The organism is Microbispora sp. CSR-4 (assembly GCF_008033685.1).
GTDB lineage: Bacteria > Actinomycetota > Actinomycetes > Streptosporangiales > Streptosporangiaceae > Microbispora.
The window spans coordinates 55,587-113,257 of sequence record NZ_VJVX01000024.1 but is presented as its reverse complement, the minus strand read 5'-3'; the positions used below and the strand labels follow the sequence as shown (position 1 = coordinate 113,257).

The following is a 57,671-nucleotide window of genomic DNA, read 5'->3' as shown; positions in this document are numbered from 1 at the left end:
CGCCGTTCACGCCCTTCGCCGAGCCGCCCACGCGGGAGCCGTACGCGGGGGGAAGGCCCGCGGCGGAGACGCCGCTGCGGGAGACCGCGGCGCCGCAGGCCCAGGCCCAGCGGCCCGCAGCCGACACGACGGACAACGCGGACACGGCGGATACGGCGAATACGGCGAACACGATGGGCGCGGCGGGCACCGCCGGCACCGCCGGGACGGCGGACCCCGCAGCCCCTCGCCCGGCCGCGGAGAACGCGGCGGGCACGGCCGACCTCGGCCTTGGCACGGACAACGCGGCGAGCACGGCGGACTCCAGGGCTCCGCGCCCGGCCTCGGACGGTGCGACGGACCTCGGTCCGGCTGCCGACAGCGCGGAGACCACGGCACACCCCGGCCTGGCTGAGGACGGATCCGCAGACAGTGCCACGGACACGACCACGGACACGACGGCGGACACGACCGTGGACAAGGTCGCCGACGAGACCGCCATCCACGACAGGACGGTCCCGGCCGCGTCCGAGGGCGACACGGCGGTCCACGACACGATCGTGCAGTACCCAGTGGCGGCGCTCTCGAAGTCCGTGGACGACACGCTCATCCAGGAGACCGTCTCCAGGGACGCGACGGCACCGGTGGGACGGGCCGACGGCGACCCGCCGACCCGGCCCTTCGAACCCCTCGCCCGGCTGGCGGCCGAGCCCGCCCCCGGCACGTTCACCCCGCACCCGAACACCCCCGACCCGACGAACACCCCCGACCCGACGAACACCCCCGACCCGACGAACACCCCGGACCCGAATCTCCCCGGTCCGGACGCCCCGCGCCTCGGCGGCCCGGCCGGCTGGGCTCCGGGCGCGCCGGGGCCCTCCGCCTCCGCCCCTCCGGCCGGCGCCGGCTATCGGCGGCTGTCCGACCTGGCCCGCGAGGCGCGGGCGGGCGCGGACGGCGACGGCGGCGCCCGCGGCCACGGCCTGCGAGGGCAGGGCATGCGGGGACAGGACACCCGGGCGCAGGGGGCAGGCGGGCACGGAGCAGTCGGGCATGGCGCAGGCGGGCATGGCGCAGGCGGGCACGGCTTCGGGGCCGGTGAGCCCTTCGCCCCGCACGGCCCCTATTCGCGGCGGGAGCCTCACCAGCCCTACGGGACGCCCTATCCTCCTCCGCCCAGCCTCTACGGCCCGCCCGTGCCGCCGCCCCCGCGGCCGCCGAAGGCCAAGCGGCCCAGGTCGTTCGTCGGCGGCCTCACCATCTGCCTCGCCCTGATCGTTGGAGGGATCATGGTCACCATGCAGCGGACCGGCTCAGGCTCGGTCGGCCTGCCGGTCGTCGGCGGGGCGGTCCTCGTCACGATCGGGGGGGGCCTGCTGGTCGCGGCCTGGGTCGGCCGGGGCGCCGGGCTGATCGCCACGGGGACGATCGTGGCCCTCGTGCTGGTGGGAAGCTCGACGGTGAACGGCATCCCCCGCAAGATCGGCAGCTTCGTCTGGCATCCCGTCGGCGTCGTCCAGACACCCGGCGCGTACGAACTGGGCATCGGTGAGGGCAAGCTCGACCTGAGCGACGTGACGCTCAAGCCGGGCGGCCGGGTCAGGTTCGATGCCTCGGTGTCGATGGGGCAGCTCACGGTGGTCGTGCCGTCGACCGCCCGCGTGGAGGTGCACGGCTTCGCCAAGCTGGGCGAGGTGAGGATCGACCACAAGGTCGAGGACGGCACCGACGTGCAGTTCGACCGCGTCCTCGAACCGGAGACGCCCGTCGAGGGCGACCTGCCGACGATCGAGCTGTACGTCAAGGCCGGGCTCGGCGACGTGGAGGTGCGCCGTGGCGCCTGAGTCCCGACCCGAGCGTCCGCGCCGGGTGCACCGTACGAACTGGATGTCCCTGCTGTGCGGCCTGCTGTTCATCGGCATGGGGATCCGCTATCTCACCGCGCCGGAGCCCGACGCCGTCGTCATGGCGCCCGTCCTCGTCGGCGGGCTGGGGTTCGCGGCCTTCGTCGCCATCCTCGCCAAGGCCATCCGCCGCTGACGCCTCCGGCACATCCGCCGCCGACGCCTCCGACCGGCCTCCAGTCTCACGGATTCACTCGGCCGGTCACGTTAGACTGAACCGGTGTCCTCTCTGCTGGTCCTGGAATTCGTGAGCACCGTCCGGGCGAACCGGTCAGGACTCGTGGACGCGCTGGAGGACGTCGGCGGCCTTGCCGCCTGGGTCGGCGACCACGCGTCCGAGCTCGGCATCGACCCCGCCACGTTCGTCGCCACGGCCGAGATGCGCGACGAGGTCGTGGCGCTGCGGCAGGCGATCCGCGCGCTGTTCGCCCGGGCCGTGGCCCCCGGGCCGGCGAGCGGCGCGGACGCGGCCCGGCTGCCGGCCTTCGAGCCCTCCCTCGATCTCGTGAACGCCACCGCGGCGGCGGTGCCCGTCGCCCCCCGGCTCGAATGGCCGCCGGGCGAGGCGCCCCGCGCCCGGACCCTGCCCGCGCGGACCGCCGCCGACTCCGTACGCCTTCGGGCGGCCCTCGCGTCCGCCGCCGTCGAGCTGCTGGGCGGGCCGCAGCGGGAGCACCTGCGCGCCTGCCCGGCGCCCCGGTGCGTGCTGTATTTCGTCAGGGAGCACCCGCGCCAGGAGTGGTGCTCCGTGGCCTGCGGAAACCGCGCCCGCGCGGCCCGTCACTACCGGCAGCACAAGAACGCCTGAACCCCCGGGCCTCCGCCCTCCCAACTCGGACCGCCACCCGCTCTCACCGGGCCCACTCACCGGACCCGCTCTCACCGGACCCGCTCTCACCGGACCCGCTCTCACCGGGCCCGCTCTCACCGGGCCCGTTCTCCCTGCCCGTTCTCCATCGCCGCGCCCGCGCCCTGCCACTCCGCGCTCCGGAAGCAACCCTTCTCCTAATGGACTTTGACGTCGATTTCCGTTAGTCTGCCGTCATCTTCTAACGGAATAGCCCGTTAGAATTTGTGGACGAAGGAGCGGTCATGAGCTTCACCACGGGACACGTCGGGCTGAACGTCTCCGACCTCGACAGGTCGGTCGGCTTCTATCGGAAGGTCTTCGGCTTCGACCTCGCCGCGGAGTCGGCCGACGAGGCGCACCGCTACGCCTTCCTCGCCCAGGACGGCACGCTGGTGCTGACGCTGTGGCAGCAGAGCGAGGGCGCGTTCGCCGCCGGCCTGCCGGGGCTGCACCACCTGTCGTTCCAGGTGCCGGACATCGAGGCCGTACGCAGGGCGGAGGCCGTCGTCCGGGAGACCGGGGCGACGATCCACCACGGCGGCATCGTCCCCCACCGCGAGGGCGGCCCCTCGGGTGGCCTGTTCTTCGAGGACCCGGACGGGATCCGGCTGGAGATCTACGCGCCGAGCGGCGCCGACGACCGCCCCGCTCCCCGGTCCGACGTTCCGACCTGCGGTTTCTTCTAGAGATGCGGCACCCGGGAGAGATCGCGGTCCAGCGCCGTACGGGCGTCCGGCTGGAGGGGCACGGATCGGCCCGCGTACGCGCCGAGATACCGGAGGCCGCCGCGCGGTTCCTGGAGTCGCAGCGCATGATCGTGATCGGCGCGGAGGACCACGAGCGCCGGGTGTGGGCCGCGCCGCTCGCCGGCCGGGCGGGCTTCGCCGCCGCGGCCGGCGACCGCACGATCGTCGTGGACGCGGTGCCCGGCGCGCCGCTCGCGGGCGTGTTCGACGAGGAGCACGACATCGGCATGCTGGGCATCGAGCCCTGGTCCCGGCGCCGGATGCGGGTCAACGGCCGGGCCCGGCGGGACGGCGAGCGCCTGGTCGTACGGACCGAGCAGGTGTATTCGAACTGCCCCAAATATCTGCAGAAGCGGACGATCATCGATGACCTGGAGCCCGGCGAGCGGACGTCGTGGTCCGGAGACCGCCTGACGGAGGCCCAGCAGAAGTGGATCGGCGCCGCCGACACCTTCTTCGTCGCGACGCACGCGCCCGGGCTCGGCTCGGACGTCTCGCACCGGGGCGGCAACCCCGGGTTCGTCGAGGTGGTGGACGCCCGGCGGCTCGTCTGGCCCGACTACGCGGGCAACCTCATGTACATGACCCTCGGCAACCTGGAGCTGAACCCCGCCGCCGGACTGCTCTTCCTCGACTGGGCCACCGGCGACGCGCTGCACCTGACCGGCAAGGCGCGGGTCGACTGGGACCCGCACGAGGTGCCGGGCGCCCAGCGGCTCGTGGAGTTCGACGTCGAACGGGTGCTCCAGGTCAGCGGCGCGAGCCCGCTGCGCTGGGCGTTCGAGGAGTTTTCCCGGTTCAACCCGCCCGTCAGGGGTGCGTGAGGGACGCGCCCCCGAGGGGCTCGGAGTAGCCAAGGGCATACTCAGTATGCATACTGAGTATCCATGTCAGTACGACACGGCCTGCTCGCCCTGCTGAGCCGGGGACCGCGCTACGGCTACCAGCTCAGGGCCGAGTTCGAGGCGTCCACGGCGACGACCTGGCCCCTGAACATCGGGCAGGTCTACACGACGCTGTCCCGCCTCGAACGCGACGGCCTGGTGTCCCGCGACGACCAGGGCGGCCAGGACGAGCAGGGCCGGGTCCGCTACGCCATCACCCCCGAAGGCCGTGACGAGCTCGACCGGTGGTTCGCCAAACCCGTCTCCCGGGCCGACCGGCCCCGTGACGAGCTCGTCATCAAGCTCGCGATGGCGGTCACCACCCCCGGCGTGGACGTCGCGGCGGTCATCCGGGCGCAGCGCTCAGCGACCATGCGGAGCCTGCAGGAGCTCACCCGCGCCCTGCGGACCCTCGACGCGTCCACCGAGGCCGCCCAGCGTCTGGTCATCGACTCGATGATCTTCCATGCCGAGGCCGAGCAGCGCTGGCTCGACCACTGCGAGGCCGTCCTCGCCCGTCCCTCCGAGGAGAACCCGTGACCGAAACCCGACCTCCGGACCGGTTGCCCGCGCCGGACGGCGAGCCGGTCGTGCGCATGACCGGCGTCGTACGCGTCCACGGCGAGGGGACGGGTGCCGTCCACGCGCTGCGGGGCGTCAGCCTGGACGTCGCCGCCGGGGAACTGGTCGCGGTGATGGGCCCGTCCGGGTCCGGCAAGTCCACCCTGCTCAACCTCGCGGGCGGGCTCGACCGGCCGACGGAGGGATCCGTCGTCCTCGAAGGCCGGGAGCTGCGGGATCTGTCCCCGAAACACCTGGCGGAGCTGCGCCGCAGGAGCGCCGGATATGTCTTCCAGGATCTCAACCTCATCCCGTCGCTGACCGTCGCCGAGAATGTCGCGCTCCCGCGCGAGCTGGACGGCGTCCGTACGGCGAAGGCCAGGGCGGAGGCGACGGCGGTGCTGGAGGAGGTCGGCCTCGGGGACCTCGGCGACCGGTTCCCCGACGACCTGTCGGGCGGCCAGCGCCAGCGGGCCGCCATCGCCCGGGCCCTCGTCGGCCGGCACAGGCTGCTGCTGGCGGACGAGCCGACCGGCGCACTCGACACCCGCGGCGGCGACGAGATCATCCAGGTGCTCCGGCAGCGGGCCGACGCGGGGGCCGCCGTGCTGCTGGTCACCCACGAGCCCCGTTATGCGGCCTGGGCCGACCGCGTCGTCTTCCTCAAGGACGGGCAGGTCGTCGAATCGTCCGCCGCGGGGATGGAGACCGCCCGATGAGCCCGATCCATGCGAGCGGGGTGAGAGCGGCGTTGCGGATCTCCCGCCGCAACGCCCTGCGGTCGAAACGGCGCAGCGCGCTGATCCTCGCGATGATCGGGCTTCCGGTCGCCCTCGCCGTCCTCGCGCTGACCGCGCTCTTCCCCGCGGCGGGAAGCGACCGCGAGCACTACCCGATCGGGCAGGCCGACGCGGTGGTGACCGGCGCCCACGGGTGGGCGGGCCTCACCCAGGACGCATGGGGCAACACCCGGGACGCACAGGGCAACGGCGTCTCCCCACAGCCCGGCGACGTGCCGTTCACACAGGCCGAGGTCACGGTGCTGCTCCCGCCCGGCAGCCGGGTCGTCCCGGTGGCGCGGGGGACGTTCCGCTACCTGACCCCGCAGGGGTACGAGACGGGAGAGATCCGTCAGGTCGATCTCCGCGATCCGATGTCCCGGGGCACCTTCCGGCTGACCGAGGGCAGGCTGCCCGCTGCCCCCGGCGAGGCGGTGGTGTCCGCCGACCGGCTGAAGAGGGACGACGCGCGGGCGGTGGCTCCGGGAGTGACGCTCCTCGTCGGCGACGAACGCCGCCCGGTGCGGGTCGTCGGCGTGGCCCTGTTCGCCCTGGCGGGAATCGGGCCCACGCTCGCGACCTTCCCCGGCAGCCTGCCGGACGACGCCTTCGGGCCGGCCGACCCCGAGCTGATGTCACGTGCCTGGCTCGTGGACTCTCCACGGCCGGTGACGTGGGCGGACGTGCGGCGGCTGAACGCGCAGGGCCTCGTGGTCGTCAGCCGGGCCGTCACCGACCGGCTCACGGCGGACGAGCCGCCCTCGCGCGTGTCCGACCCCGTGCGGGCCGTGCCGTGGGTCGCGATCATGCTGCTGGAGGTCGTCCTGCTGGCAGGGCCGGCCTTCGCCGTCGGACGGCTGCGCAGGTCGCGCGAGTTCGCGCTGGTCGCCGTCCAGGGCGGCTCCCCCGCACACCTGCGGACGATCGCGCTCGCCGACGGCCTGCTGTTCGGCGTGGTCGCCTCCGCACTCGGCGCGGCGCTGGGCGTCGTCGCGTCCCGGCTCGCGACGCCGCTGCTGGAGTGGTGGGCCGGGGTCCTGCTCGGCCCGTTCCGCGTCCCCTGGGCCGAGGTCGCGACGACCGCCGTGCTAGGCGTCGTCGCGGGACTGCTGGCCGCGCTCGCCCCGGCCGTCGCGGCGAGCCGTACGGACCCCGTCGCCGTGCTGTCGGGCCGGCGCGAGCGGAGCCGAGAGCGGGCGGGCCGCCCGCTGCTGGGAGCCGTGCTCGTCGTCGCGGGCACGGCGGCGACGATCGCGAGCGCGGGCCACGACATCGCCTGGACCGCGACCTCGGCCCTGGTCACCCAGCTCGGCCTGGTCGCCCTGGTGCCGGTGCTCCTCGCGGCGACGGCCCGGCTCGCCGCCCGGCTTCCCCTGCCGCTCCGGTTCGCCGCCCGGGACGCCGTACGCAACAGGGGCCGTACGGCGCCCGCCGTCGCGGCGGTGATGACCGCGGTCGTGGCGCTCGTGGCGGTGGGAGTGGCCGGGCACAGCGTGGCCGCGCAGAGATCGGTGCTGGACTACGCACAGGCTCCGGCCGGGGCTCTCCAGGTGACCGGGCCGGACCTCACTCCAGAACTCTGGGACCGCGTGCGCTCCGCCGTGCGCGAGGAACTGCCCGCCCGCGTGCCGCTGATCGAGGCGCGGATGCTCGCGACCCGCTCCGGCGCCCCGCTGTTCGCCTTCGTGCCGGACGACGCCTCGGGGACCAACCGGGTGGAACTGCTCGACGCGACCGGGTCCGGCGGATTCCTGGTGGGCGGCGAGGACCTGCTCCGCTACGTGCTGCGGCGCGAGGACCCCGCCGCGGTGGCGGCGCTCCGCGAGGGGAAGCCGGTCGTGCTCAACCCCGATGTGATCCGTCAGGGCGAGGTGCGCATCGGGCTGACACCCGCGACCGGAGGGGAGCCTCTGGCGCTCACCCTGCCCGCCGTCGGCGTGCGGCCCACCGGGCAGGGCTGGGCCCGCGTGGTCGTCTCACCCGAGGCGGCGGCGAAGAACGGGTATGCCGCGGTCACCTGCATGCTCGTGGTGGACCCCGCGGACTTCCGCACTCCGCGGGCGACGGCCGACCGGATCGCCGCGAAGGTGGAACGGATCACCGGCAAGGCCGCCGTGCGGCTCGAGACTCTGGAGACGCCCGGCGACACGCTTCTCCTGGTCGTGCTGGGCATCATCGCGGCCGTGCTCGTGCTGGGGATGACGTCGATCGCGACCATGCTGGCCGCCGTCGAAGCGCGCCCCGACCTGGAGACCATGTCGGCCGTGGGGGCGGCGCCGCGCGTGAAGCGGGCCGTCGTCGCCGGGCAGGCGCTGGTGATCGCGCTACTGGGCTCGGTCACGGGCGTGCTCGCCGGCCTCGCCCCGGGCGTCGCCGCGGCCTCGCGGCCCATCCCCCACCCGACCATGGTCCTGCGCCCCGACGGGGTGACGACGATCGTGCCCGCGGAGGCGCCGACGATCGCGATCCCCTGGGCGCTCATCGGCCTGCTCGTCGTGGGGCTCCCCCTGCTGGCCGCACTCGGCGGCGCCGCGTTCCCCCGGTCGCGCCTGCCGCCCCCCCGCCGCAGGGCGACCTGACGTCACGAACCCGGCGGGCCCCTCGGCATCTGGCGGGAGGCCGAGCGACGCACACGCCTCGTCGTGCGCCGGTCGGCCCCCCGCCGGGCGGTTGAGATCGTCGAGAGGGGTCGTCAGCGGGGGAGCAGTTCGTAGGAGCGCTGCTGGGGCAGACCCGCGAGCTGCCGCTGGCCCTCCGTCAGCAGCGCGGCGATCGGACCGGGCTCGCGCAGCCGGGTGAGCCGGTCGCGGTTGTACTTGCGCAGGCGCGCCGCGCGGCGCTTGGCCGCCGCCGCCTTGAACGCCGCGACGTGCTCGCGGTCGGCCTTGCGCGCGCCGCTCAGCTCGTAGCCGTACGCCGTGAGCCGATCGGCGAGCACCTCCTCGCACAGCGAGATCTCCCAGGGCTCCAGCCGGGAGGCCCACTTGCCCGAGTGGGCGGTGGTCACCTCCTCGTGCGTGTTGCTGTGCCACACCTTGTGCTTGGGCACGGCGAGCTCGGCCACGTGGCGCGGCTCGCACATCGCCGGGTCGTAGTCCTCGCCGAGGAACACGCACAGCTTCTTCAGCTCGGTCTCCGGGTCGGCGGTGAGGTCCTCGTAGCGCAGCTCGTAGAAGCTGTCGGCGGGCAGCTTGCGCGCGTGCCGGCGGCCGAAGTCGATCGCCTCGGCCCAGTTGGCCATCGCGTGCACGGCGTCGGCCTTGTACCAGGGCATCTGCTTGAGCGAGGCCACGCAGTCGCGGCCGTCCCTGACGAGGTGGACGAACTGCGCGTCGGGGAACATCCGCATCAGCATCTCGACGTGCCGGTAGTAGCTGGGCCGCTTGTCGCCCCAGCGCGGCTTGCCGAAGCGCTCGGCGTAGCACTTGAAGACCATGCCGATGACCGAGCCGAAGCTGCCCGGGCCGAGCATGGCCGCCTGGACGAACTCGGGGCGGCTCAGCCCGAGCTCGTGGAACTTGGTGGTGCGGCCCTCGGCGATCCAGGTCGCCAGCCTGCGCCTGTTGTCGGCCAGCCGCATGTCGCCGTACGCCCTGCGGGAGAAGTAGGCCGGGACGAGGAACCGCGTCTCGGGCGGGACCGCGATGCGCGGGTGCGAGTGCAGCATGAGCTGCAGCATGGTGGTGCCGGAGCGCGGGCAGCCGACGACGAAGACAGGTCTGTCCGAATGCATGAGTTCTATCCCCCGTGGTGAAATTTCCGGACGTCACGCCGCCGCCCGCCCCCCGGGCGCGGCTCGTGACGCGGGCGGCGTCACGCCGTACAAGTAGTGGATCATCAGGCCGAGAAGGCCGGTCAGACGAGGATCTTCTCTCTCTCGGCGGCGGTGCGGGGCACCTGGCGGGACGCCAGCCAGACGCGGTAGACCAGGAACATCTCGAACGTCAGCAGCAGCGTGCCGGCCACGGCCGCGACCGGCACCAGGGCCGCGGCTCCGAACAGCGGGGCCACGACGAAGACCGCGGCGTGAAACTCGATGCCGCTCACGACGTGGGTGCGCACGCGGTGCCGCACCAGGAAGACGCGGAAGCGGTCATACCAAGGGAAGCGCGCGTGGAACGCCTTCTGCAGGTCGACCACCGTGGCGCCGGTGTCCTCGGCGGTCTGCTCGAACTCCGCGGCGGCCTGCTCCAGCTCGCTTCGCGGCCGGGAGCGCAGGACGCTCTCGGCGAGGACGTACTGACCCTCCAGCCGTGTCTCCAGCAGCGCGCGGGTGGCGTCCTTGACCCGCTTGAGCTGCGGGCCGTTGATGTAGCGGAACAGGTCGAGCACCACGACGCCGACGGCGGCGAGCACCACGTCGGTGTCGCCCGTGCGGGTGTACTCCCCGAATCCCCACCCGAAGGCGCAGCAGACCACCCGCACCCGGTCGCCGACGTAGTCGAGCCACAGGCCGAAGGGCGTCCCCGTGCCCTTGAGCCTGGCGATCTTGCCGTCCATGCAGTCGACCGTGAAGCTCAGATAGAACAGCACCGCACCGGCGACGAGCATGCCCTCCGTGAAGGCCGCCGCCGAAGCGAAGCCGATCAGCATGGACAGTCGTGTCAGTGCGTTCGGCGTGATCGAGGTGTGATTGGCCACGAGCAGCGCGAGCCGGCAGGCGAGCGGATCGACCATGAAGACGGTCCACCACGAGTCTCTCGGCTTGCGCGTCGCGAGTATGTCGTCCAGCGTGAAGCCTCCCATGCAGGCAAGAATGACTACAACGGGTAGCCGTTGGCCTGCTCTTCGGTAACAGGCAGGGCATCTCATTGCCGCTTCTTGACCGTCTCCCCCATCTGGGTAAACCAACCGCCAATCCGGTCGCCAATCGGTTACAGTCCGTGGTCGAGGGGGAGACCATGCCCGTTGTCACGTTGTACCGGCGGCTGCAGGGGCGGCTGCCGTCGTGGGAGCCCGCGCCGCGCGCCGCTCTCATCCGGGCGGACGCGGGTCCGCTCCAGGCCCAGCGCGAGACGCTGGACGTGGTGTGCGCCCTGCTGGGCGAGGCTGCCGTGCCGTACTTCTGTGTGCGCCCGCAGCCCAACCGGCCTCCGGTGATCGCCGTGCCCGAGGACGACCGCACCCGCGCCCTCGCCGCGCTCGCGGCCGGCAGTCATCCGCTGTTCGCGTCGCGGCAGCCGTACGGCAGGCAGCGGGCGCGCCAGGCGGACGCGGGCCGGATGCGCCCGGTGCGGCGCGCGGCGGCGCTGCTCGGCGACGCCAAGGTCGTGCGGCTGGCCATGTATTTCGCCAGCCCCTCGCGCACACTGACGCTCGGTCCGGAGCACGGGTGCGACCTGGAGTTCTGGGCCCGGGAGGGCGACGAGCTGGTCGCACCGAGGCCGAACCCCGCCTGCGACCGCGTCCCCGTCGACGGCCCCGCCGTGGACGGCGGCGAGGAGCTGTTCACCCCGCTGGCGTGCGCCGCCCGCAGGGCCCGCGCCTACCGCACCCGGCCCGAGTTCGTCCGGCGGCTGCTCGACGACATCGACTTCCCGATCGACGCCGTCTACACGTGGGTGGACGGCGCCGATCCGGCCTGGCGGGCGCGCCGCCACCAGGCCGAGCGCGCCGAGGCGCTGCGCACCGGCGCCCCGCCGAGCGAGATGGCGACCACGGAGGCCAGGTTCACCAGCAGGGACGAGCTGCGTTATTCGCTGCGCTCCCTGCTGATGTACGCCCCCTGGATCAACCGGATCTGGATCGTCACCGACGGGCAGACGCCGCCGTGGCTCGACACCACCCACCCGATGATCGCGGTGGTCGACCACAAGGAAATCTTCACCGACCCGTCGGTGCTGCCGGTGTTCAACTCGCACGCCATCGAGACGCAGCTGCATCACATCGACGGGCTCAGCGAGCACTTCCTCTATTTCAACGACGACTTCTTCCTGGGCCGGCCGCTGCCGCCCCGCACGTTCTTCGAGGGCAACGGGATCACTCGTTTCTTCCCCAGCACCGTTCACGTGCCGTTCGGCGTGCCGGAGACCGAGGAGTCGCCGGTGCACGCCGCCGGCATGAACAACCGGCGCATCCTGGAGAACCTGACCGGCCGCACGATCACGCAGAAGCTCAAGCACGTGCCCTACGCGCTGCGCAGGTCGGTCATGTACGAGCTGGAGGGGCGGTTCGCGGCGGAGTTCACGGCGACCGCGCGCAGCAGGTTCCGCACGTCGCGTGACATCTCGGTGGTGTCCTCGCTGGCGCACTACTACGGCTACCTGAGCGGGCGGGCGGTGCCCGGCACGGTCGACTACACCTACGTGGACCTGTCGCTGCCGAAGACGCCGGCCAAGCTGCGCCGCATGCTGGCCCGGCGCAGGCACGACGTGTTCTGCCTCAACGACACCGCCCCCACGACGGCCGAGCAGGACGCGCTGCTGGGCCGGTTCCTTGAGGCCTACTTCCCCACCCCGGCGCCGTTCGAGCGGTGAGCGGGCCGCGGGTCATACCTGTCGTACCTGTCCACGAACATGCCCCGGAAGGTCCAGCGGCCGGCCGGGGCGAACGAACGCTCGACCAGGGCGCGCCTGCGGGCGGGCATCGCGTGCTTGCCCGTCTGGCCGACGACCCAGAGCGTACGCAGCCCGTCGAGCCGGGCGGCGAGCACCCGGGGGCCCACATTGCGGCCGGAGAAGCTGCCGTCCCGCTCGGGTGACCGGGCCAGCGCCACGTCACGCAACCTGCCGAAGACCGACGGATAGACCGCTTCGTACTTCCTGACCTTGGCGGGGACGAACAGCACCCCGTCACCCGGCTTCGCCTCGGCCGCGAGCATCGCCATGACCGGCCGCGGATCGTCCTGCCTGCCGTCGGGCCCTCGCGTGGCGAAATGCCCGGGAACCGACAGGCCGAGCCAGGCGGTCAGCATGGCCGCGCCGAGACCGGGAGGCAGCGCGGCGAGGCCCGCCCCGGCGAGCAGCGCCGCCGCCGGGACGCAGTGGAAGACGTAGCGGAACACGTACACGGGATGGATCGCCCACGAGGCCGCGAGCAGCACCAGCGCGGGCACGAGCAGCCACGGCAGCGTCAGCCGCACGAGCGCCGCCTGACCGGAGCAGGCCGCAGCGGCCCGCGGCTCTTCCAACCGTCCCACGGCGGTCTCCGGGAGTTCCCGCGCGCTGCGCGCCCGGCGGACGCCCGCGACCGCGGCGTACACGAGGCCGAAGAGCACCAGCGCCCAGGTCAGGGGGGCCACTCCGGGTCCGGTCGCCCCGCCGAGGTCGCCCGACAGCCGGACGGCGAGCGTAGCGACGTCGGCCGCCTCCGGCCGGGGAATCCACCCCACCTGCGCGCTCTGCCGTGAGCCGAGCCAGGCCAGCGGCGCCACGGCCGCCAGCGCCGGGGCCGCCGCGCACGCCCACCGGAGCACCGGTCCCCTCGACAGGACCACGGCGAGGCCGTGCGCCCCGGCCAGGAGGAACGCGAACAGGTTGAGGTAGGCCAGCACGGTCAGCGCCGTCGCGTACGCCGCCAGGACCGCCGACGTGGGCGACCGCATCAGGCGCAGCAACAGCAGGGTCGCGCCGACGGCCGCCGCCGCCGTCAGCGCGTACGGACGAGCCTCCTGGACATACCTGGAGAAGATGGGCATGAGGGCCAGCAGCGCGCCGCCGTACAGGCCCGCCCGGGGGACGCCGAGCGCGCGGCCGATCGCGCCGGTCCCGGCGGCGGCCAGCGCGCCCGCGACGACGGACGGCAACCGCAGCGCCACCCCGGCCGTGCCGGACAGCCCCGCGACGACGTGCATCAGCGCGTAGTAGAGGCCGTGCACCACGTCGACCGACTGCAGCATGTGCACGAGCTGGGGAAGGGTGCGGCCGGCCGCGCTGACGGTGGCCGCCTCGTCCCGCCACAGCGGCGGCCCGCCGAGGTCCCAGAGCCCGACGACGAGCGCGAGCACGGCGGGGACGACGATCACGGCGGCGGACCGGGCAGGCCGTTCGGGTTCCCCGGCGGGGCGCCTCACGGGAGCGGCGGGCACGGCGCGGCGTGACGCGCCGGCCGTACGGCGAGGCGGACGGGGGGCGGCCTGCCGGGACGTGCGACCGGCGGCGGCCTGTGCGGCGGCCTGCCGGGTGGCGCGGATCATGGCCGCAGGCGCGCGACCACGCGCGCCGAGGCGTGCCCGTCGTCCCAGGGGCAGTAGGTGCGGGCGAACCGCTCGTAGCGCGCCGCGAACCGCCCCAGATCGCCGTGCCGCAGCACGTCGAGCACGTCGTCGCCGGTTCTGAGCACCGGCCCGGGGGCCTCTGCCTCGAAGTCGAAGTAGAAGCCGCGCACCTCGTCGCGGTAGCGCTCCAGGTCGTGGGCGAAGAACACCATGGGCCTGCCGGTGCACGCGAAGTCGAACATCGCCGACGAGTAGTCGGTGACCAGGACGTCCGCTGCGGCCAAGAGATCCGCCATGTCCGGAAATCTGGAGACATCGCGGACGCGGTCGCCGTCCGGGATCGTCATGTCCCGCGCCATCAGATAGTGGGCCCGCACGAGCAGCACGTCGTCGTCGCCCAGCGCCCCGGCCGCCCTGACCGGGTCGAGCGCGAGCCGGCCGGTGGTGTCGTCGTCCCGCCACGTCGGCGCGTAGAGGATGACCCGCCGGCCGTCCGGCAGGCCCAGCCGCCGCCGCGCCGCGCGGGCGCGTGCGGGATCGAAGAGCGCGTCGTTGCGCGGGTAGCCGGACTCCAGGATCTCCCCCGCGTAGCCGAACGCGCCGCGCAGCGCGCCGGTGGCGAACGGGCTCGGCGACAGCAGCAGGTCCCAGGTCGCCACCTGCCGCGCCAGCTCGTCACGCGGCACCCGCTGCGCGTACGGCATGCCGTCGAGGTCGAGGCCCAGGCGCTTGAGCGGCGTGCCGTGCCAGGTCTGCACGACCGTCTGCCCGCGCGGCTTGCGATACCACCCCGGCTGGGTGCGCCGGTTGGCCACGACGAAGCGGCTGGTGCGCAGCGCCTCCTCGTGCTCGCGCGAGCCGTACAGGACCAGCCGCACGCCCGGGGGGACCGCGAACTGTCCGTCCCTGGTGACCCAGACGATCTCCACGTCCGGGTGGCGGCGCGCCAGCTCCTCGGAGACGGCCCGGGGATTGCACGAATACTGCCCGCCGCCATAGCTGTCGAACACCGCCGCGTTCCGCAGGGCCGTGCGTCGCGGCGCCGCCGCCCGCCGCCTGCGCGTCGCGTACGGCCCGCGCTCGTGCGGGCCGAGCGCCGGGCGTACGGCGAGGCTGAGGTCGCCGTCGCGCGAGGTGCGGACCGCGATCTCGTGGAACCCGGTGACACGCGGTCTCGGCGGGTCGGCGATCAGCGCCGGGCTGAGGCGCACGCGCTCCTCCCCGCCCGCCGGCGACAGGGCGACCACCCGCCAGGTGCCGCTGCGGAGCGGAAGTCCCTCGGCCGTCCTGCCGATGACGGCCGTCCACGTCGCCTCGTCTCGGCGTACCGGCCAGGAGTGCCGTTCGGCGCCGCACTCCAGCACGATCCGGTCCGCCGGGCACCGGCCCGTCCACTCCAGGAGCAGCTCGCCTGCCTCCGTCCACCGGACCGCGCTCACGAGGCCGCCCGGGTCGGGAGCCGGGTCGCCGGTGGTGCGGGGGCCGAGCATGAGCCCGCGGTCGCGGGTGAGGGAGACGCGCACGTTCCCGGCGTCGAAGACCCGCTCACTCGGTGCCCCGATCGCCCGGCCCGTCCGGGTCACACCCCGCGCGTGGACCCGCGCGTGCAGCGCCCACCGGCCGGCGGGCAGGGTGTCGAGGGCGACCACGGTCTCGAAGCCGGCGTCGTCGTGGCAGGCGACCGACTGGCGGGAGTCCGCGGTCACGTCGGGCCTGCGGGTCCGGTGCACCGGCAGGGTGATCCGTTCCTCCCCGCGCTGGAGCCACAGCTCGATCCGGCTGCGCCGGCTGTCCAGGTGGGCGATGTACGCGTGGCCGGTCAGGGCGAGCCTGCCGTCCGCGTGGCGTACGTCGTCGACGCAGGCGACGAGCCGCAGGTCGCGGGTGGCGTCGAACAGCGAGCGCGGGAGCCGGGGGTCACGGCGGAAGGGGTAGTCGAGATACCAGCGGCGGGGCCGCAGCCCCCGCCGGAGCACGCCCCGGTGCCTGATCTCCGACGCGGCGAACGTCCGCAGCTCCGCCAGCTCGCCGATCATGCCGTGCGCGGCGAAGTGGATCTGGAGCCTTCTCAGGACCGGCAGCCGTTCCACCGCGCCGGGGTCCAGACGGCCCAGGCGGCCCAGCACCTCGGCGAGGCCGTCAGGCACGTGGTCGCGTACGGCCTCCAGCACGGCGTCGAGGTCGGGCCCCTCCGCCAGGCGCAGGTCGTAGGCCGCGCGGAGCTGCGGCGCGTGCCGTGCGAGCAGGTCCGACACCTCCAGCATCGCCTCCAGACGGCGCAGCGGGTCGGCCGGCGGCCGGGACCCGCGCGTGAGGCAGACCACGTCGCCGAGCACGTCGGCCGAGGTGGACAGCACGTGCGCGGGAATCGTCACGGGGAAGTCCTCGCCCAGACCCACGGGGAAGGCGAACTCGTGCCGGTTCCAGAACTCCCGGCGGAACACCGTGCCCCCCGCCCGCGGATCGTCCAGCAGCTTCTGGTGCCGGGTGATGTGCGTGCGCAGCCTGGGCTTCGGCGCAGGGCCCGACGACCGGCCCGGGTCTTTCGGCGTCCAGGTGCGGATCCGGCCGCAGGCGAGGTCGGAGCCGGTGTGGTCGAGTGCGCCGACCAGCGCGCGGTAGGCGTCGGCGGGGACGACCGAGCCGGGGTCGGCGAAGGCGAGGTAGCGCCCGGTGGCACAGCTCGCGCCCGCGTTGCGCGCCGTGCCGGGGTCGTCGCCGCCGTCGCCGAGCGTGAGGAGCGTGAACCTGTGGTCGGGCGGGCGAAGGCCCCGCGGGCGGCCGACGAGGATCACCTCCAGGTCGTCCAGGGTCTGGTCGCGCAGGGATTCGAGGCACTCCTCGGCGTGTTCCTCCCCGCCGTGCAGGGGGACGACCACCGAGAGCCTGACAGGCACCGTCACGCCGTCAGGATGCCGATGGGCGGCCTCGCGCCACCGGCCCATCCCCATGGCCTTACGCTCGCTTGGTCAGCTCTTGACCCGAGCGAGCCCTGATCGCTTTACGGCGCGTGGGCGAGGACGAGCCGGGACGGCCGACGCATTCCGGTTCGAAGGCGGTGGGGCGTTCAGCCGAACAGCGCGTCCACGACCCGGCGGGCGGCCTGCCCGTCGGCCATCGGGCGATAGCGGGCCAGGAACGCGGTGTACGCGTCCCGGTGTTTGTCCGTGACCTCGTCCAGGTGCGCGAGCGCGTCGAGCACCGCCCCCTCGTGCCGCAGCACCGGCCCCGGCGCCTCGGGGAGGAACCACAGGTCCCGCGGTCGGCCGGCGTGCAGGAGCACCGGGCGTCGGGTCACGGCGAAGTCGACCACCGCCGCCGCGTCCCCGGCGATCAGGACGTCGGCGGCGAGATACAGCTCGTGCGGGTCCGGGTGGCCGCCGACGTCCCACAGGCGGGCGCCGTCCGTTCCCGGTCCGCCGCACCCCGGCACCGCGCCGCCGTGCCTCGCGAGGCCCGTGGATGCCGACGCGAAGCCGACGGCCGCCGGGCGGGTGCTTCCGGAAGGGGACTGGCGGACCAGCAGGACGTGGCCCTCCGGGAGCCGGGCCGCAAGACGCCCGGCGTCGAGCGTGTCGTGCTCCCCCGCGACGTACAGCAGGACACGGACGTGCGCCGGCAGGCCGAGGCGGCGGCGCACGTCGGCGGCGCGCTCCCACGCGCCGGGGCCGGTCAGCAGGTCGTCGCCGGGCACGCCGGTCTCCAGCACCTCACCCTCATAGTCGAACGTCCGCCGCAGCAGCGGCGTCCACCACGGCCCCGCGGAGACGAGATGGGTCCACTGACCCGCCCCGGAACGGCCGGAGGGCTCCTTCGGCGTGCACGCGGGCTGCTGCCAGGTCTGTACGACCACCTGGCCGGGCCTGCGCTCGAACCACGGCGGCAGCGGCGCGTCGGTGACGACGTAGCGGCACCGGGCGAGGGCCTCGTAGTGCTCCCGTCCGAGCGTGCGCACCGATTCGACGTCACCGGGCAGAGCGACCTGGCCGTCCCGCACGTTCCACAGCAGCGGCAGGTCGGCGCCCCGGCGGCGCAGCTCCTCGCAGACCGCCCTCGGGCTGCCGCCGAAGCGGGTGCCCGCGCCGCCGTCGAACAGGACGGCGTCCCGCAGCGGCCTTTCCCGCATCTGGGGATAGGTCCTCGTGCGCAGCGCCCGCTGGGCCTTCCGGCCACGCTCGTCGGCGGTCAGGTCGCCGCTCACGGTCAGCACGGCCCGCCCCGGGCCCGACGTGACGACCCCGAACGTACGGCGGGCCGTCTGGTGCGCCGCCGGCAGGTCGGTGTCGAACTCCAGCGGCAGGTCCGTCCACTCTCCCCCGGCGGTGCGCGCCCGGATCGCCAGGGCATACCGGCCGCGCGGCAGCGGCAGCCGCCCGGCGGGCGAGGCGACCTGCTCGGGCGTCAGCCGCGCCCGGAAGCGGGTGCCCGCTCCCTCGATCGGCAGCAGCCACTCCCCGCGCCGGGGAGTGGAATGTGCACCGTGGTCGAGGGCGGTCACCACCAGCGCCGACATCTCGTGGGGCACGGTGAGGCCGCCCTCGATGAGCAGCTCGCCGCCGCCCCCGCAACGCGCGGGCAGCCATTCGGCGAGGTCGGCGTAGGCCGCGGCGGGCTGGTCCCGCAAGACCAGGCCGCCGGTGCGGTCGCGGGTCACGACGATCTCCCGGCCGGCCAGGCCGTACCGGCCGGTGGGCACGTCCTCGGCGAGGGTCACGGGCGTCACGGTGCCGTCGGCGGCCCGCACCTCGATCTCCCACCACGCCTCGGGCGCGGCGACCTCGTCCGGTACGGCGATCCGCGGGGCCGGGCACGCGGGCAGCAGGTCCCGCAGGTCGACGGCGGTCTCGAACGTACGCCGGTCGACGTGCACGGGATAGGTGCGGGGAACGCCGCCGGGACGCCGGGTGACCTGGAGCACCGGGCTCGGGCCGAGGTCGTTGACGACGTGGCCCACCAGGCGCAGGCGGCCGTCGCGCACGTCCCGCGTGACGACCCGGGCGGTCTCCCGCTCGGCCCGCAGCACGAGGACGCCGGTCTCCCCGAGCAGCGGGGCGACGTAGTGATCGGATCCCACGGTGCGATAACCCGCCCGCTCGACGGTCGAGGCGGCGGCGCCCGGATCGGTCAGCCGTCCGCGTCGCAGGACGCCCCGGTGGAGCACGCGCAGCTCGACGTGCCACCGTCCGAGCCGGCCCGGCCTGGCCAGCGCCGCGGGGTCGATGACGAGCCGGAAGCCGCCCCAGTCGCGTGCCTTCGACTTCGTGGACACCCGGGCCCTGGTGACCGAGGCGGGCACCCGGACGCGCCGCCCGGTGCGCTCGTGGACGAGGGTGGCGAAGACCTGCTGGTGGACCCGCCGGGTGGGGCGCAGGTGGGACGGGGCCGCGCGTCCCTCCACCACGAGCGCGCCGTCCTCCCAGCGGACCGCGTCGATGCGGTGCCGCGGGACGAGCTCGTCCCTGGCCCTGGTCACGGCGGCGGGCATCTCCCGGTCGGCGGAGCGGGTGAGGGGCACGTTCAGGTGGTGGCCGCCCATCCTTCGGACGAGCCTGTGGTCGGGCGGCACCTCCCGGTCCCAGGCCAGGACGTCCAGCAGGTCGTCCATGCGGCGCAGGCGCACCAGGTGCCACTGCACGCGCCGCAGCGCGGGCAGCCCGTCGAGCACGGGGGGTGCCACGTCCTCCAGATAGAGGCAGGCGAGGTCGAGGAAGCGCTCCCGGAATGCCGGGGTGGCCTGGTCGAGCACGTCGAGGAAGTTCGTGAGGTCGCCGTCGAGCACGGCGTGGTCCCAGGCGTGGATGTGCGCGGTGAAGTTGTGCTCGCTCAGGAAGCGGCGGACCTCGGTGACGGCCGCGAACCGGTCCTCCAGGTGCGGCACCCGCGTCTTGTCCTGGGTGATGGAACGGCCGCCGTCCTCGCGCCGCCGCCACAGGTAGACGGGCGTGGGCAGCACGTCGACGGCCCGTGCCAGGAAGTGGGCGCGCAGGGCCACCGCGATGTCCTCGTACAGCACGCCTTCGGGGAAGGCGAACCCGTGGGCGTCCCAGAACGAGCGGCGCCACAACTTGTTGGTGACCAGGCGGTCGCGCAGCAGCGCGTGCGTCCGGGTGATGTGGGTGGCCGCGGCGGCGTCGGCGAAGACGGCGCGGTGCAGGGCCGACTGGCGGGGGCCGCGCCCGTCGAGGCGCAGCACGTTGCCCGTGGCGAGGTCCGATCCCGTCCGCTCCAGGGACGCCAGGAGGCATTCGAGGGCGTGCGCCGGCAGCAGATCGTCGCTGTCGAGGAACATCAGGTGCTCCCCGGTCGCGTGCCGCACGCCCGTGTTGCGCGCCGCCCCGAGCCCCGCGTTGGCCTGGCGGATCAGCCGGAACCTGTCGTCGCGCGCCGCGAAGCCGGCGGCGATCTCGGCGCTGCCGTCGGGCGAGCCGTCGTCGACCATGACGACCTCGATGTCCTGCCAGGTCTGCGCCGCGACCGAGGCCAGGCAACCGGCGAGGTACGGTTCCACGTCGTAGATCGGGATGATCACGCTGAGGCGGGGCACGGGCGCTCCTTAGGGTCGGAGAAGCGGGAGACACAGCGGCTCAGGCGGTGCTCACGAGCGCGCGCAGGCGCCTGCGGAGCAGCCGGGCGGTGCGGCGGAGCGGCCGGGCGCCGGACCGGCCCCCGGGGCGGGAACGCCGGGGCGCCCTCACGGCGCCGGCGTCGCCGGTGACGTCCACCGGGGCGGTGCCGGGAACCCGCGAGGCGGTGGTCGCGGCGAGCCCGGCGGGCAGGAACCCCCACTTGTCGCCCGCGTCCCACACCGTGCCGTACATCTCGTGGACCAGGTCGCCGAGGTCGTCCCCCGGCCCGGCGCAGTGGCGGGCCCGGCTCATCGCGGCGGTGCGCTCCAGCCGGGCGTGCACGACACGGCCGTCCTCGCGCTCGTCCAGCGCGAGCGAGACGATCCCGAGCCGCTGCCGGTCGGCGTGCTTGACCACCGACCCGATGGTGCCGCGCGACGGCACCCAGCCGGGCGGGCAGTGGAAGCGGAACGGCACGGGGAAGCAGTCGTCCGGCACGGCCTCGCGGAACCGCACGCGCGGCTCGCCCTGATAGCAGGCGAGCACCAGGCGCAGGTCGAGCGAGGGGTCGCCGAGCGGGTCGCGCCGCCCTCCGCCGAGCCGTCCCCACGGCCCGACGACCGTCACCCGCACGTCGGGCAGCCGCCCGGCGAGCACGGCGTCGACGGTCGCCCTGACCTCCTCGAACGACGCGTCCCCCACCTCGACCACGACGTCGACGTACGGCACGAGGTAGGTGCGGTGGGGATGCCTGCGCAGCCAGCGGAAGGTGGGGACGCGCTCGGCGAGGTGAGGCCAGTTGTGCCGCTTCACCTCGGGCTCGCGGCGCATCACGGTGGACCGGCCGAGGTGCCAGCACCGGCTGGCGCGGTCGGGCACGAACACGGCCCCCGCCTGGGCCAGCCGATAGCCGAGCTCGGTGTCCTCGCCGAGGACGAGCGAGGCGTCGAGCCCTCCGGCGGCGCGCAGCAGGCGGGCGGGCAGCGACGCGGTGGCCCCCACCATGACGGAGAACGCGCCGAACCCGGCCGCCCGCAGGTCGTCGGTCTGGTCCCAGCGCCGCTCGGTCCACTGCGGCGTGGCGTCCTCCTCGGAGAAGAGCTTGGGCACCGCACCCGCCTCGATGGCCGCGAGCACCTCGCTCGCCGGGACCTCGTCGAGGCCGGGCACGAACCGCAGGTGCCCGAGCACGACCAGATAGCCGGCCAGGTGGTGCCAGCGCATCTGGGCCTCGACGTGCTCGGGGAACAGCACGAGGTCGGCGTCCAGGTAGAGGATCACCTCGCCCTCGGCCGCCTCGGCCCCCGCCGCGCAGGCGCTCGCCCTGCCCCACGCCCCGCCGCGCGGGCGGACCACCCGCAGCCGCTCCGGCAGCGGCCCGGCCGACGACTCGGACGTCGGCTCCATGGGCCGCTCGCCGTCGTCCACCACCACGACCTCCATGAGGTGGGCCGGGTAGGTCTGCCGGGCCAGACCGGCCAGCGTCAGCGGCAGCGTGCGCTCCGCGCGGTAGGCGGGGATCACCACGCTCACCGTGAGCGTGGGAGTCCAGCTCCCCAGCGCGGGTGGCTCTCCGAGCACCCCGTAGTCGTTGAGCGGGATGCGCGCAGCCCCCGTCACCTCGTCACCTCCGCCCGCCATCGGGCACCGTCCTCCATCAGTTCGTTGAAGACCAGCCCACGCCACTGCTCCTGGAAGGAGGCGAGGAACGACTGCACGGGCTGGCGCCAGGTGTGGCCGTACGCGCTGCGGCGGCGCAGCACATAACCGAGGCCGTGGGTGCGGTAGATCCGGCCGCCGACGGCCTCGACCGCCTGGAGCAACTGGCCGTCCACCGTCCTCGCCAGGGGCCGGAAGCCGCCGGCCGCCTCGAACGCCGCCCGGGTGACCAGCATCGTGCCCCCGGCCACCAGCGGCACGAACCGCTCGGTGCCGATGCACCGCCTGATCGTCACGTCGAGCGGCTCCAGGTAGACGAACTCCGCGGCCGAGCCGACGAGGTCGGCGCCGCTGTAGCGGCGGGCGAGCAGGAGATCGGCGAGGTGATCGGGGCCATACCAGTCGTCGTCGTCCACCTTGGCGAGGCAGGACCCGGAGGCGACCGCCGCCATCCGGTTCAGCACCTCCCCGAACGGCGTCGTGGCGGGGGCCTCGATCACGGTGAGCGGCAGCCGCGTGCGGGGGATCGCCGCCTCCCGTGCCGTGAAGCCGTGCAGCCCCACGATCAGCTCGGCGCTCACGCCGCGCTGGCGCTCCATCTGCTCGACCGCGAACGGCACCATCTCCGGACGTCGCGTGCACAGCAGGATCGAGACCTTCGGGTCCGGCGGCACCGGCAGACCGGCGGCCAGAGCCAGCCCCCTCCATCGGGCGGCGGCCCCGTGCTCGCGCAGCGCGGCCCGGCGCAGCCGGATGCTCAGCTCCTCGCGGCGCAGGTCGGACGCGAGCGCCTCGCCGGTCACGGCCACGAGCGCGGTGGCGAGGGCGGTGCCCAGCGCCCGGTCGCGGGCGGGATCGGGCGCGGCGAGCACCGGGATCCCGGCGGCCGAGAGGGCGGCCACGACGCGGGCGATCTCGCCGGTCCGCCCCTCCGCCGCCTGTGGGCCGGGCACCTCGACGCCGCGTACGTCCCGCAGGCGGGCGATGTCCACGTCCGTGACCCGCCCACTGGCCGGGAGGCGTACGAGCTTGTCGGTGCCGAGGGCGACGACGAACCCCTCCCGGCGTACCGCGAGCACCGCGATGCCCTGCGCGGGATTGCGGCGGAATCCGATGGGGTTGATCACGGCCTCGTCCAGCGGCGGCAGCAGGCCGTCGGCCACCGAACCGGTGCTCCCGGACCCGGCGGGCACGGACCCGGCGAGCACGGACCCGGCGAGCACGGACCCGGCGAGCACGGATCCGGTAAGCCCAGTCGCGGCAGGCGCAGAGCTCGTGACCCCGGGGCTGGTAGCCGCAGAGCTCGTGACCCCAGAGCTCATAACCGCAGAGCTCGTGACCCCAGGGCTGGTAGCCGCAGCGCCCGTGACCGCAGGGCCGGCGACGACGGAGCCGTTCGCCTGACGCAGCGGCAGGTCGCAGCCGGGGGCGTCGCGACGGTCCGGCACCGGCCCGCCGGGCGGCGACAGCGTGACGTTGGGATCGCCGGGCCGCCAGTCGGCCGTGACGCCGCCCTCCAGCCCCGCCACGGGAGTGGTCGCCGCGCATCCGCCGAACAGGCCGTTCGCGACGTGGGCCACGACGTCACCCGCCGGCACCGGCTCGCTGAAGGCGGCGTCGAGGTGCCAGCCACGGCCCCGGCGGGTCACCCGCATCTCGGTCAGGTGCCGCCAGCAGGCGCCCGGCGCGGCGACCGGCAGCGGCTGCGCCGCCCAGGACGGCACGTCGGCGACGGCGATCCGCACCCGGGTCGCGGTGGGCAGCAGGCCGCGCAGCGGCACCGCCCTGCGCAGGTCGGCCGGGGAGCGCGCGGCGAGCAGGACGCATCCGATCGCGCCGGTTCCGCCCGGCGCCGCGTCGCGGGTCACATTCCGTGCGGCATCTCGCGCGGCATCCCGTGTCGTGTCCGGCGCCGCGTCCAGTGCCCCGTCCGGCGCTGCGTCCAGTGTGCCGTCCCGTGCCGTGTCCGCGTCGCTCGCCGGAACGGCGGACGCGACGGACGCGACGGGGACAGGGACGTCCTCAAGCGGGATCCAGGGACCGGCGAAGCCCTCCACGAGGCGGCCGAGCAGCGTGGGACAGGACTCGAACCCGATCCACGTCCCCCACGCCGACCGGGTGGTGGCGGTTCGTGTCACCCGCCCTCCTCACACTGCCCGGTTCCTCTTCCGACCGGCCCAGCATCGCGAAACCCGCCTGTGAGGGGGCAGGCTTAGTCCCTTCCTTGGCCGAAGGTTTAATCGCTCCCGTCCCAGGTGGACGAAGGTTTCCGGCCCGTACGAAATCGGACTGAAGAGGAGGAAGCAACCCGGAGCGCGTTACGATGCCGCGTTATAGATCCCCCGAGGAGTACCCCATGGCTGTACGTCGTCTGATCCCTCTGGCCGTAGCGTGCGCTCTCGCCGTGGCCGCCACCGCCACTCCTGCGCAGGCTCGTACGACCGATGAGCCGTTCTGCGCGACCCACAAATGCATCGCCCTGACCTTTGACGACGGTCCGGGGCCCTACCTGACGACCCTGCTGAAGACCCTCTCCGAATACAAGGCGAAGGCGACCTTCTTCCTTATCGGCTCGGAGGTGAAAAAGCATCCCAAGCTCACCCAGTTGATCGCCAAGTCGGGCCACGAGATCGGCAACCACTCGTGGGACGGCACCTATCTGACCACGCTCAAGTACGCCGACATCAACAAGAAGATCGGCGACACCCAGCGGCTGATCAAGAAGACGACGGGCAAGGCGCCGAAGCTCTTCCGCGCGCCCGGCGGGCTGCGCAACGGCGGCGTGGAGCAGGTCACCGCCAAGCTCGGGCTCATCCAGGTGCCCGGCACGACCGCCACGAAGGACTACATCAAGGACTACCGGCACGTGGACTTCCTCACGAACCGGGCCCTGGACGTGGCCGGAGAGGGCGAGGTCGTGCTGATGCACGAGACGGTCAAGCAGACCGTGCAGTCGATGCCCGAAGTGCTCGAACTGCTGACCGCGGAGGGCTACAGCTTCGTCACGGTGTCCACCCTGCTCGAAGGCCAGAAGCTCACCCCGGGACAGGTATATCCCGAGCAGTCGTCGGGCGTGGAGACGACAGACGTCCACTGATCCGGCGGCCCAGCGCCTGGGCCGGCGCCTCCACGAAGCGATAGGTGAGCCAGCTCAGCGTGAGCAGCGCGACGAGATAGCCGAGCGCGACGGCCGCCTGGGCGATCGGCGTGAGCGACCGCAGGTCGCCCGCGAGCGCGTTCAGATACTTGAGCAGCGGGTGGTGCACCAGATAGACCGAGTAGCTGATCAGGCCGAGCCAGGTCAGCGCACCGGGAACGCGCCGCCCGCGCAGCATCATGCCCAGCGCGAACGTCCCTCCGGCGAGGACCATCGTGGTGATCCACACATCGGGCTGCACCCACCACCAGCCCGCCTGGATCGCCCACACGGGCGCGGCGGCCACCAGGGTCGCCGCGACCACGACCGGGCCGAGCCCGGCCGTGCCCTTCTCCCAGCGATACAGGGCCGTCCCCGTGAACATCACCGCGAGGATGGCCGCGCCGAACCACGGCACGAAGCTGCCGAAGACGAGCAGCACGAGCGCCATCAGGCCCAGCGCGTACGCCGCGACCGTGCGGAACCGGCCGGTGATCAGGCAGGCCAGCCCCGCGAGGAACAGCACGCAGGTGGCGATGGCGGGCCAGGGCCCCGGCAGCAGCGGCGCCGACAGCACCAGCCCGGCGGCGACCGCCACGGCGCCGAAGACGATCGCCAGCGTCCCGCTGCGCCGATGCACCCCGCCCACGAACAGCGCGGTCACCAGCAGGTAGAACACCATCTCGTACGACAGCGTCCACATCGGGTCGGCGAGGGCGCCGGTGTGGACGACGTCGAGCAGCATGCTCACGTGCGCGGCCACGGCCGACGGATGCCGGGGCACCACCTGACGCACCGGGACCCAGAACGCCATGACGAGCACGAGGGCGATCACCAGCAGATAGAGCGGATACAGCCGGAACACCCGGCTGACCCAGAACGCCCCGACATCACCCCGCTTCTCCAGGGACGCGGGGATGATGTATCCGCTGACCAGGAAGAAGACCAGCACGCCGTACATGCCGAGGTTGAACCAGTAGGGGCGCAACGACGGCATGAACCAGGGCAGCGCGTGTTCGGCGACCACGGCCATCGCGCCGATCCCCCGCAGGGCGTCGAGCCAGGCGAGCCTGGAGGCCTTCGCGCCGGGGCGAGCGGTGACGGGCTGAGCGGCAATCACCGCGTTACCCTATCCAGCCTGGCCGGGATCAATCCGGTTGATCCCGGCTTAACGATCCCGGCTCAACGATCCCTGCTCAGTGGTCCGCGGTCGGTGAGTCGGGGTCGGTGACTTCCGGGTCACTCCCACTCGATGGTGCCCGGCGGCTTGCTCGTCACGTCGAGCACGACCCGGTTGACCTCGCGGACCTCGTTGGTGATCCGGGTGGAGATGCGCGACAGCACGTCGTACGGCACCCGCGCCCAGTCGGCGGTCATCGCGTCCTCGGAGGTCACCGGCCGCAGGACGACCGGGTGACCGTAGGTGCGGCCGTCGCCCTGCACGCCCACCGAGCGGACGTCGGCGAGCAGCACGACCGGGCACTGCCAGATGTCGCGGTCGAGACCGGCGCGGGTCAGCTCCTCGCGGGCGATGGCGTCGGCCTCGCGCAGCAGGTCGAGACGCTCGCGGGTGACCTCGCCGATGATCCGGATGCCGAGGCCGGGCCCGGGGAACGGCTGGCGCCAGACCATCGCCGGGGGCAGGCCCAGCTCCTCGCCGGCCCGCCGCACCTCGTCCTTGAACAGCGTGCGCAGCGGCTCGACCAGTTCGAACTTGAGGTCCTCGGGCAGCCCGCCCACGTTGTGGTGCGACTTGATGTTCGCGGTGCCGGTGCCGCCGCCCGACTCGACCACGTCCGGGTAGAGCGTGCCCTGCACGAGGAAGTCCACCGGGCCGTCGGCGAGGATCGCGCGCTGCTCGTCCTCGAAGACGCGGATGAACTCCCTGCCGATGATCTTCCGCTTCTCCTCTGGGTCGGTGACGCCCGACAGCGCCTTGAGGAAGCGCTCGGAGGCGTCCACGACGCGCAGCTTGACGCCGGTCACCTCGACGAAGTCGCGCTCGACCTGCTCGGCCTCGCCCTTGCGCAGCAGCCCGTGGTCGACGAAGACGCAGGTCAGCCGATCGCCGATGGCCCGCTGCACGATCGCGGCGGCGACGGCGGAGTCGACGCCGCCCGACAGGGCGCAGATCGCCCGGCCGTCGCCCACCTGGGCGCGCACGGCCTCGACGGCGTCCTCGACGATGTTGAGCATGGTCCACGAGGGACGGCAGCCGGCCGCCTCAAGGAAGTGCTTGAGCACCTGCTGCCCGTGCTCGGAGTGGAGCACCTCGGGGTGGAACTGCACGCCGTACAGGCCGCGCGAGGGGTCCTCCATCGCGGCGACCGGGGTCGCGTCGGTGGCGGCGGTGACGGCGAACCCGGCGGGGGCGCCGACCACGGAGTCGCCGTGCGACATCCAGACGGTCTGCGCGGCGGGCAGGCCGGCGAACAGCAGGCCCTCCTGGAGGACCTTGAGCTCGGTGCCGCCGAACTCGGCGGAGTCGGTCCTGGCGACCTCGCCCCCGAGCGCCCGGGCCATGGCCTGGAAGCCGTAGCAGATGCCGAAGGTCGGCACCCCGGTCTCGAACAGGCCCTCGGGGACCGGCGGGGCGCCCTCGGCGTACACCGAGGAGGGGCCGCCGGACAGGATGATCGCCTTGGGCTTCCTGGCCAGCATCTCCGACACCGGCATCGACGACGGAACGATCTCGGAGTAGACGTGACACTCACGCACCCGTCGTGCGATCAGCTGCGCGTATTGCGCGCCGAAGTCCACGACGAGAACCGTGTCGAACTCAGACACTGGAAAGGACCCCCATGAAGGCAGCGAGGCGGTGACGCCAGTCTATCGGCGCGGTGACGCTGCCCGCCCGGACCTGCCGCCCTCCCTGGCGCCCGGCCCCTGGCCTGCGACGCAGCCGCCCAGGGCCCGCCCCGCCGGGCCCTCCGGCGCGACCCCGCCGGGCCTTCGGCCGCTGCGTGCGGCGGCCTCGCGAACCGGCGCGACCCCGCCGGGCCTTTCGGAGGCTGCGTGCGGCGGCCTCGTGAGCCGTGCACCGCTAACCAATCCCGTCAGGCCCCTCGGCGGCTGAACGCGGCGGGCTGGGTGAACCGTGCGATGCGATCCTGTCAGGCTTTTCGGCGGGCGTGGGTGATCACCGAGATCCCGCTGCCGGCCAGGGCATCCGCCCGCTCCCGAAAAGCGGCATCGGCGGCGTCGCGCCCCGCCACCTGCCCCGCCACCTGCCCCGCCACCTGCTCGACCACCTGCTCGACCACCTGCTCGACCACCTCGAAGCCGTGCTCCTCCAGCAGATCGGCCGCCTCCCGGGGACTCAGGAACGTCAGCCAGGGCTCCCCGCCCTGCGCCACCAGCGGCATCAGGGTCTCGGCGTACGCCCGGGCGCGCGGACCACGCAGGTCCTCGGGCAGCAGGTGGTCCATGACGATCTCGCTGCCGGGGGCGAGACGGCCGAGCCCGGCCAGCGTGCGCGCGACGGCCTCGCGGGTGAGATAGACGGTCACGCCGAGCCAGCTCGCGAACGCCGGGCGAGCGAGGTCGAACCCGTGCGCGACGAGCCGGTCGGCCAGGGACTCCCCGGCTTCCATGTCCGCGGGGACGTACGTCAGGAGGGGCGGCTCCGGAATGCCCGCACGCGCCAGCGCCTCCCGCTTCCAGCGCTGGGTGTCCGGGTGATCGACCTCGAAGACCTCCACTGAACCGCTCTGGCCGCTCGCGGCCGATCTGCAGGCGTAGGTGTCCAGCCCCGCGCCGAGGATCACGTACTGGCGAACGCCCCGCCGTACGGCGGCGGCCAGTCGGTCCTCGGTGTAGCGGCTCCGGGTGACGACGGCCGCGCGGAGCGCGGCGACGACGGGGTGGTCCGCCGCCTCACGGTGCAGGCGCACGTAGTGCTCGGCGCACTCCCCGAGCAGGGGGTACGCGAACGGGTCGCGGAAGACCACCGGCTCCCCGTCGACGATCAGGTGGGCGGCGCGCGCCGCCGCCGTGTGGAGCGCGGTCCTGCTCGGCCCCTCGGTCTGCACGCGTCGAGCGTAGACCGCCTCAGCGATCTTGGCGATGGGTGAGACGGGTCACAGGCCGTGGGCCCGCGCGCCGTGCCGCAGCAGTTCGAAGGCGGTGCTCGCCGCGGTGACGGCCTCGCCGTACCGCTCGTCGGCCGTACGGCCGGACGCCAGCGCCGCGTAGTTGTCCCTGGCGAGGATCTGCCGGACGGCGACGTACTGCGCGGCCACCAGGCGCGAGGTCAGGAGCGGCACGGGACGCGGCGAGCCGGAATCGCGGGGCGCCACCTCGTGCGCCGTCTCGCCCGCCGCCTGGCTCAAAGCCCCATCCAGCACCTCACCCGCCGCCCCGCCGAACACCTCACCCGCCGCCCCGCCGAACACCTCGCCCGCCGTCTCGCGCGCCGCCCCGCTCGTCGTCTCGCCGAGTGCCTCGCTCATCGCCTCGGCCAGTGCCTCCGTGTCCGCCGCGGCGTAATCGGCCACGCGGGACGCCAGGCTGGGGGTGTCGAAGACGAGGCGGTGGTAGGCCATCACCGCCGGATGGTCGCACAGGCCGGTGGTCGGCTCGCGGGCGTCGAGCCCGGCCATGAAGGCGTCGTGCAGCGCGTCGAGCGGGGTCCGCCCGGCCGGGCGGGCGCGCACCACCGCCGCCGCCTCTCCCCTGTGGTCGGCGATCCGGTCCAGGACCAGATCCTCCTTGGTGGGGAAATAGCGGAACAGCGTGGGCTTGGAGACCTCCGCCGCGGCCGCGATCTCGGCCACCCCCACCTGGTCGAAGCCGTGCTCCAGGAACATCGCGATCGCGACCTCGGAGATGGCCCGGCGGGGCCGTTCCTTCTTCCGCGTCCGCAGCCCCTCGACCATGCCGCACAGGCTAGCAGCCCTCCCGGCAAAACTTAACCCGGTTGCATTTTTAACCGAGTTGCTGTTCCATGCCCGTACGGCGACCGGGGGAAGGAGACGGCGGATGACCTCGCTGAAGGAGGAGCAGGCGTACGTCGAACGCTGCAGGGAGGGCCTGCGCCGGATGCTGGACGGTGCCCGGCACAACGTGGTCATCGGGGAGACCGTGGCGGGCGACCGCTACAGCGCCGAGCGGCTGGGCCGCCACCTGAAGAGCCTGGCGAAGGATCTCGGTGAGGACGACGGAGGGCCGCCGTTCTTCGGGCGCCTCGACTTCGGCCCTGACGTGGGCGAGCACGCCGGGCAGCGCTACTACATCGGCCGCCGCCACGTCTCCGCCACCGATGGCGGCCGGCCCCTGGTGATCGACTGGCGGGCGCCGGTCTCGCGGACGTTCTACCAGGCGTCGGCCCGGGATCCCCGGGGCGTGGCCGTACGGCGGCGCTTCGGCTGGGCCGGGGGCGAGCTGACCGGCTTCGAGGACGAACACCTCGATCGCCGGCGCGGGCACGACCCCGGCGGCGCGAGCCGGATCCTGACGGCCGAGATCGAACGCCCCCGGGTCGGGCCGATGCGCGACATCGTCGCCACCATCCAGCCGGAGCAGGACGACCTGGTCCGCGCCGACCTGAAGGAGTCCCTGTGCGTCCAGGGCGGGCCGGGCACCGGTAAGACCGCCGTCGGCCTGCACCGCGCGGCCTACCTGCTCTACGCCCACCGCAAGCGGCCGGCGCGCGGCGGTGTGCTCGTGCTCGGCCCCAACCGGGCCTTCCTCGGCTACATCTCTGCGGTGCTGCCGGCCCTGGGCGAGGTCGACGTCGAGCAGACCACGCTCGACGCGCTCCTCGCCCGGGTCCCGGTCAAGGCCACCGACAGCGCGGAGGCCGCCGTGGTCAAACACGACGCGCGCATGGCCGAGGTGCTGCGCAGGGCGCTCCACCGCCACATAGGCGTGCCCTCGGAGCCGCTCGCCGTGGCCGACGGCTCCGCCCGCTGGCGGGTCTCCCGGGACGAGCTGCACGACATCGTCGAGGAGACCCGGCGCGAGGCGATGCCGTACGGCGTGGGCCGCGAGCGCGTCATCGCCCGTGTGGCGTCACTCGTGCGGACCCGGGCGGAGGCCCGCGGCCGGATGATCGACACGGCGTGGACGCGCCGCACCACCCGGGCCGTCACGGCCGCTGTGGACGGCTTCTGGCCGGCCGTACGCCCCGAGGAGGTGCTGTGCGAGGTGCTCGGCGACTGCACGGAGGCCGCCGACGGCGTGCTCACGACGGCCGAGCAGGCGGCGATCACCTGGGCGCGACCGCCGCGCACCTATCGGAGCGCCGCCTGGACGGCCGCCGACCTGGTCCTGCTCGACGAGCTCGCCGGCCTGATCGAGCGGCCGCGGGGATATGGCCACGTGATCGTCGACGAGGCGCAGGACCTTTCGCCGATGCAGTGCCGGGCCGTCGCCCGGCGCAGCGTGCACGGCTCGCTCACCGTGCTCGGCGACCTGGCGCAGGGCACGACCCCGTGGGCCGCCCGCGACTGGGGCGTGCAGATGGCGCATCTGGGCAAGCCTGATGCCGCGATCATGTCGCTCACCGTCGGCTTCCGCACGCCGGCCGCCGTCGTGGAGCTCGCCAACCGCCTGCTGGCGCAGCTCGCGGTGGACGTGCCGCCCTCCCGGTCCTTCCGGCGGGACGGTCGGCTGCGCGTGCTGCCCGGGGACGACACCGCGGTCGTGACGGCGGTGTCCGAGGCGCTCGGCCACGAGGGCTCGATCGGCGTCATCGCCGCCGACGCCTCGGCCGCCCGGCTGCGCGCCGCGCTCACGGGCGCGGGCCTGACCGTCGCCGAGGGGCTCACACCCGACCCGTCCGTACGCGTCTCCGTGGTGCCCGCCACCCTGTGCAAGGGCCTGGAGTATGACCACGTCGTGCTGGCCGAGCCCGCCGAGATCGTCGCGGCCGAGCAGCGCGGGCCGGCCCGGCTCTACGTGGCGCTCACCCGGGCGGTGTCCCGCCTCGACGTGGTGCACGCCCGTCCGCTGCCCGTCCCTCTCACCGGGGAGACCCTCGCCGAAGACGCTGGGTCACCGGCCTAACCGACGCGCCTCACGCGTCCCCGTGGGTGATCTCCACGATCGGCAGGCGCAGCGCGCCCGGCGCCGACGCGGGGACGACCGGCCGCACGGGCGCGACCGGCCGGAGCCGCACGTACGGCGAGCCGAGGGCGGGGCGCGGGTCCGGCTCGCCCTTGTTGGGCCACATCGCCATCGCGCGCTCGGCCTGGGCGGTGATCGTGAGCGAGGGGTTCACCCCGAGGTTGGCCGACACGGCCGAGCCGTCCACGATGTGCAGGCCCTCGTAGCCGTAGACGCGGTGGTAGGGGTCGATCACCCCGGTCTCCGGCGAGTCGCCGATCGCGCAGCCGCCGAGGAAGTGCGCGGTCGCCGGGATGTCGAACAGGTCGAGCCAGGAGCCGCCGGGCAGGCCGCCGATCTCCTCGGCCGCCATGCGGACGGCCTCGTGCCCGGCGGGGATCCAGGTGGGGTTCGGCTCGCCGTGGCCCGGGCCGGTCCGGAGCTTCCCGCCCTTGAGCGAGAGCGTGATCGAGTTGTCCTTGGCCTGCATGACGAGGGCGATGACCGCGCGCTCCGACCACCTGCGGTGGTTGAACAGCCGGGGCAGCAGGTGGGGTCGCCGCAGGGCCGCGCCGAGGAACTTCAGCCAGCGCGGCGCCCGCCCGCCCCCGTCGACGAGGAGCGTGCGGAGCAGTCCCATGGCGTTGGAGCCGTCGCCATAGCGGACCGGCTCGATGTGCGTCTCGGCGTCCGGGTGGATCGAGGAGGTGATCGCCACGCCCCGGTTGAGTTTGACGCCCTTGGCGGTGAGGCGCTCGAAACCGAGCAGGGCCTCGGAGTTCGTCCGGGTCAGCGCGCCGAGCCGGGGCGAGATCCGGGGCAGCGTGGTCGCCCTCAGCCGGTGGAGCAGGAGCTGCGTGCCGTACGTGCCCGCGGCGAAGACGACCTGGCCCGCGGTCAGCGTGCGGGCCGGGCCGAAGGGGCCCGTGCGCCTCACCGTGATCTCGTAGCCGCCCTCGACGGGCCGTACGCCGGTGACGGTGGTCTCCGGGTGGACCTTCGCCCCGGCCCTCTCCGCGAGGTAGAGGTAGTTCTTGATCAGCATGTTCTTCGCGCCGTGGCGGCAGCCGGTCATGCACTCGCCGCACTCGGTGCAGCCGCGGCGGCGCGGCCCGAGGCCGCCGAAGTAGGGGTCGTCGACCTCCACGCCCGGCTCGCCGAAGAACACCCCGACGGGGGCGAGACGGAAGGTGTGGCCGACGCCCATCCGCTCGGCGACCTTCTTCATCACCTCGTCGGCCGCGGTCACCGTCGGGTTGCCCACCACGCCCAGCATCCGCCTGGCCTGGTCGTAGTAGGGCGCGAGCTCGGCCTTCCAGTCGGTGATGTGCGCCCACTGGGGATCGCGGAAGAACGGGTCGAGCGGCTCGTAAAGAGTGTTGGCGTAGACGAGCGAGCCGCCGCCCACCCCCGCGCCGGCCAGCACCATGACGCCGTTGGAGCCGCGCAGGACGTGGATGCGCTGGATGCCCTTCAGCCCGAGCGCGGGCGCGAACAGGAAGTCCCTGGCCCGCCATGAGGTCTTCGGCAGGGTCTTCTCGTCGAACCGGCGGCCGGCTTCGAGGACGCCGACCGCGTAGCCCTTCTCGGTGAGCCGCAGCGCGGCGACGCTCCCGCCGAACCCCGACCCGATCACCGCGACGTCGTAGTCCAACGCCCCGCCTTCCTTCTCACTTGAGGTGCAGGCGCTTCATCGTCTTGAGCAGCCCCGCGAGCGTGTCGGCGTACTTGTCGTAGGTCATGCCGAGGATCGGCTCGAAGCCCAGCCACGTGGCCTGGCTGGCCACCGTCTGGACCTCCGTGTATTTCAGCAGGCCCTCGGTGCCGTGCCGGCGGCCCAGCCCGGACGACTTCATCCCGCCCATCGGCGCGTCGTAGGAGGCGTACGCCGAGCCGTACCCCTCGTTGATGTTGACGGTGCCGGCCTTGATCCGGGCGGCGAGGCGGCGGCCCCGCGCGACGTCCCTGGTCCAGATCGAGGCGTTCAGCCCGTACGCGGTGTCGTTGGCCGCGTGGACCGCCTCGTCCTCGTCCCTGAAGCGGTAGAGCGACACGACCGGCCCGAACGTCTCGTCCCTGCAGACGGCCATGTCCTCGCTCACGCCGTCGAGGATGGTCGGCTCGTAGAAGAACGGGCCGAGGTCGGGGCGCGGCCTGCCGCCGGTCAGCACGGTGGCGCCCTTGGCGACGGCGTCCTCGACGTGCGCCGTCACCCCGTCGAGCTGCCGCTGCGAGGTGAGCGAGCCCATCTGCACGTCCCAGTCGAGGCCGGGACCGATCTTCATGTTCTTCACCGCCCGGACGAACCGGTCGCGGAAGGCGTCGGCGACCGCCTCGTGCACGTAGAGGCGTTCGATCGAGATGCACAGCTGGCCCGCGTTGGTGAAGCAGGCCCGGATCGCGCCCTGGGCCGCCACGTCGAGATCGGCGTCGTCGAGCACGATCATCGGGTTCTTGCCGCCGAGCTCAAGCGAGCAGCCGATGAGCCGCTTGGCCGCCTCCTCGGCGATCCTGCGCCCGCCGCGCGTCGAGCCGGTGAACGCGACGTAGTCGGCGCCGTCGATCAGCGGGTCGCCGACGTCCTCGGGATCGCCGAGCACGACCTGCCAGACGTCGCGCGGCATGCCCAGCTCGGCCAGCAGGTCGATCGTCCACAGCGTGGACAGCGGGGTCTGGGCGTCGGGCTTGTGCACGACCGCGTTGCCCGCGATCAGGGCGGGGACCACGTCGGTGACGCCGAGGGCCAGCGGGTAGTTCCACGGGCTGATCACCGCGACGACGCCCTTGGGGTGGCGCAGCTCGGCCGCGCGGGTGGCGATCGGGAAGATGCCCTGCCTGCGCTGCGGCTCCAGCAGGCCGGGGGCCCGCCGCGCGTAGTAGAGCGTGCAGCCCGCCACGTCGGCCACTTCCTCGTACGCGTGGCGCCGCGCCTTGCCGGTCTCCCACTGCACGATGTCGAGCAGCTCCTGACGGCGGTCGAGCAGCGCGTCGTGGAGCCGCAGGAAGGGCGCGATCCGCTCCCGCACCGGCAGCGCCGCCCAGGTCTCCTGCGCCGCCCTCGCCCTGGCGTACGCGGCGCGGACGTCCTCGGGAGTGGAGATCGGGACCTCGGCCAGCACCTCGCCGGTGAACGGCGCGACGATCTCCCGTGTCTTGCCCTCTGAGGAGACGTGCGTGAGGACCCGGTCGACCATGGCCGCGTCGAGCGTCCGATTCGTGGCACCCATGCCGGAAGAATATTCCGGAGCTTGAGCCGTGGCTACCGGTAAGTAATGGACGGTCACCGCTGACGCGACGGCATGTCAGTTTACCGACACATGTGTACAGTAGATTGACACCATGAGCGATGACCGAGAGGTGTTCATGGCATCCGAAGAGACTTACGACAGGCTCATCGAGCTTCTCGATCGGCACGGGGCGTCCTACCGGCTGATCGACCACGCGCCGGAGGGAAGGACCGAGATCGTCAGCGCCATGCGCGGAAACGCCGTCTCCGACGCCGCGAAGTGCATCGTCGTCATGGTGAAGCTCGGCAAGAAGGTCACCAAGCACGTCCTCGCCGTCGTGCCGGGCGACACGCGCGTCGACCTGAACGGCCTCAAGGCGCTGCTGGGCGGCACGTACGCCGCGTTCGCCTCCACCGACATCGCCGAGCGCCTCGCGGGGAGCGTGGCGGGCACGATCCTCCCCTTCTCGTTCCACCCGGACCTGGAGCTCATCGTGGACCCCTCGATCCAGGACAAGGAGGAGATCTTCTTCAACGCGGCACGGCTCGACCGGTCCATCGCGTTGCGTACGAAGGACTACCTGGCCATCTGCTCGCCGCGGCTGGCGCCGATCGCGGCACCGGCGAGCTGACCGGAGATGGACGGACAGGCCGCGAACGGCGTAGGGGCCGCCATCGGCGCCCAGGTCCGCCGGTTGCGGGAGTTCCGGGGGTTGTCCGTGGCCGAGCTGGCACGGTTGTCGGGAGTGAGCAGGGCGACCCTGTCGGGGATCGAGGCCGGGAGGGGCAACCCAACCGTCGAGACCATCTCGGCCATCGCCGTCGCGCTCCGCCTGCCCCTGGGCGACCTGCTGGCCGACCCGGCGCCGCGGACGCCGGTGCTGCTCCGGGGCACTCCCCGGCCGGAGGACAGCAAGCAGGAGCTGCTCGACCGGATGGGGGCCGGTGGGCTCGGCGAGATCTGGCGGCTCCGCCTCACCGGCATCGGACGGCGGATCGACAGCCCGCCGCACAGCCAGGGCACGATCGAGCGGATCCTCGTGCTCCGCGGCGCCGTACGGCTGGGCCCGGTCGAGCGTCCCGTGGTCCTGCACAGCGGCGACTTCGTGACGTTCGCCGCGGACGTGGCGCACTTCTACGAGGCCGTCGAGGACGAGGTGGACGCCGTCGTCGTGATGACCTATCCGGCGGCGCCCTAGAGTCCGGTCATGAGCGGGGCGTCCAGACGCGGTCCTCCGTCACCACCGCGCTGACGAGGTCGGCCGGAGTGACGTCGAAGGCGTAGTTCAGCGCCCGGGCCCCGGCGGGGGTGACGCGAATCCCCCGGAAATGGGTCACCTCCTCCTCTGCGCGGTGCTCCACCACGATGGACGCGCCGGTCTCCGTCGCCGGGTCGATGGTCGACTCGGGCGCGGCGACGACGAACGGGACGCCGGCCCGGTCCGCCGCGAGGGCCAGGCCGTAGGTGCCGATCTTGTTGGCGACGTCGCCGTTCGCGGCCACCCGGTCGGCGCCGACGACCACCGCGTCGGCCAGCCCCTGCTGCAGCGCGAACGGCCCTGCGCCGTCGCAGACGACCCGATAGTCGATGCCCACCAGGTCGAGCTCCCAGCAGGTGAGGCGTGATCCCTGCAGCAGCGGCCGGGTCTCGTCGACGATGACCTGGTCGAGCAGGCCCCTCTCGTGCAGCGAGCGGATGACGCCGAGCCCGGTGCCCCACTCCACGCAGGCCAGGGCGCCGGTGTTGCAGTGCGTGTGGATGCGCAGGGGCCTACGTCCGCACGCCTCCACCAGGAAGTCGGCGCCGCGTTCGCCGATCCGCCGGTTCGCCGCCGCGATGCGGTCCACCACGGCGACGGCGGCCCGCTCGGCCGCCTCGGGCCCGTCCGCGAGGGCGGGGACCACCTCCTCCACGCCGACCCGGAGGTTCACCGCCGTGGGGCGGGCGTCCCTGATGCGTCCGATCTCCGCCTTCAGCCGGGAGGCGCTCCATCCCGACCGCCGCGCCTGGTGGGCCGCCAGGGCCACACCCAGCGCCCCGGCGGCGCCGAGCGTCGGGGCGCCGCGCACGGCCAGGCGGACGACGGCGTCCACGAGGTCGTCGACCGTGTCGATCCTCAGCAGCCGCACCTCGTCCGGCAGCAGCGTCTGGTCGATGGCGACGATGCCGCCCTCCCGCCAGGCGATGACCGGGTTTTCGGCATACGGGTCTTTCTCCGACATGCCACCATCCTGCCCGTGAACCACCCCCGGCGGCGATCCGTCGTGGGGGCATGAGGACATCGATTCGTACGGCGGTCGCCCTCGCCGTGCTGCTGGGCATGGGAGCCACGGGCTGCGCGGGGGGCCGTACGACCCAGGATCTCCCTCCTGCTCCGGCGGACCTCACCGGACGCGTACGGCTTGTCGCGTACGCCGGCTGCGACGAGATGACGGAGGGGCTGCGGCAGGCGGCCGCACGGAACGTCACCTCATGGGGCTTCGCGGGGAACATGCTCTACGCGGCCGACGACGTCGCCACGGCGAAGCGAGCGATACCCGAGCAGCAGTACGGGCAGCAGCCGCACTCGACCACGAACACGCACGAGGCGGGTGTGGACGAGCCCGACCTGGTCAAGACCGACGGCGACCGGGTGATCACGGTCAACCAGGGTGTGCTGCGCGTCGTGGACGCGACGACCCGGAAGGTCACCGGGACGCTGCGGCTCGTCGCCGATGACCAGTTGTGGGCCCAGGCCGACCTGCTCGTCCACGGCGACCGTGCGCTCGTGCTGTTCGAGGGCGGCGGGATCATCCCGTTCGGGGCGTCGGACCGGGCCCGGGTCGGCCCCGGTGGCCCGAGATACGTGCTCGTCGACCTGTCCGGCGAGCCGCGCGTCCTCGGCGCGATGACCGTGCACGGGCAGCACGTCGACGCCCGGCAGACCGGCTCCGTGGTGCGGCTCGTCGTCCGGTCCCAGCCGGAGATCGCCTTCCCGCCCGCGAAGCCCGACGCGTCTGAGAAGGACCTGCTCGACGGCAACCGCAAGGCCGTGCTGTCCGCTCCCGGCGACGCCTGGCTGCCGTCGTACGACGTCGAGTCGGGCGGCGTGCACCGCACCGAGCGGGTCGGCTGCGACCGGGTCAGCCACCCCGACGAGTTCACCGGCACTTCGATGCTGACCATCCACACGATCGACCTGGCCGCCGCCACGCCGTTCGGCGCGCTCACGCCGATCGCGGTCGCGGCCGACGGCGACACCGTCTATGGCACGGCGAGCAGTCTCTACGTCACCAGCAATCCCCGCTGGTGGGACGCCCGCCCGATCGACGTGCTGCCGGCGCCCGGGTCGTCGGCCGCCGCGCCCACGCCGAACGTGCCGCCCGAGCGCACGGAGGTGCACCGCTTCGACGTCTCGGCCCCCGGCACCCCGCGCTACGTCGCGTCGGGATCGGTGCCGGGACGGCTGCTCAACCAATACTCCCTGTCGGAGTACGACGGTCACCTGCGGGTGGCGACGACCAGCGGCGCCGAGGTGTCCGGCGCGGCCACGAGCGAGAGCGGCGTGCACGTGCTCGACGCCGGCACGCTCACGCAGACCGGCTCGGTCACCGGCCTCGGCAGGGGCGAGCGGATCTACTCGGTGCGGTTCATGGACGGCCTCGGCTACGTGGTGACGTTCCGCCAGACCGATCCCCTCTACACGCTCGACCTGCGCGACCCGGCCGCGCCGAAGGTCACCGGCGAGCTGAAGATCACCGGCTTTTCCGCCTATCTCCACCCGGCGGGCGAGGGACGGCTCATCGGCGTCGGCCAGGAGGCGAGCGCGGAGGGCCGCGCACTCGGCACGCAGATCTCGCTGTTCGACGTCTCCGACCCGGCCGCGCCCACAGTGCTGTCGCGGTTCCACCAGAAGAAGTCCGGCTCGGAGGCCGAGTGGGACCCGCACGCCTTCCTCTTCTGGCCCGCCACCGGGCTGGCCGTGCTCCCGCTCCAGAACTGGTCCGGCGGCGGGATCTCGGGCAGCGCGGCGCTCGCGCTGCGCGTCGGCGACCGGGAGATCACCACGCTGGGCGTCGTGAGCCACCCGCGGTCCCGCTCCACGGGCGGCTTCGCCCCCGCCGACCCGGGCATCCGCCGTTCCCTGGTCATCGGCGACGACCTGTGGACCGTGTCCGACGCCGGCCTCAAGGTCAGCGACGCCGCCACGCTGGCCGACCGCGCGTGGATCCCCTTCAGCTGACGTTGCCCGGCGCCTCCGCGAGGTCGCGCGGGGGCGCGACGGGGACGATCTCCGGCGCGCCGAGGCGGATCGCGTCCGCCTCCTGGTCGGTGTCCTGCTCCTGGGAGGCCCGCTCCGCCTCGACCCGCTTCGTGTAGTACTCGACCTCGCGCTTGACGTGGTCGGCGTCCCAGCCGAGCGGACCCGCCATGAGCTCGGCGGCCTCCTGGGCGACCGCGGTCCCCCGGTGGAAGGTCTCGATCGAGATGCGGGTGCGCCGCGTCAGCGCGTCGTTGAGGTGCCGGGCGCCCTCATGCGTCGCCGCGTACACGATCTCCGCGCGCAGGTAGTCGTCCGCGCCGTCGAGGGGACGCCCGAGCGAGGGATCGGCCTCGATGAGCGCCAGCACCTCGTCGATCAGCGAGCCGTACCTCTCCAGCAGGTGCTCGATCCTGGCCACGTGCAGCCCGGAGGCGCGCGCCATGCGGTGGCGGGAGTTCCACAGGGCCTGGTAGCCCTCCGCGCCGGCGAGCGGCACCTGGTCGGTGCAGGACTTCGGCACGCGCTGGTCGAGGCCGTGCGCGACCGCGTCGACGGCGTCGGCGGCCATGACCCGATATGTCGTGAACTTGCCGCCGGCCACCATGACCAGGCCCGGCACGGGGTGGGTGACGACGTGCTCGCGCGAGAGCTTGGAGGTCTCCTCGGACTCCCCGGCCAGCAGCGGGCGCAGCCCGGCGTACACGCCCTCGACGTCGTCCCTGGTCAGGGGCACCGAGAGCACCGAGTTGACCCGGTCGAGCAGATAGTCGATGTCCGCCCGCGAGGCGGCGGGGTGGGCCTTGTCGAGGTTCCAGCGGGTGTCGGTCGTCCCGATGATCCAGTGCCTGCCCCACGGGATGACGAACAGCACCGACTTCTCGGTGCGCATGATGAGCCCGCTGAGCGAGTGGATGCGGTCGCGCGGCACCACGAGGTGGATGCCCTTGGACGCCCGCACGTGGATCTGCCCGCGCCCGCCGACGAGCTGCTGGATGTCGTCGGTCCACACGCCGGTCGCGTTGACGACCTGGCGGGCCCGCACGTCGAACTCCGCGCCGTTCTCCAGGTCGCACACGCGCACCCCGGTGACCCGCTCCCCCTCCCGCAGGAAGCCGATCGCCTGCACCCGCGAGGCGACGTGCGCGCCGTACGTGGCGGCGGTACGCAGCGTGGTCATCACGAAGCGGGCGTCGTCGACCTGGGCGTCCCAATACTGCACGGCGCCGGTGAAGGCCGACCTGCGCAGCGAGGGGACGACCCGCAGCGCCTGGCGGCGGGTCAGGTGGCGGTGTCCCGGCACGCCCCGGGTGAGGCCGGGGGACAGCCCGAGCGTGTCGTAGAGCACGAGGCCCGCCCCGATGTACGGCCGCTCCCAGCCCGTGTGCGTGAGCGGATACAGGAACGGCACCGGCCTGACCAGGTGCGGCGCGATCCGCTTGAGCAGCAGCGACCGTTCCCGCAGGGCCTCCCTGACGAGGTCGAAGTTGAGCTGCTCCAGATAGCGCAGGCCACCGTGGATGAGCTTGGATGACCGGGACGACGTGCCGGAGGCGAAATCGCGCGCCTCGACCAGGCCCACCGAGAGCCCGCGGGTCGCGGCGTCGAGCGCGACGCCGGCGCCGACCACGCCGCCGCCGATCACGACCACGTCGAGTTCCTGCGCCTGCATCCGCGCCAGGGCGGCGGTACGTTCTGCCGGACCGAGCCTCGCCGTCCCCATCCTCGCCGTCATATGGCTCCTTCTGTACCGCTTTCGCCTCGTCCGGGTAAATCTACCCGTGAGTAGTCGCCCGCGAATCCATCTTTTCCGTCGCCTTTCCCAAGGATCTGCTTAATAGTCGGTGAACACGTCTCAGGGACGCCGGCAGGCGACCATCGACGTACGGGCGTGCGGCCCGCCGTACCAGAAGCGCCAGCCGAGGTCGTAGACCTCGACGTCGGCGGCGCCGCACTCCGTGAGCACCTCGGCGTACTGCCGGGCGTTGCGGAAGTCGGCGATCCGCAGCAGGCCGCCGGGCCTGAGCACGCGGAACGCCTCGCGCACCGCCTCCGCGCGGCCCTCCTCCTGGGGGATGTTGTGGATCGCGAGGCTGGAGACGACGAGGTCGAACGCGCCGTCGTCGAACGGGAGGTCGCGCATGTCCCCGGTGACCAGGTCGACCCGGTCGGCGACCCCCTCCGCCCGCGCGTTGGCCCAGGTGGCGTCCTGGCTGTTGCCCGACTGGTCTTTCGTCGACCACAGGTCGATGCCGGTGGCCTTGCCCGACGACAGCCGCGCCGCGGCCTTGAGCAGCACCAGGCCGCGGCCGCATCCGAGGTCGAGGACCCGCTCGTCCCCCTTCAGGCCGAGCCGGTCGAGCTCGGCGTCCCAGACCGCGAACTTGCCGCGAAGAGTGGTGTGCGCGAACACCGCGCCCCCCGCCACCAGCATGATCCCGCCCACGAGGAGCACGACGGCCGGGATCGGCCAGCCGATCCCGAAGAGCACGGCGGCGAAGGCCAGCTCGGCGACGCCGCCGAGGATCAGTCCGGCCAGCACGCCGGGCGCGTCCACACCATAGTTCGTACGCGAATCGATCACCGTTGGTTCTTACCGCCGACGCACCCGTCGTGTACAGGGCCCGTGCGCGGCGGGAGCCGCCGGACCCGGAGCCGCGTGCACGGGCCGGACGCGGGAGGATGGCGGCATGAGCGTGACTCTCTCCGATGCCCGCATCGTCACTCCCGACGGCGTCCACGACGGCTGGCTCACCATCGAGGACGGCAGGATCACCCACATCGGGCGCGGGCAGGCCCCGCGCGACGGGCTCGGCCTGGGCGGGCGCACCGTCGTCCCCGGCTTCGTCGACATCCACAGCCACGGCGGTGCAGGCGGCAGCTTCCCGGACGGCGACCCGGAGACCGCCGCCGCGGTCGCGGCCTTCCACCTCGGCCGCGGCTCGACCACCCTCATGGCGAGCCTCGTCACCGCCGCGCCCGACACGCTCGCGCGGACCGCCGCGACGCTCGCCGACCTGTGCGAGGAGGGCCTGCTCGCCGGCATCCACTTCGAGGGGCCCTACATCGCCAGATCGCGCTGCGGCGCGCACGAGCCCACGCTGCTGCGCGAGCCCGACGTGGCGGAGTTCCGGGCGCTGGTGAAGGCCGGGCGGGGCCACGTGCGGATGCTGACGATCGCGCCCGAGCTGCCGAACGCGCTCGACGTGATCAGGGAGGCCGCCGCCGAGGGCGTCGTCGCCGCGCTGGGCCACAGCGACGCGACGTACGAGCAGACGATCGAGGGGATCGACGCCGGGGCCACCGTGGCCACCCACCTCTACAACGCGCTGCCGCCGCTCGGCCACCGCGCGCCCGGGCCGATCGCCGCCCTGCTCCAGGACGAGCGGGTGACCGTCGAGCTGATCAACGACGGCGTCCACGTACATCCGGCGATGCTGCGCCTGGCCATGCACGCCGCGGGTGCGGACCGTACGGCCCTGGTCACCGACGCGATGGCGGCGACCGGCATGGGCGACGGGCGCTACCCGCTCGGCCCGATGACCGTCGACGTCGTGGACGGGGTGGCCAGGATCGCCTCCGACGCTCCCGGAGGCGGCCCGATCGCCGGCAGCACGCTCACGATGGACGTGGCCTTCCGCCGCACCGTGCGGGAGGTCGGGCGCTCGCTCGTCGACACCGCGCTGATGGCCTCGCTCACCCCCGCCCGCGTCCTCGGGCTGGACGGCGAGATCGGCTCGATCACGGTCGGCAAGTACGCCGACCTCGTGGTGCTCGACGACGACCTGGGCGTCGGCGGCGTGATGAAGCGCGGCGCCTGGATCCGCCACCCCTGACCGGCCGGGAGAAGCCGAAGGCCGGGCCCGCCGGGCCCGGCCCTCTCCAGGTCATGGTTCAGCGCTGCGGCGGGGCGACGACGACCTCGACGCGCTGGAACTCCTTGAGGTCGGAGTAGCCGGCGGTGGCCATCGTGCGGCGCAGCGCGCCGAGCAGGTTCATCGAGCCGTCGGCCAGCGACGACGGGCCGTGCAGGATCTCCCGCAGCGTGCCGATCGTGCCGAACTCCACCCGCTTGCCGCGCGGCAGCTCGGGGTGGTGGGCCTCGGAGCCCCAGTGGAACCCGCGGCCGGGGGCCTCGGAGGCCCGCGCGAGCGGCGAGCCCACCATCACGGCGTCGGCGCCGCAGGCGATCGCCTTGGCGATGTCGCCGGAGCCGCCCATGCCGCCGTCGGCGATGACGTGGACATACCGGCCGCCCGACTCGTCCATGTAGTCGCGGCGGGCCGCGGCCACGTCGGAGATCGCGGTGGCCATCGGCACGACCACGCCCAGCACGTTGCGGGTGGTGTGCGAGGCGCCGCCGCCGAAGCCGACCAGCACGCCCGCCGCGCCGGTGCGCATGAGGTGCAGCGCCGCCGTGTAGGTCGCGCAGCCGCCCACGATCACCGGGACGTCGAGCTCGTAGATGAACTGCTTGAGGTTGAGCGGCTCGGCCCGGCCCGACACGTGCTCGGCGGAGACCGTCGTGCCGCGGATCACGAAGATGTCCACGCCCGCGTCGATCACGGCCTTGTGGTGCTGCACGGTGCGCTGCGGCGACAGCCGTACGGCGGTCGTGACACCGGCCGCGCGGATCTCCTCGATGCGCCGGCCGATCAGCTCGTCCTTGATCGGCGCGGTGTAGATCTCCTGCAGCCGCCGGGTCGCGGCCTCCTGGTCGAGGGCGGCGACCTCCTCGAGGAGCGGCGCCGGGTCCTCGTAGCGGGTCCACAGCCCTTCGAGGTCGAGCACGCCGAGGCCGCCCAGGCGCCCGATCTCGATGGCGGTCTGCGGCGACACGACGCTGTCCATCGGGCTCGCCACGAGCGGAGAGTCGAACCGGTAGGCGTCGATCTGCCAGGAGATCGACACCTCCTCCGGGTCACGGGTGCGCCGGGAGGGCACGATGCCGATCTCGTCCAGCGCGTAGGCACGCCGCCCGCTCTTGCCGCGCCCGATCTCCACCTGTGTCATATCGCCTGTTCTTTCCGTTTCTTCCGGTACGAGTTATCGACCGTGGTAGTTCGGAGCCTCGACCGTCATCTGGATGTCATGCGGGTGGCTCTCCTTGAGCCCGGCCGCCGTGATCGGCATGAGCTGCGCCTTCTCGTGCAGCTCCTCGATCGTCCGGGAGCCGGTGTACCACATGCCCTGCCGCAGGCCGCCGACGAGCTGGTGGGCCACCGCCGCGACCGGGCCGCGGTAGGGCACCTGCCCCTCGATGCCCTCGGGGATGTACTTGTCCTCCCCGGACACGTCGGCCTGCGCGTACCTGTCCTTGCTGAACGACGCGCCGCCGCGCTCGCGGTTGCGCACCGCGCCGAGCGACCCCATGCCCCGGTAGGACTTGAACTGCTTGCCGTTGATGAAGATCAGCTCGCCGGGCGACTCCTCGCAGCCGGCCAGCAGCGAGCCGAGCATGACCGTGTCGGCCCCGGCGGCCAGCGCCTTTGCGATGTCGCCCGAGTATTGCAGGCCGCCGTCGCCGATGACCGGCACGCCGGCCGGGCCGCACGCCAGCGCGGCCTCGTAGATGGCGGTGAGCTGCGGGGCGCCCACGCCCGCGACGACCCGGGTGGTGCAGATCGAGCCCGGCCCGACGCCCACCTTGACCGCGTCGGCGCCCGCGTCGACCAGCGCCTGCGCGCCCGCGCGGGTGGCGACGTTGCCGCCGATGACGTCCACCCGGCCGTTGGCCTTGATCTTGGCGACCATGTCGGCCACGCCGCGCGAGTGCCCGTGCGCGGTGTCGACGACGATGACGTCCGCGCCCGCCTCGATCAGCGTCATGGCGCGCTCCTCGGCGTCGCCGGCGACGCCGACCGCCGCGCCGACCATCAGGCGGCCGTCGGCGTCCTTGGTCGCGATCGGATACTGCTCGCTCTTGGTGAAGTCCTTGACCGTGATGAGGCCCTGGAGGCGGCCGGCCTCGTCCACGAGGGGGAGCTTCTCGACCTTGTTCTGCCGCAGCAGCCGGAACGCCTCGTCGCGGTCCACCCCGACCGGCGCCGTCACCAGCGGCATCGGGGTCATGACATCGCGTACGGCCCGGCTCTGGTCGCTCTCGAAGCGCATGTCGCGGTTGGTGACGATGCCCACGAGCACGCCGTCCGCGTCGGTCACCGGGACCCCGGAGATCCGGTAGGTCGCGCACAGCCGCTCGACGTCGGCGAGGGTGTCCTCGGGAGAGCAGGTGACGGGGTTGGTCACCATCCCCGCCTCCGACCGCTTGACCAGGTCGACCTGCTGCGCCTGCTCCTCGATCGAGAGGTTGCGGTGCAGGATGCCGATGCCGCCCTGCCGCGCCATGGCGACCGCCATACGCGCCTCGGTGACCGTGTCCATCGCGGCCGACACCAGCGGGATGCGCAGCGTGATGGTGCGGGACAGCCGGGTCGTCGTGTCCGCGTCCCCCGGCTGCAGGTCCGAATAGGCGGGAACGAGGAGCACGTCGTCGAACGTGAGTCCCGGTTCGGTGAACTTGGCCATCTGCTGCACCCCTCCTGCGCTGTGGGTCCCTCGCGCGTAGGTCCCTCGCCAGACCCGAGGTCAGTCTAGTGGGCGCCCCAAACCGCTTCCGGCCGACCTGTCAAGAGGGAGGGCACAAAAAGTGGGGGGACCGGCTTCCGGTCCCCCCACTTCCCCGCGTCGTGCCCGCCACGCCCGTCGAGCCCCCCTCCGCGCCCGGCAGACGCGGCGTTCCCGGCTAACGCTGGGTCAAGAATGCGTCACGCAGCGTCTATGCGCAAGGGCGTAACGTGCAACTGCACAAAGATGCATTTCCCGTCTCCCGGAACTGTGCCGGAAACAAATGCGAACCCTCACGTCCATACAAAAGCCGCCACCGTCGGCCGTGCCAAATGTGGGAACAGTGCGGACAGCGTGCGATATCCGAGCTATTCTCGCGATCCAAGAGCGAGGGGGGTGCGGCGGAAGTCGGCGCACCGGAGGCCGGAAAACGTTTTCGCCCGGCCAATCAGCGTGTGGATCAACGCGTACGACGCGATCGGCACGCCGCGACCGGCACGGCACCATCAGTGCGGCGCGACCAGTGCGGTGCCACGGGCGCCGCGCGACCAGTGTGACCACCGACGGAGCGAGCATGAGTACGACGCGCAACCCCGCCTCCCAGGCCGACCCGTTCGAGAGCCTCGGGCTCTCCCCCGACCAGGCGGCCCTCTACACGGCCATGCTGCGGCTGCACCGCGCCACGCTGACCGAGCTGGCCGAGGCCGTCGACCGGCCCGCAGAGGACGTTCTCGACGCCCTGGACGGGCTCGTACGGCTCGGCGCGGTCAACCGGCGGCGCGAGGAGTTCCTCGCCCGGCATCCGGTCGCGACGATCGGACGGCTGGTGGCCGAACGGCTCGACCGCATGGCCCGGGAGACCCGCCAGATCGACGAGGTGCTCGCGGCGGCCGGCCGCCTGACCCATCACTACGACGCGGGCCACGACTGGCACAGCGGGCGGTTCTCGGTCGAGCCGCTGAGCGGCGCCGACGAGCTCTGGGAGAGCGTGATCGGCCTCGCTTTGCAGGCGCCCCCCGCCGAGCTGGTCATGGCCGTGCCCGACCGCCGCACCATGGCCAGGTTCGCCGACGGATTCGTCGGCCAGTGGATCCAGGCCGCCGCGGACGGCATCCTGCGCCCGCGGATGGTCGTCGCGCTCGACGCCGTGTCCGAGCCCGCCATGCGGCAGGTGTGCGCGCGGTTCTCGGCGGCGGGCGCGGGGCTGCGCGCCCTCGACACGGTGCCGAGCTGGTTCTTCGCGCTCGGCGAGGGCACCGCCGGGCTGCCCGCCGAGTGGGGCGTCCCGCTGCCCGAGCACTCCTACAACTGCTACCTGGTCCACGCCCCGGTGGCGGTGGGGGCGCTGCGGGCGCTGTTCGAGGAGCTGTGGGCCCGGGCCGCGCCGATCTTCCCGCGCAACAACGCCCAGCAGGTGCTGCGGCTGGCCGCGCGCGGCCTGTCCGACGACGCCATCGCCCGCCACCTCGGCGTCTCCGTACGCACGGTGCGGGCCAGGTTCGCCGAGGCGATGTCGGAGCTTGGGGCCCAGTCCCGTTTCCACGCCGGAGTGGAGGCGGCCCGCCGCGGCTGGCTGTGAGACCACCTCCAGGATCACGGCCGGATCACGGCCCGACCAGCAGATGGGGCGCTCTTTCGCTCGTGGAGGGGGCCGTGGTCATAAGGTGGGATGCGTGCTGGAAGACGTCCCCCGCGACCCGTTCGCGGATGACCCCAACGACCCCGCGGCGGAGCTTGGAGCGCCCGATGACGTGGAGCCGCTGACGCTCGCCGAACGCGACGAGGCGCTGACCGATCTCGCCGACGTGGAGGTCTTCCGTTCCCTGCTCGAACCCCAGGGCGTGCTCGGTCTCGTCCTCGACTGCCCGGAGTGCGGGGAACAGCACTACTTCGACTGGGACCTGCTGCGCGGCAACCTGCGCCAGATGATCGACAACGGCCGGCCGCAGGTCCACGAGCCGGCCTACCAGCCCGACCCGGCCGACTACGTCAGCTGGGAGTACGCCCGGGGCTATGTGGACGGTGTGATCGACACGGAGGAGAGCCGCTGACTGTCCACGTCGACGACGAGCGCGCCGAGCAAGCGGATGGCGGCGTCCGCGCCGCCCACCAGCTCACGGCGGGCCAGCGCGTCGAGGAGGGCATCGGTCCTCAGTACTTCGCCCTCCACATCGGCATCGCCGTACGACCCGAGGTGGCGAGCCGTACGACGACGTTTCGTGGTCACGCAATCGACTCCAGCTCGGCCAGTTGCCGGAGCCTGGCGAGCGCACGATGCTGCGCGACCCGGACGGCACCTGGTGACATGCCGAGTACATTACCCGTCTCTTCGGCCGACAGGCCCGACACCACCCGCAGGATGAGGAGCTCGCGCTGCGTGTCCGGGAGCCGGGCGAGCAGATCGCGGGCGTGCTGCGCCTCGATGTAGCGCACGACCGTCTCCTCCGGTCCCGGTCCCTCGTCGGGCCCGTCCGGCAGGTCCTGCGTCGGCACGGCCGAGCGCACCGAGCTGCGCAGCGCGTCGGCCACCTTGTGGGAGGCGATGCCGAAGACGAACGAGGCGAACGGGCGGCCCATGTCGCGGTAGCGCGGCAGTGCCGACAGCACCGCGATGCACACCTCCTGGGCCACGTCGTCGGCGATGTGGTATTGACCGGACACCCTGCCCAGTCGGGCTCTGCAGTAGCGAACCACCATCGGGCGTAAATGTCCCAGCAGTGATTCGATCGCGGTGCGATCTCCCTGTACGGCAAGGCTGGTCAGTTCCCTGAGGTCGGGCTCATCCGATCTCGTCGCAAGCCTTACCCCAGTTACGGCGTCGGCGACGCATCCCTCGGTCACGTTAGGCATGATGCCCGCCGCGATCGTTCATGTCGTCATGGTTAATGGCTACGGATTGGTCACATTGACGCGTCGATAACACGCCGTAATCATGTGATCACTCGTCCGTTGGAACATTCCAACCAGAAAGCCCAAAACGCGGGATATACGCCGGACGACTTGACAGGGAAAAAGAAGCGTGCGTCGTTCGCATTGCCCGCGAGGCGGCTTCGTCCCCGGCGGCCCGTCCCGCGACACGGCGGGCAGGGGGCGGGCACGGGGCGGGCACGGGGGGCACGGGGCGGAAAAGCAGCGCGCCCCGCGGTCCGCCCTTGCGGGCGGGCGCGGGGCGCGAGGCGCGGAAGGCGCGGGATCAGTGGCCGTGACCGTGGCCGTGGCCGTGGCCGCCGTTGGCGGCCGGAGCCTCCTCCTCGGGCTTGTCCACGACGAGGGCCTCGGTCGTGAGCAGCATGCCGGCGATGGACGCGGCGTTCTGCACGGCCGAACGGGTCACCTTGACGGGGTCGATGACGCCCTGGCCCACCAGGTCGCCGTACTCGCCGGTGGCGGCGTTGAGGCCCTCACCCGCGTTCAACTCGGCGATCTTGGTGGTGACGACGTAACCCTCCAGGCCCGCGTTCTCGGCGATCCAGCGGGCGGGCTCGATCAGCGCCTTGCGGACGATCGAGACACCGGTGGCCTCGTCGCCGGTCAGGCCCAGGTCGTCGAGCTCCTTGGACACGTGCACGAGCGCGGAGCCACCGCCGGAGACGATGCCCTCCTCGATCGCGGCGCGGGTCGCGGAGATCGCGTCCTCGAGGCGGTGCTTCTTCTCCTTCAGCTCCACCTCGGTGGCGGCGCCGACGCGCAGCACGCACACGCCGCCGGCCAGCTTCGCGAGACGCTCCTGGAGCTTCTCGCGGTCCCAGTCGGAGTCGGACTGCTCGATCGCGACCTTGATCTCGCGGATGCGGTCCTCGATCGCCTGGGCGTCGCCGGCGCCGTCCACGATCGTCGTGGTGTCCTTGTTGACCACGACGCGGCGGGCCGTGCCGAGCACCTCGAGGCCGACGTGCTCCAGCTTGAGGCCGACCTCCTCGCTGACGACCTGGCCGCCGGTGAGGATCGCGATGTCCTGCAGCATGGCCTTGCGGCGGTCGCCGAAGCCCGGGGCCTTGACGGCGACGGACGTGAAGGTGCCGCGGATCTTGTTGGTCACCAGGACGGCCAGGGCCTCGCCCTCGACGTCCTCGGCGATGACCAGCAGCTGGCGCTTGGTCTGGGCGACCTTCTCCAGCAGCGGCAGGAAGTCCGCGATGGAGGAGATCTTGCCCTGGGTGATGAGGATGTACGGGTCCTCGAGGACCGCCTCCATGCGCTCGGAGTCGGTCACCATGTAGTGCGACAGGTAGCCCTTGTCGAACTGGAGGCCCTCGGTGAACTCCAGCTCCAGGCCCATCGCGTTGGACTCCTCGACGGTGATGACACCGTCCTTGCCCACCTTGTCGAACGCCTCGGCGATCAGGCCGCCGATCTTCGCGTCCTGCGCGGAGATCGTCGCGACGTTGGCGATCTCCTTCTTGTCCTCGACGTGGCGGGCGCTGCTGAGCAGGCGCTCGCTGACCGCCTGGGCGGCCTTGTCGATGCCGCGCTTGAGCCCGAGCGGCTGCGCGCCGGCGGCCACGTTGCGCAGGCCCTCGCGGACCATGGCCTGGGCCAGGACGGTCGCGGTGGTGGTGCCGTCGCCCGCGATGTCGTTGGTCTTGGTGGCGACTTCCTTGGCGAGCTGGGCGCCCAGGTTCTCGTACGGCTTGTCCAGCTCGACCTCGCGAGCGATGGTCACACCGTCGTTCGTGATCGTCGGCGCACCGAACTTCTTGTCGATGACGACATTGCGGCCGCGGGGGCCGAGCGTCACCTTGACGGCGTCGGCGAGAGCGTTCACACCACGCTCGAGAGCGCGCCGCGCGTCCTCTTCGAACTCCAGGATCTTCGGCATTCAGGTCTCCTTGTGAGCGCGCGGAGCCCCGGGCGCAAGGTCCCGGGGCTCCACAAGCCGGCGCGGCCTACTTCTCGATGATGGCGAGCACGTCGCGGGCCGAGAGCACCAGGTACTCCTCGCCGCCGTACTTGACCTCGGTGCCGCCGTACTTGCTGTAGAGGACGACGTCGCCCTCCTTGACGTCGAGCGGGATGCGCTTCTCGCCGTCCTCGTCCCAGTTGCCCGGGCCCACAGCGAGGACACGGCCCTCCTGCGGCTTCTCCTTGGCGGTGTCCGGGATGACCAGGCCGGAGGCGGTGGTCTGCTCGGCCTCAAGCGGCTGGACCACGATGCGGTCGCCAAGCGGCTTAACGGGAACCTTGGTGGCGGTCGTCACGATCGGACCTCCCCTTCAGATTGCGATGAATGAGCTGAAGAGGCGACCAGCGGCCTGCCGTCGCGGGTGTCAGACCTGTCTCGTCGCTGTTGGCACTCTCAATGGCAGAGTGCCAACACGAAACAGTATGCAAGTGGCGCGTGACAGTCAACACGAACCGGCATCGCAGGTCAGACGCATCCGGTGGCGACGCTCCCGAGGTTATGCCCCGTCCGCCGCGCCGGCGTCACCGCCGCCCGCTTCCGGCGGACCGGCGCCTCTCAGCAGGGACAGGCCGCGGGAGGCGCGACGGCGGGCCGGGTTGCCGGCACAGGCGGCGGGGCCACGTTGCGCGGACAGGTCGCGGGGAGTCGCGGCGACAGGCGGCGGGCCAGGTCGCGGGGACAGGGCGCGGGGCGCGGGGCGCGGGGACAGGGCGCGGGACGCGGGGACAGGGCGCGGGCCGCGGGGACGGTCAGGCGCGCGAGGCGTACGACCCGGAGCGGACGTCGTCCAGGAGGCCGGGGCGGCTCGGCCTCCAGCCGAGGACCTTCCTGGCCAGGTCGCCGCTCACCACCTGGCTCAGGGCCAGCCCCTCGGCGAAGGGACGCCCGAGCACCTCACCCGCCTCGTCGATCGGCCACGGCACGGCCTTCCCCGTACGGCCCGCGGCCGCCGCCACGTCGGCGACGCTCACCGCCTCCTCGGCGACGGCGTGGAAAAGGCTCCCCGGCGCCGCCTTCTCGATCGCGAGCACGAGCAGGTCCGCCAGGTCGTCGACGTGCACGGTCGCCCAGGTGGGCGCCGGGCCGCCCGCGTGGACATAGCGGCCGTCCTCCTGCCCGGGGGCGGTGAGCAGGGTGGGGATGCCGACGCCCCGGCCGTACACGATGCCGGGCCTCACGACGACGCCGCCCGCGTCGAGCACGAGCCGTTCCACCCGCGGGCGATAGCGGGAGGGGGTGATGGGGTTCACCGGCGCGTCCTCGCCCGCCGCCTCGGTGGTGGCGCCGAGCACCCAGACGCCGCTGATGTAGACGAGCCGCGCGCCCCCTCCGGCCAGCGCCTCGATCGCCGCGACGTCCACCTGCTCGTCACCGGTGGGGTTGGCGGAGTGCACGACGACGTCGATGTCCGGCGTCACCGCGCTCTTGAGGGTCTCGGGTTCGTACAGGTCGCCATGGCGCACCTCGCCAGGAACGGCGGTGTCGCGGGCCTTCGGCCGTACGAGCGCGACCGCCTCGTGGCCGCGCTCGGCGAGCCGCTCCGTCAGCACCGAACCGATGTAGCCGGTCGCGCCCAGCACCAGGACCTTCATTTTTCCACCTCTAACATTTTGATGTTTGACTGTTCGATGCAAAAGGTAGCGTGGATCCCATCGATATTTCAACGTCGAAATGTCCGTTACCATGGGTGGTGGAGGAGGAGCGGCGAGGAGAACCCAGACCGCGCGCGCTATGAACGACACCCTCACGAACGAGACCCCCGGGAACGACACCCTCGCCGCCGGCGACCCCGCTCCCCACAACGACGCCGTCGACCAGATCCTCGGCCAGTGGGCCCGGGTGCGCCCTGACGTCGACTGCTCGGCGATGGGAGTGGCCGGGCGGATCTCCCGCGCGTCCCGCCTGCTGGAGAAGGGCATCAAGGAGTATTTCGCCGGGCACGACATCGAACCATGGGAGTTCGACGTGCTCGCGACGCTCCGCCGTGCCAACCCCGATCACCGGCTCTGCATGAGCGATCTCGCCACGGCCGCCATGGTCAGTTCCGCCGCGCTCACCAACCGGGTGGACCGCCTCGTCGCCCGGGGCCTGGTGCATCGCGAGGTCGCGCCGTCCAACCGCCGCATGGTCCTGATCACCCTCACCGGCGAGGGCCGTACGGTGGTCGACACCCTGCTGGAGGGTCACGTGGCCAACGAGGAGCGGATGCTGTCCGGCCTCACCGGCGAGGATCGGGAGCGGCTGTCGGGGCTGCTCTGCAAGCTGCTCGCCTCGCTCGGCGACACCGGCTCCCGCTGACCGGCCCCGAGCCTGCGGTCACCGCCTCCGCGGTCGCCGCCGCCGCGATCGTCCACACGACGAAGCCTCCGCCGACGTGCGCGGCTCGGCGACACCGGCTCCCGCCGACCGGCCCCGGAGCCGTCGTCGGCTCCGGGTTGTCCACAGGGCGGAGCCTCCGGCCGACGTGCGGGTCCGGCAAACGGTAGCGTCGCGAGCGTGGACCTGGACGCCTTCCGCACGCTGCTCACACCCGCCGGGCGCGGGGCCCTCGACGAGGCCGTGAAGATACTCGCCGACGGCGCCGATCCCGTGGCCGCCGCGAGCGCGATGCGCCGAAGCCACCCGGCCGACCTGACGGCGGCGGCGCTCACCCAGGCGTCGCTGCGGCGGCGGGCCGAGGCGAAGTTCGGCCCCGACGCCGCCGTCATGTACTTCACCCCTCACGGGCTGGAGCAGGCCACCCGTCCCGAGGTCGCCGCACACCGCGCTGCCAGGATCCGGGCCTCCGGAATCCGGGCCGGCGACATCCGGGCCGGCGGAGGGCCGGAGGGCGGCCCCTCCGTGCTGGACGTCTGCTCCGGGATCGGCGGCGACCTGCTCGCGCTGGCGAGGGCGGGCTGCCCGGTGCACGCCGTGGACCTCGACCCGCTGACCGTGGAGATCGCCCGGGCCAACGCGGCGGCGCTCGGCCTGTCCGCCCTGGTCGACGTCCGCACGGGCGACGCCGCGCTGGCCGACCCCGGCGGATACGACCTGCTGTTCGCCGATCCCGCCAGAAGGGGGGCCAGGGGACGGACCTTCGACCCGATGGCCTACTCCCCCACGTGGCCGGTCGTGCTCGACCTGGTGGCCCGCGCCCCGGCGGCCTGTCTGAAGGTGGCCCCCGGCATCCCGTACGAGTTCATCCCGGAGGGCGCCGAGGCCGAGTGGGTGTCCTACCGCGGCGAGGTGAAGGAGGCGGCGATCTGGACCGGCATGGGGCCGGGCGGGCGCCGCGCCACCCTGCTGCCGTCCGGGGCCACGCTCACGGCGTCCGGCGCCGAGGCGGAGACCGGGCCGGTGGGCCGCTATCTCTACGAGCCCGACGGCGCCGCGGTGCGGGCCCACCTGGTCGCCGAGGTCGCGGCCCTCGTGTCAGGCCGTCTGCTCGATCCCCGGATCGCCTACATCACGAGCGACCGGCTCGTACGGACGGAATGGGCGCCCTGCTACGAGGTGACCGACGTCATGCCGTTCTCGCTCAAGCGGCTGAGAGCGGCGCTGCGCGAGCGGCGCGTCGGCGTGGTCACCATCAAGAAGCGCGGGTCCGCCGTCGATGTCGAACGGCTGCGCAAGGATCTTCGGCTTTCCGGCGACAATTCCTGCGTGATCGTGCTAACCCGCATCGAAGAAAGGCCGTTCGCCCTGCTCTGCGAGCCCGCTACCAGCACGGACGGGTAATACCGCGACAATTCACCGGCAATTACCGCCTTTCTCATTCCACGCCTGATGGCCGCGGGTCAGGGCCTAAAGTTGGCGGTCGGGCGTGCCGCCTGTTCGTTCATCTGCGCGAGACGGGCCGAACCGACGTTTCGGCGAGTGAAGGAGCATTCTCGGTGGAGCATTCCAGCCACAACCTCCTCCAGGCGGGCAGCCAGACCGCCATCTCCGACCGGATGCGTGAGCTGCTCGCCCGGGCGGCCCAGGACCACGTCTACGAGCAGAGGACGCAGGGCGCCGTGCTCGACGAGATCCGCCAGCGGCTGGAAGGCATGGAGTGGCTCCTGCGCGAGGTGCGCGAGCGTGAGCTGGGCGGTCTCGGCGTCGCGCTTGAGGCGATCACCCAGCGGCTTGACGACATGACGGTCCGGCCGCCCGCGTGGGCGGAGGGGCTGGCGCAGCACATGGAACTGCTCCGCGACCACGTGGACGAGGTCGGCGGCCGGACCCAGAGCCTCGCCGAGCGGATGGCGGACGTCTCGCGCCGGCTCGGCAAGTTCCAGGGCAGCATGGAGGCCGCCGCCGGGCGGTTCACCCGGATCGACAAGACCCTCGCCGCGCTCACCGAGCGCACCGAACGGCTCGAAGCCGTCGTGGTCGAACGGCTCGACTCGGTCGGCGGCCGGATCGACGCGGTGGAGAGCGGAGTCGAGGCGGTCGGTGAACGCGTCGGCAACCTGCCCGCCGATCTCGGCATCGGGGAGCTGCGCGGCACCGTGGCCGGTCTCGGTCACGCCGTCGAGGGCATGGACGCCAGGGTGACCGCGCTGGGCGCGGGCGTCGGGGACGTCGCCGCCGGCGTGGACGAGATGAGCACCACCATCGCGGGCATGAACGCCGACCTCACCCTGGCCGCGGGAGCCGTCGTGCCCCTCGCGGACGCGGTGCGCAGCAGGCCCGACCGCGAACAGATCGCCGAGACCGTCTCGGACGCGGTCACCCGCGCCATGGAACCGGCACGGGGCGACGTCGCCCGGCGGCTCGCCGCGCTGGAGGAGACCATGCTGGCGCTCGCCGAGGTCCTCCTCCGCCCCGCCCGCGGCCACACCGACTGAACCCCGCCGACCGAGAACCGCCCACGGCCACGCTGAACCGAGAACCGCCCACGGCCACGCTGAACCGCCCACCGCCCCTCGGCCAGGCCGAACCTAGGCCCGCCTGCGGTCATGACCGCCCACGAGCACACCCGATCGGCGACCGGCCACGCCTGCCGAGGATCGCTCCCACCGGCCCTGTGACCGTACAGACGGCGGAGGCGAGGGCGGCGGTCAGACGTTGACGACGGTGATCGGGAGCGAGGAGTCCGCCGGGATGTCCAGGGTGGAGGGCCGGACGCCCGCCGCCACAAGGTTCGCGCCGAGCGCCGCCACCATCGCGCCGTTGTCGGTGCACAGGCCGGGCCGTGGCACCCGCAGGCGCACCCCGGCCGCGTCGCAGCGCTCCTGGGCCATGGCACGCAGCCGGGAGTTGGCGGCCACGCCGCCCCCGATCAGCAGGTCCTTCACGTCGTAGCGGGCGCACGCCTGCAGCGCCTTGCGGGTGAGCACGTCCACGACCGCCTCCTGGAACGACGCGGCGACGTCGGCCACGGGCACCGTCTCGCCCGCCGCCTCGCGGGCCTCGACCCACCGGGCCACGGCCGTCTTCAGGCCGGAGAAGGAGAAGTCGAGGGTGCCGTCGTCGTACTTGCCGCGCGGGAACGCCACCGCCGCGCCCGAGCCCTCGCGGGCGGCCCGGTCGATGTGCGGTCCGCCGGGGAACGGCAGCCCGAGCACCCGGGCCACCTTGTCGAACGCCTCCCCGGCCGCGTCGTCCACGGTCGACCCGAGCGAGATCACATCCTGGGCCACGTCGGGCACCAGGAGCAGCGAGGAGTGCCCTCCCGAGACCAGCAGCGCGACCGAGGGCTTGGGCAGCGGGCCGTGCTCCAGCTGGTCCACGGCGACGTGCGCGGCGAGGTGGTTGACCCCGTAGAGCGGGACGCCGAGCCCCAGCGCGTACGCCTTGGCGGCGGCCACACCGACGAGCAGCGCGCCCGCGAGCCCGGGGCCCGCGGTGACGGCGACGGCGTCGATGTCGGAGAAGCGCAGCCCGGCGGCGGTCAGCGCGCCCTCGACCGTGGGCGTCATGGCCTCCAGGTGGGCCCGCGAGGCCACCTCGGGCACGACGCCGCCGAAACGGGCGTGCTCGTCCATGCTGGAGGCGACGGTGTTGGCCAGCAGCGTGTGGCCGCGGACGATGCCGACGCCCGTCTCGTCGCAGGACGTCTCGATCCCCAGGACGATCGGCTCGTCATGCCTGCTCATGCCGCCTCCTCACCTGTACGGCCCGGGGTCTCGTCGCGCCGGAGGCCGCGGGGAATCGCACGATCTTCACATGTTCGCCGCCTCATGCCTCATCCCCCGGATCTCCGTGTCGTGGCCCGAGGTCCTTCACCATGGTGATCGCGTCGGTGCCGTCTTCGTAGTAGCGCCGTCGCAGGCCCAGCCGCCGGAAACCGAACCGCTCGTACATCGCCTGCGCGGGCGGGTTGTCGGCGCGGACCTCCAGGAACACCGAGACCGCGCCGCGCCGGGCGGCCTCGGTGAGCAGCTCGTTCATCAGCGCGGTCCCGACGCCGGCCCGCCGGTGATCGGCGAGGACCGCGATCGTCTGGACGTCGGCCTGGTCGCCCGCCGCCGCCAGACCGGCGTATCCCACGACGCGGTC

45 protein-coding genes (2 of these 45 cut by a window edge) are annotated in these 57,671 nt (G+C 73.0%); 20 read left to right on the top strand and 25 right to left on the bottom strand.

Annotation, left to right across the window (positions count from 1 at the left end; translation table 11 throughout):
* The 8 genes from FLV34_RS19305 to FLV34_RS19265 form a co-directional block, all read left to right on the top strand.
* Window positions 1-1,823: the 3' portion of a PspC domain-containing protein gene (locus FLV34_RS19305; RefSeq protein WP_147943723.1), read on the top strand. Its footprint begins 502 nt before the window's first position; the window shows 1,823 of its 2,325 coding nt (coding positions 503-2,325); the start codon falls outside the window, past its left edge; its stop codon occupies window positions 1,821-1,823.
* Window positions 1,813-2,019 carry a hypothetical protein gene (locus FLV34_RS19300; protein ID WP_142616461.1) on the top strand — a complete coding sequence of 69 codons (207 nt, stop codon included), beginning with the start codon at window positions 1,813-1,815 and terminating at the stop codon, window positions 2,017-2,019. The genes FLV34_RS19305 and FLV34_RS19300 overlap by 11 nt, the downstream gene beginning before the upstream one ends.
* A gap of 84 nt (window positions 2,020-2,103) precedes the next feature.
* Window positions 2,104-2,691 (top strand): ABATE domain-containing protein, encoded by a 588-nt coding sequence (locus tag FLV34_RS19295; RefSeq protein ID WP_260617168.1) that lies wholly within the window; start codon window positions 2,104-2,106, stop codon window positions 2,689-2,691.
* A gap of 284 nt (window positions 2,692-2,975) precedes the next feature.
* Window positions 2,976-3,419, top strand: coding sequence for a VOC family protein (locus FLV34_RS19285; RefSeq protein WP_142646662.1), 444 nt, complete (start codon window positions 2,976-2,978; stop codon window positions 3,417-3,419).
* Window positions 3,420-3,421: 2 nt separating this feature from the next.
* Complete coding sequence (locus FLV34_RS19280) at window positions 3,422-4,303, top strand: pyridoxamine 5'-phosphate oxidase family protein (protein WP_142646663.1); 882 nt, start codon at window positions 3,422-3,424, stop codon at window positions 4,301-4,303.
* A 63-nt stretch (window positions 4,304-4,366) separates the two neighbouring features.
* Window positions 4,367-4,903, top strand: coding sequence for a PadR family transcriptional regulator (locus FLV34_RS19275; RefSeq protein ID WP_147943722.1), 537 nt, complete (start codon window positions 4,367-4,369; stop codon window positions 4,901-4,903).
* Window positions 4,904-4,959: 56 nt separating this feature from the next.
* Window positions 4,960-5,643 carry an ABC transporter ATP-binding protein gene (locus FLV34_RS19270; protein ID WP_147943727.1) on the top strand — a complete coding sequence of 228 codons (684 nt, stop codon included), beginning with the start codon at window positions 4,960-4,962 and terminating at the stop codon, window positions 5,641-5,643.
* Entirely contained in the window at window positions 5,640-8,282 is a 2,643-nt protein-coding gene (locus tag FLV34_RS19265; RefSeq protein WP_147943721.1) for an FtsX-like permease family protein, read from the top strand. The genes FLV34_RS19270 and FLV34_RS19265 overlap by 4 nt, the downstream gene beginning before the upstream one ends.
* 113 nt (window positions 8,283-8,395) lie before the next feature.
* Here the strand turns inward: FLV34_RS19265 and FLV34_RS19260 are convergent, their stop codons facing one another.
* Entirely contained in the window at window positions 8,396-9,436 is a 1,041-nt protein-coding gene (locus tag FLV34_RS19260; RefSeq protein WP_142646666.1) for a sulfotransferase, read from the bottom strand.
* A gap of 122 nt (window positions 9,437-9,558) precedes the next feature.
* Window positions 9,559-10,449, bottom strand: a complete 891-nt coding sequence (locus FLV34_RS19255) for a CDP-alcohol phosphatidyltransferase family protein (protein ID WP_142646667.1) — start codon at window positions 10,447-10,449, stop codon at window positions 9,559-9,561.
* Between the two features lie 155 nt (window positions 10,450-10,604).
* On the opposite strand from FLV34_RS19255, the gene FLV34_RS19250 reads away from it, so the two are divergent.
* The gene (locus FLV34_RS19250; RefSeq protein WP_142646668.1) at window positions 10,605-12,179 is read left to right on the top strand and encodes a stealth family protein; all 1,575 of its coding nucleotides are present in this window, start codon (window positions 10,605-10,607) and stop codon (window positions 12,177-12,179) included.
* On the opposite strand, the gene FLV34_RS40555 is transcribed toward FLV34_RS19250, so the two are convergent.
* The 5 genes from FLV34_RS40555 to FLV34_RS40545 form a co-directional block, all read right to left on the bottom strand.
* A complete protein-coding gene (locus FLV34_RS40555) occupies window positions 12,146-13,837 on the bottom strand; it encodes a hypothetical protein (RefSeq protein ID WP_168065743.1) in 1,692 nt (563 codons plus the stop codon). The two genes, FLV34_RS19250 and FLV34_RS40555, sit on opposite strands and share 34 nt — an antisense overlap.
* Window positions 13,834-16,761 carry a bifunctional glycosyltransferase family 2 protein/CDP-glycerol:glycerophosphate glycerophosphotransferase gene (locus FLV34_RS19240; protein WP_187280668.1) on the bottom strand — a complete coding sequence of 976 codons (2,928 nt, stop codon included), beginning with the start codon at window positions 16,759-16,761 and terminating at the stop codon, window positions 13,834-13,836. Before FLV34_RS19240 ends, FLV34_RS40555 begins: the two co-directional genes overlap by 4 nt.
* 164 nt (window positions 16,762-16,925) lie before the next feature.
* Window positions 16,926-20,402 carry a glycosyltransferase gene (locus FLV34_RS19235; protein ID WP_147943719.1) on the bottom strand — a complete coding sequence of 1,159 codons (3,477 nt, stop codon included), beginning with the start codon at window positions 20,400-20,402 and terminating at the stop codon, window positions 16,926-16,928.
* Window positions 20,403-20,442: 40 nt separating this feature from the next.
* A complete protein-coding gene (locus tag FLV34_RS40550; protein WP_168065747.1) occupies window positions 20,443-22,044 on the bottom strand; it encodes a glycosyltransferase in 1,602 nt (533 codons plus the stop codon).
* The gene (locus FLV34_RS40545; RefSeq protein WP_187280667.1) at window positions 22,041-24,221 is read right to left on the bottom strand and encodes a glycosyltransferase family 2 protein; all 2,181 of its coding nucleotides are present in this window, start codon (window positions 24,219-24,221) and stop codon (window positions 22,041-22,043) included. The genes FLV34_RS40550 and FLV34_RS40545 overlap by 4 nt, the downstream gene beginning before the upstream one ends.
* Before the next feature lie 218 nt (window positions 24,222-24,439).
* Here FLV34_RS40545 and FLV34_RS19225 point away from each other — a divergent pair, with 218 nt between their 5' ends.
* Window positions 24,440-25,180 carry a polysaccharide deacetylase family protein gene (locus FLV34_RS19225; protein WP_187280666.1) on the top strand — a complete coding sequence of 247 codons (741 nt, stop codon included), beginning with the start codon at window positions 24,440-24,442 and terminating at the stop codon, window positions 25,178-25,180.
* Here the strand turns inward: FLV34_RS19225 and FLV34_RS19220 are convergent.
* The 4 genes from FLV34_RS19220 to FLV34_RS19205 all read right to left on the bottom strand — a co-directional run bounded on the left by FLV34_RS19220 (window position 25,119) and on the right by FLV34_RS19205 (window position 30,096).
* Window positions 25,119-26,339: an acyltransferase gene (locus FLV34_RS19220; protein ID WP_261985831.1), complete on the bottom strand. Its 1,221-nt coding sequence runs from the start codon at window positions 26,337-26,339 to the stop codon at window positions 25,119-25,121. The two genes, FLV34_RS19225 and FLV34_RS19220, sit on opposite strands and share 62 nt — an antisense overlap.
* Window positions 26,340-26,458: 119 nt before the next feature.
* Window positions 26,459-28,006, bottom strand: coding sequence for a glutamine-hydrolyzing GMP synthase (gene guaA, locus FLV34_RS19215; protein ID WP_142646672.1), 1,548 nt, complete (start codon window positions 28,004-28,006; stop codon window positions 26,459-26,461).
* A 326-nt stretch (window positions 28,007-28,332) separates the two neighbouring features.
* On the bottom strand, window positions 28,333-29,250 hold the full coding sequence (locus FLV34_RS19210) for an SAM-dependent methyltransferase (protein ID WP_147943717.1): 918 nt from the start codon (window positions 29,248-29,250) through the stop codon (window positions 28,333-28,335).
* A gap of 48 nt (window positions 29,251-29,298) precedes the next feature.
* Entirely contained in the window at window positions 29,299-30,096 is a 798-nt protein-coding gene (locus tag FLV34_RS19205; protein WP_147943716.1) for a TetR/AcrR family transcriptional regulator, read from the bottom strand.
* 103 nt (window positions 30,097-30,199) lie between these two features.
* On the opposite strand from FLV34_RS19205, the gene FLV34_RS19200 reads away from it, so the two are divergent.
* Window positions 30,200-32,227 (top strand): AAA family ATPase, encoded by a 2,028-nt coding sequence (locus tag FLV34_RS19200; RefSeq protein WP_147943715.1) that lies wholly within the window; start codon window positions 30,200-30,202, stop codon window positions 32,225-32,227.
* Between the two features lie 10 nt (window positions 32,228-32,237).
* On the opposite strand, the gene FLV34_RS19195 is transcribed toward FLV34_RS19200, so the two are convergent.
* Both FLV34_RS19195 and FLV34_RS19190 read right to left on the bottom strand, forming a co-directional pair.
* Window positions 32,238-33,920, bottom strand: a complete 1,683-nt coding sequence (locus tag FLV34_RS19195; RefSeq protein WP_147943714.1) for an FAD-dependent oxidoreductase — start codon at window positions 33,918-33,920, stop codon at window positions 32,238-32,240.
* A 16-nt stretch (window positions 33,921-33,936) separates the two neighbouring features.
* On the bottom strand, window positions 33,937-35,493 hold the full coding sequence (locus FLV34_RS19190) for a succinic semialdehyde dehydrogenase (RefSeq protein ID WP_142646677.1): 1,557 nt from the start codon (window positions 35,491-35,493) through the stop codon (window positions 33,937-33,939).
* Window positions 35,494-35,605: 112 nt separating this feature from the next.
* Here FLV34_RS19190 and FLV34_RS19185 point away from each other — a divergent pair, with 112 nt between their 5' ends.
* Both FLV34_RS19185 and FLV34_RS19180 read left to right on the top strand, forming a co-directional pair.
* Window positions 35,606-36,124 carry a YbaK/EbsC family protein gene (locus FLV34_RS19185; RefSeq protein WP_261985830.1) on the top strand — a complete coding sequence of 173 codons (519 nt, stop codon included), beginning with the start codon at window positions 35,606-35,608 and terminating at the stop codon, window positions 36,122-36,124.
* A 6-nt stretch (window positions 36,125-36,130) separates the two neighbouring features.
* On the top strand, window positions 36,131-36,691 hold the full coding sequence (locus FLV34_RS19180; protein ID WP_142646678.1) for a helix-turn-helix domain-containing protein: 561 nt from the start codon (window positions 36,131-36,133) through the stop codon (window positions 36,689-36,691).
* A gap of 7 nt (window positions 36,692-36,698) precedes the next feature.
* Here FLV34_RS19180 and mtnA read toward each other — a convergent pair whose 3' ends face one another.
* Entirely contained in the window at window positions 36,699-37,715 is a 1,017-nt protein-coding gene (gene mtnA / locus FLV34_RS19175; protein ID WP_147943713.1) for an S-methyl-5-thioribose-1-phosphate isomerase, read from the bottom strand.
* Window positions 37,716-37,765: 50 nt separating this feature from the next.
* Between mtnA and FLV34_RS19170 the strand changes: the two genes are divergently transcribed.
* On the top strand, window positions 37,766-39,715 hold the full coding sequence (locus FLV34_RS19170) for a beta-propeller domain-containing protein (protein ID WP_147943712.1): 1,950 nt from the start codon (window positions 37,766-37,768) through the stop codon (window positions 39,713-39,715).
* Here the strand turns inward: FLV34_RS19170 and FLV34_RS19165 are convergent.
* Together FLV34_RS19165 and FLV34_RS19160 are read right to left on the bottom strand one after the other, a co-directional pair.
* Window positions 39,708-41,468 (bottom strand): glycerol-3-phosphate dehydrogenase/oxidase, encoded by a 1,761-nt coding sequence (locus FLV34_RS19165; protein WP_142646681.1) that lies wholly within the window; start codon window positions 41,466-41,468, stop codon window positions 39,708-39,710. The two genes, FLV34_RS19170 and FLV34_RS19165, sit on opposite strands and share 8 nt — an antisense overlap.
* Window positions 41,469-41,588: 120 nt before the next feature.
* On the bottom strand, window positions 41,589-42,317 hold the full coding sequence (locus tag FLV34_RS19160) for a class I SAM-dependent methyltransferase (protein ID WP_221889888.1): 729 nt from the start codon (window positions 42,315-42,317) through the stop codon (window positions 41,589-41,591).
* A 106-nt stretch (window positions 42,318-42,423) separates the two neighbouring features.
* On the opposite strand from FLV34_RS19160, the gene nagA reads away from it, so the two are divergent.
* A complete protein-coding gene (gene nagA, locus FLV34_RS19155) occupies window positions 42,424-43,569 on the top strand; it encodes an N-acetylglucosamine-6-phosphate deacetylase (protein WP_142646682.1) in 1,146 nt (381 codons plus the stop codon).
* 58 nt (window positions 43,570-43,627) lie between these two features.
* Here nagA and FLV34_RS19150 read toward each other — a convergent pair whose 3' ends face one another.
* Together FLV34_RS19150 and guaB are read right to left on the bottom strand one after the other, a co-directional pair.
* On the bottom strand, window positions 43,628-44,746 hold the full coding sequence (locus tag FLV34_RS19150) for a GuaB3 family IMP dehydrogenase-related protein (RefSeq protein WP_185948944.1): 1,119 nt from the start codon (window positions 44,744-44,746) through the stop codon (window positions 43,628-43,630).
* Window positions 44,747-44,779: 33 nt separating this feature from the next.
* Window positions 44,780-46,261, bottom strand: a complete 1,482-nt coding sequence (gene guaB, locus FLV34_RS19145; protein ID WP_142646683.1) for an IMP dehydrogenase — start codon at window positions 46,259-46,261, stop codon at window positions 44,780-44,782.
* Window positions 46,262-46,874: 613 nt separating this feature from the next.
* Here guaB and FLV34_RS19140 point away from each other — a divergent pair.
* Both FLV34_RS19140 and FLV34_RS19135 read left to right on the top strand, forming a co-directional pair.
* A complete protein-coding gene (locus FLV34_RS19140) occupies window positions 46,875-47,879 on the top strand; it encodes a helix-turn-helix domain-containing protein (protein WP_142646684.1) in 1,005 nt (334 codons plus the stop codon).
* Between the two features lie 94 nt (window positions 47,880-47,973).
* Window positions 47,974-48,351, top strand: coding sequence for a DUF5319 domain-containing protein (locus FLV34_RS19135; RefSeq protein WP_030508386.1), 378 nt, complete (start codon window positions 47,974-47,976; stop codon window positions 48,349-48,351).
* Here FLV34_RS19135 and FLV34_RS19130 read toward each other — a convergent pair.
* From FLV34_RS19130 to FLV34_RS19105, 5 genes are all read right to left on the bottom strand, one after another.
* A complete protein-coding gene (locus FLV34_RS19130) occupies window positions 48,312-48,527 on the bottom strand; it encodes a hypothetical protein (RefSeq protein ID WP_142646685.1) in 216 nt (71 codons plus the stop codon). The genes FLV34_RS19135 and FLV34_RS19130 overlap by 40 nt on opposite strands.
* Entirely contained in the window at window positions 48,524-49,150 is a 627-nt protein-coding gene (locus FLV34_RS19125) for a sigma-70 family RNA polymerase sigma factor (protein ID WP_142563086.1), read from the bottom strand. Before FLV34_RS19125 ends, FLV34_RS19130 begins: the two co-directional genes overlap by 4 nt.
* Before the next feature lie 343 nt (window positions 49,151-49,493).
* Window positions 49,494-51,119 (bottom strand): chaperonin GroEL, encoded by a 1,626-nt coding sequence (gene groL, locus FLV34_RS19115; protein WP_142646687.1) that lies wholly within the window; start codon window positions 51,117-51,119, stop codon window positions 49,494-49,496.
* Between the two features lie 67 nt (window positions 51,120-51,186).
* On the bottom strand, window positions 51,187-51,501 hold the full coding sequence (gene groES, locus FLV34_RS19110) for a co-chaperone GroES (protein WP_111699864.1): 315 nt from the start codon (window positions 51,499-51,501) through the stop codon (window positions 51,187-51,189).
* A 451-nt stretch (window positions 51,502-51,952) separates the two neighbouring features.
* Complete coding sequence (locus tag FLV34_RS19105) at window positions 51,953-52,795, bottom strand: NAD-dependent epimerase/dehydratase family protein (protein WP_142646688.1); 843 nt, start codon at window positions 52,793-52,795, stop codon at window positions 51,953-51,955.
* Window positions 52,796-52,934: 139 nt separating this feature from the next.
* On the opposite strand from FLV34_RS19105, the gene FLV34_RS19100 reads away from it, so the two are divergent.
* The 3 genes from FLV34_RS19100 (at window position 52,935) to FLV34_RS19090 (ending at window position 56,017) form a co-directional block, all read left to right on the top strand.
* Complete coding sequence (locus FLV34_RS19100) at window positions 52,935-53,501, top strand: MarR family winged helix-turn-helix transcriptional regulator (RefSeq protein WP_142646689.1); 567 nt, start codon at window positions 52,935-52,937, stop codon at window positions 53,499-53,501.
* A 198-nt stretch (window positions 53,502-53,699) separates the two neighbouring features.
* Window positions 53,700-54,923 (top strand): class I SAM-dependent methyltransferase, encoded by a 1,224-nt coding sequence (locus tag FLV34_RS19095; protein ID WP_142646690.1) that lies wholly within the window; start codon window positions 53,700-53,702, stop codon window positions 54,921-54,923.
* 155 nt (window positions 54,924-55,078) lie between these two features.
* The gene (locus FLV34_RS19090) at window positions 55,079-56,017 is read left to right on the top strand and encodes a hypothetical protein (RefSeq protein ID WP_147943710.1); all 939 of its coding nucleotides are present in this window, start codon (window positions 55,079-55,081) and stop codon (window positions 56,015-56,017) included.
* 213 nt (window positions 56,018-56,230) lie between these two features.
* Here the strand turns inward: FLV34_RS19090 and tsaD are convergent, their stop codons facing one another.
* Window positions 56,231-57,268 (bottom strand): tRNA (adenosine(37)-N6)-threonylcarbamoyltransferase complex transferase subunit TsaD, encoded by a 1,038-nt coding sequence (gene tsaD / locus FLV34_RS19085; RefSeq protein WP_142646692.1) that lies wholly within the window; start codon window positions 57,266-57,268, stop codon window positions 56,231-56,233.
* A gap of 82 nt (window positions 57,269-57,350) precedes the next feature.
* Window positions 57,351-57,671: the 3' portion of a ribosomal protein S18-alanine N-acetyltransferase gene (rimI, locus tag FLV34_RS19080; RefSeq protein ID WP_261985829.1), read on the bottom strand. Its footprint extends 168 nt past the window's final position; only the last 321 of its 489 coding nucleotides appear in the window; its start codon lies beyond the right edge, outside the window — the gene reads right to left on this strand; the stop codon is at window positions 57,351-57,353.

Excerpts from the sequence above, each read along its gene's own strand:
- nagA (WP_142646682.1), top strand. The coding sequence starts at position 42,424 with ATGAGCGTGACTCTCTCCGATGCCCGCATCGTCACTCCCGACGGCGTC.
- FLV34_RS19165 (WP_142646681.1), bottom strand. The coding sequence starts at position 41,468 with ATGACGGCGAGGATGGGGACGGCGAGGCTCGGTCCGGCAGAACGTACC.
- FLV34_RS19180 (WP_142646678.1), top strand. The coding sequence starts at position 36,131 with ATGGACGGACAGGCCGCGAACGGCGTAGGGGCCGCCATCGGCGCCCAG.
- FLV34_RS40555 (WP_168065743.1), bottom strand. The coding sequence starts at position 13,837 with ATGATCCGCGCCACCCGGCAGGCCGCCGCACAGGCCGCCGCCGGTCGC.
- FLV34_RS19250 (WP_142646668.1), top strand. The coding sequence starts at position 10,605 with ATGCCCGTTGTCACGTTGTACCGGCGGCTGCAGGGGCGGCTGCCGTCG.
- mtnA (WP_147943713.1), bottom strand. The coding sequence starts at position 37,715 with ATGTCGGAGAAAGACCCGTATGCCGAAAACCCGGTCATCGCCTGGCGG.
- FLV34_RS19265 (WP_147943721.1), top strand. The coding sequence starts at position 5,640 with ATGAGCCCGATCCATGCGAGCGGGGTGAGAGCGGCGTTGCGGATCTCC.
- guaB (WP_142646683.1), bottom strand. The coding sequence starts at position 46,261 with ATGGCCAAGTTCACCGAACCGGGACTCACGTTCGACGACGTGCTCCTC.
- FLV34_RS19205 (WP_147943716.1), bottom strand. The coding sequence starts at position 30,096 with ATGGTCGAGGGGCTGCGGACGCGGAAGAAGGAACGGCCCCGCCGGGCC.
- FLV34_RS19285 (WP_142646662.1), top strand. The coding sequence starts at position 2,976 with ATGAGCTTCACCACGGGACACGTCGGGCTGAACGTCTCCGACCTCGAC.
- FLV34_RS19140 (WP_142646684.1), top strand. The coding sequence starts at position 46,875 with ATGAGTACGACGCGCAACCCCGCCTCCCAGGCCGACCCGTTCGAGAGC.
- FLV34_RS19125 (WP_142563086.1), bottom strand. The coding sequence starts at position 49,150 with ATGCCTAACGTGACCGAGGGATGCGTCGCCGACGCCGTAACTGGGGTA.
- FLV34_RS19270 (WP_147943727.1), top strand. The coding sequence starts at position 4,960 with ATGACCGGCGTCGTACGCGTCCACGGCGAGGGGACGGGTGCCGTCCAC.
- FLV34_RS19225 (WP_187280666.1), top strand. The coding sequence starts at position 24,440 with ATGGCTGTACGTCGTCTGATCCCTCTGGCCGTAGCGTGCGCTCTCGCC.
- FLV34_RS19105 (WP_142646688.1), bottom strand. The coding sequence starts at position 52,795 with ATGAAGGTCCTGGTGCTGGGCGCGACCGGCTACATCGGTTCGGTGCTG.
- FLV34_RS19170 (WP_147943712.1), top strand. The coding sequence starts at position 37,766 with ATGAGGACATCGATTCGTACGGCGGTCGCCCTCGCCGTGCTGCTGGGC.
- FLV34_RS19280 (WP_142646663.1), top strand. The coding sequence starts at position 3,422 with ATGCGGCACCCGGGAGAGATCGCGGTCCAGCGCCGTACGGGCGTCCGG.
- FLV34_RS19190 (WP_142646677.1), bottom strand. The coding sequence starts at position 35,493 with ATGGGTGCCACGAATCGGACGCTCGACGCGGCCATGGTCGACCGGGTC.
- FLV34_RS19185 (WP_261985830.1), top strand. The coding sequence starts at position 35,606 with ATGAGCGATGACCGAGAGGTGTTCATGGCATCCGAAGAGACTTACGAC.
- FLV34_RS19255 (WP_142646667.1), bottom strand. The coding sequence starts at position 10,449 with ATGGGAGGCTTCACGCTGGACGACATACTCGCGACGCGCAAGCCGAGA.
- groL (WP_142646687.1), bottom strand. The coding sequence starts at position 51,119 with ATGCCGAAGATCCTGGAGTTCGAAGAGGACGCGCGGCGCGCTCTCGAG.
- FLV34_RS19200 (WP_147943715.1), top strand. The coding sequence starts at position 30,200 with ATGACCTCGCTGAAGGAGGAGCAGGCGTACGTCGAACGCTGCAGGGAG.
- FLV34_RS19150 (WP_185948944.1), bottom strand. The coding sequence starts at position 44,746 with ATGACACAGGTGGAGATCGGGCGCGGCAAGAGCGGGCGGCGTGCCTAC.
- FLV34_RS19260 (WP_142646666.1), bottom strand. The coding sequence starts at position 9,436 with ATGCATTCGGACAGACCTGTCTTCGTCGTCGGCTGCCCGCGCTCCGGC.
- tsaD (WP_142646692.1), bottom strand. The coding sequence starts at position 57,268 with ATGAGCAGGCATGACGAGCCGATCGTCCTGGGGATCGAGACGTCCTGC.
- FLV34_RS19100 (WP_142646689.1), top strand. The coding sequence starts at position 52,935 with ATGAACGACACCCTCACGAACGAGACCCCCGGGAACGACACCCTCGCC.
- FLV34_RS19275 (WP_147943722.1), top strand. The coding sequence starts at position 4,367 with ATGTCAGTACGACACGGCCTGCTCGCCCTGCTGAGCCGGGGACCGCGC.